Origin of the sequence: Syntrophotalea sp., from assembly GCF_050253115.1 — a bacterium.
GTDB lineage: Bacteria > Desulfobacterota > Desulfuromonadia > Desulfuromonadales > Syntrophotaleaceae > Syntrophotalea > Syntrophotalea acetylenica.
This window is the reverse complement of sequence record NZ_JBFWJQ010000006.1, coordinates 1-47,405: the sequence shown is the minus strand read 5'-3', so window position 1 is coordinate 47,405 and position 47,405 is coordinate 1. Positions and strand designations below refer to the sequence as shown.

General features: G+C 59.5%; 43 protein-coding genes and 1 pseudogene. 21 read left to right on the top strand and 23 right to left on the bottom strand.

All coding sequences use genetic code 11. The features are described from left to right. Nucleotides 1-45: 45 nt before the first annotated feature. The 5 genes from AB7E65_RS01535 (at nucleotide 46) to AB7E65_RS01515 (ending at nucleotide 6,141) form a co-directional block, all read left to right on the top strand. Nucleotides 46-693, top strand: a complete 648-nt coding sequence (locus AB7E65_RS01535) for a flavodoxin family protein (protein ID WP_320360607.1) — start codon at nucleotides 46-48, stop codon at nucleotides 691-693. After that, nucleotides 690-1,658, top strand: a complete 969-nt coding sequence (locus tag AB7E65_RS01530; RefSeq protein ID WP_072286979.1) for a D-2-hydroxyacid dehydrogenase — start codon at nucleotides 690-692, stop codon at nucleotides 1,656-1,658. Before AB7E65_RS01535 ends, AB7E65_RS01530 begins: the two co-directional genes overlap by 4 nt. A gap of 132 nt (nucleotides 1,659-1,790) precedes the next feature. Continuing rightward, on the top strand, nucleotides 1,791-2,663 hold the full coding sequence (locus tag AB7E65_RS01525) for a bifunctional 5,10-methylenetetrahydrofolate dehydrogenase/5,10-methenyltetrahydrofolate cyclohydrolase (protein ID WP_428745141.1): 873 nt from the start codon (nucleotides 1,791-1,793) through the stop codon (nucleotides 2,661-2,663). 608 nt (nucleotides 2,664-3,271) lie between these two features. Beyond that, the gene (locus AB7E65_RS01520) at nucleotides 3,272-4,774 is read left to right on the top strand and encodes an FAD-dependent oxidoreductase (protein WP_428745140.1); all 1,503 of its coding nucleotides are present in this window, start codon (nucleotides 3,272-3,274) and stop codon (nucleotides 4,772-4,774) included. Between the two features lie 50 nt (nucleotides 4,775-4,824). Then, on the top strand, nucleotides 4,825-6,141 hold the full coding sequence (locus AB7E65_RS01515; RefSeq protein ID WP_320360610.1) for an SH3 domain-containing C40 family peptidase: 1,317 nt from the start codon (nucleotides 4,825-4,827) through the stop codon (nucleotides 6,139-6,141). On the opposite strand, the gene AB7E65_RS01510 is transcribed toward AB7E65_RS01515, so the two are convergent. Next, nucleotides 6,123-6,311 (bottom strand): hypothetical protein, encoded by a 189-nt coding sequence (locus AB7E65_RS01510; RefSeq protein WP_320360611.1) that lies wholly within the window; start codon nucleotides 6,309-6,311, stop codon nucleotides 6,123-6,125. The two genes, AB7E65_RS01515 and AB7E65_RS01510, sit on opposite strands and share 19 nt — an antisense overlap. 353 nt (nucleotides 6,312-6,664) lie before the next feature. On the opposite strand from AB7E65_RS01510, the gene AB7E65_RS01505 reads away from it, so the two are divergent. From AB7E65_RS01505 to AB7E65_RS01490, 4 genes are all read left to right on the top strand, one after another. Then, on the top strand, nucleotides 6,665-6,823 hold the full coding sequence (locus AB7E65_RS01505) for a plasmid mobilization protein (protein WP_072286984.1): 159 nt from the start codon (nucleotides 6,665-6,667) through the stop codon (nucleotides 6,821-6,823). Nucleotides 6,824-7,116: 293 nt separating this feature from the next. Next, complete coding sequence (ileS, locus tag AB7E65_RS01500; protein WP_428745139.1) at nucleotides 7,117-9,900, top strand: isoleucine--tRNA ligase; 2,784 nt, start codon at nucleotides 7,117-7,119, stop codon at nucleotides 9,898-9,900. Then, a complete protein-coding gene (gene lspA / locus AB7E65_RS01495) occupies nucleotides 9,897-10,406 on the top strand; it encodes a signal peptidase II (RefSeq protein WP_072286986.1) in 510 nt (169 codons plus the stop codon). The genes ileS and lspA overlap by 4 nt, the downstream gene beginning before the upstream one ends. A 188-nt stretch (nucleotides 10,407-10,594) precedes the next feature. Continuing rightward, entirely contained in the window at nucleotides 10,595-11,497 is a 903-nt protein-coding gene (locus AB7E65_RS01490; RefSeq protein ID WP_428745138.1) for a hypothetical protein, read from the top strand. 53 nt (nucleotides 11,498-11,550) lie between these two features. On the opposite strand, the gene AB7E65_RS01485 is transcribed toward AB7E65_RS01490, so the two are convergent. Both AB7E65_RS01485 and AB7E65_RS01480 read right to left on the bottom strand, forming a co-directional pair. Further along, nucleotides 11,551-12,063 carry a peptidylprolyl isomerase gene (locus AB7E65_RS01485; RefSeq protein ID WP_083558679.1) on the bottom strand — a complete coding sequence of 171 codons (513 nt, stop codon included), beginning with the start codon at nucleotides 12,061-12,063 and terminating at the stop codon, nucleotides 11,551-11,553. A 74-nt stretch (nucleotides 12,064-12,137) separates the two neighbouring features. Further along, nucleotides 12,138-13,214, bottom strand: a complete 1,077-nt coding sequence (locus AB7E65_RS01480) for an isocitrate/isopropylmalate family dehydrogenase (protein ID WP_428745137.1) — start codon at nucleotides 13,212-13,214, stop codon at nucleotides 12,138-12,140. 286 nt (nucleotides 13,215-13,500) lie between these two features. Here AB7E65_RS01480 and AB7E65_RS01475 point away from each other — a divergent pair, with 286 nt between their 5' ends. The 6 genes and pseudogenes from AB7E65_RS01475 to AB7E65_RS01450 all read left to right on the top strand — a co-directional run bounded on the left by AB7E65_RS01475 (nucleotide 13,501) and on the right by AB7E65_RS01450 (nucleotide 19,963). Then, a complete protein-coding gene (locus AB7E65_RS01475) occupies nucleotides 13,501-14,253 on the top strand; it encodes an RNA methyltransferase (RefSeq protein ID WP_428745136.1) in 753 nt (250 codons plus the stop codon). Nucleotides 14,254-14,531: 278 nt separating this feature from the next. Further along, nucleotides 14,532-15,158, top strand: a pseudogene (locus AB7E65_RS01470) (response regulator); the annotation flags it as partial. A gap of 184 nt (nucleotides 15,159-15,342) precedes the next feature. Further along, complete coding sequence (locus AB7E65_RS01465; RefSeq protein WP_428745135.1) at nucleotides 15,343-15,783, top strand: GGDEF domain-containing protein; 441 nt, start codon at nucleotides 15,343-15,345, stop codon at nucleotides 15,781-15,783. Nucleotides 15,784-15,882: 99 nt separating this feature from the next. Continuing rightward, nucleotides 15,883-16,629, top strand: coding sequence for a DUF4197 domain-containing protein (locus AB7E65_RS01460; protein ID WP_428745134.1), 747 nt, complete (start codon nucleotides 15,883-15,885; stop codon nucleotides 16,627-16,629). 121 nt (nucleotides 16,630-16,750) lie between these two features. Further along, the gene (locus AB7E65_RS01455; protein ID WP_072286991.1) at nucleotides 16,751-18,337 is read left to right on the top strand and encodes a peptide chain release factor 3; all 1,587 of its coding nucleotides are present in this window, start codon (nucleotides 16,751-16,753) and stop codon (nucleotides 18,335-18,337) included. 201 nt (nucleotides 18,338-18,538) lie between these two features. Beyond that, nucleotides 18,539-19,963, top strand: a complete 1,425-nt coding sequence (locus tag AB7E65_RS01450; RefSeq protein ID WP_428745133.1) for a ferredoxin reductase family protein — start codon at nucleotides 18,539-18,541, stop codon at nucleotides 19,961-19,963. A 331-nt stretch (nucleotides 19,964-20,294) separates the two neighbouring features. Here AB7E65_RS01450 and AB7E65_RS01445 read toward each other — a convergent pair whose 3' ends face one another. The 3 genes from AB7E65_RS01445 to AB7E65_RS01435 form a co-directional block, all read right to left on the bottom strand. Then, nucleotides 20,295-21,482, bottom strand: a complete 1,188-nt coding sequence (locus tag AB7E65_RS01445) for an OmpA family protein (protein ID WP_428745132.1) — start codon at nucleotides 21,480-21,482, stop codon at nucleotides 20,295-20,297. Nucleotides 21,483-21,754: 272 nt separating this feature from the next. Next, nucleotides 21,755-22,324, bottom strand: coding sequence for a LemA family protein (locus AB7E65_RS01440; RefSeq protein WP_072286994.1), 570 nt, complete (start codon nucleotides 22,322-22,324; stop codon nucleotides 21,755-21,757). 25 nt (nucleotides 22,325-22,349) lie between these two features. After that, a complete protein-coding gene (locus tag AB7E65_RS01435; RefSeq protein ID WP_072286995.1) occupies nucleotides 22,350-24,251 on the bottom strand; it encodes a GIDE domain-containing protein in 1,902 nt (633 codons plus the stop codon). 202 nt (nucleotides 24,252-24,453) lie between these two features. Between AB7E65_RS01435 and AB7E65_RS01430 the strand changes: the two genes are divergently transcribed. Then, nucleotides 24,454-25,017, top strand: a complete 564-nt coding sequence (locus AB7E65_RS01430) for an elongation factor P (protein WP_072286996.1) — start codon at nucleotides 24,454-24,456, stop codon at nucleotides 25,015-25,017. 42 nt (nucleotides 25,018-25,059) lie between these two features. Next, nucleotides 25,060-25,362: a hypothetical protein gene (locus tag AB7E65_RS01425; RefSeq protein WP_072286997.1), complete on the top strand. Its 303-nt coding sequence runs from the start codon at nucleotides 25,060-25,062 to the stop codon at nucleotides 25,360-25,362. Between the two features lie 115 nt (nucleotides 25,363-25,477). Here the strand turns inward: AB7E65_RS01425 and AB7E65_RS01420 are convergent, their stop codons facing one another. Continuing rightward, a complete protein-coding gene (locus tag AB7E65_RS01420; RefSeq protein WP_072286998.1) occupies nucleotides 25,478-26,068 on the bottom strand; it encodes an acetate uptake transporter in 591 nt (196 codons plus the stop codon). 250 nt (nucleotides 26,069-26,318) lie between these two features. On the opposite strand from AB7E65_RS01420, the gene uvrC reads away from it, so the two are divergent. Beyond that, nucleotides 26,319-28,151, top strand: coding sequence for an excinuclease ABC subunit UvrC (gene uvrC, locus AB7E65_RS01415; protein WP_072288114.1), 1,833 nt, complete (start codon nucleotides 26,319-26,321; stop codon nucleotides 28,149-28,151). 5 nt (nucleotides 28,152-28,156) lie between these two features. On the opposite strand, the gene malQ is transcribed toward uvrC, so the two are convergent. The 11 genes from malQ to AB7E65_RS01360 all read right to left on the bottom strand — a co-directional run bounded on the left by malQ (nucleotide 28,157) and on the right by AB7E65_RS01360 (nucleotide 38,278). After that, nucleotides 28,157-29,707: a 4-alpha-glucanotransferase gene (gene malQ / locus AB7E65_RS01410; protein WP_428745131.1), complete on the bottom strand. Its 1,551-nt coding sequence runs from the start codon at nucleotides 29,705-29,707 to the stop codon at nucleotides 28,157-28,159. Then, nucleotides 29,707-30,144, bottom strand: a complete 438-nt coding sequence (locus AB7E65_RS01405) for a DUF5661 family protein (RefSeq protein WP_428745130.1) — start codon at nucleotides 30,142-30,144, stop codon at nucleotides 29,707-29,709. Before AB7E65_RS01405 ends, malQ begins: the two co-directional genes overlap by 1 nt. A gap of 149 nt (nucleotides 30,145-30,293) precedes the next feature. Beyond that, the gene (locus tag AB7E65_RS01400) at nucleotides 30,294-31,556 is read right to left on the bottom strand and encodes an acetate kinase (RefSeq protein ID WP_428745129.1); all 1,263 of its coding nucleotides are present in this window, start codon (nucleotides 31,554-31,556) and stop codon (nucleotides 30,294-30,296) included. A gap of 90 nt (nucleotides 31,557-31,646) precedes the next feature. Then, a complete protein-coding gene (locus AB7E65_RS01395) occupies nucleotides 31,647-31,862 on the bottom strand; it encodes a LapA family protein (protein ID WP_072287001.1) in 216 nt (71 codons plus the stop codon). Nucleotides 31,863-31,924: 62 nt separating this feature from the next. Further along, the gene (locus AB7E65_RS01390) at nucleotides 31,925-33,502 is read right to left on the bottom strand and encodes a bifunctional ADP-dependent NAD(P)H-hydrate dehydratase/NAD(P)H-hydrate epimerase (RefSeq protein ID WP_072287002.1); all 1,578 of its coding nucleotides are present in this window, start codon (nucleotides 33,500-33,502) and stop codon (nucleotides 31,925-31,927) included. 128 nt (nucleotides 33,503-33,630) lie between these two features. Beyond that, entirely contained in the window at nucleotides 33,631-34,341 is a 711-nt protein-coding gene (locus AB7E65_RS01385) for an HAD family hydrolase (protein WP_428745128.1), read from the bottom strand. Continuing rightward, entirely contained in the window at nucleotides 34,338-34,970 is a 633-nt protein-coding gene (locus AB7E65_RS01380) for an MBL fold metallo-hydrolase (protein WP_072287003.1), read from the bottom strand. The genes AB7E65_RS01385 and AB7E65_RS01380 overlap by 4 nt, the downstream gene beginning before the upstream one ends. 88 nt (nucleotides 34,971-35,058) lie before the next feature. Next, the gene (locus AB7E65_RS01375; RefSeq protein WP_072287004.1) at nucleotides 35,059-35,457 is read right to left on the bottom strand and encodes a hypothetical protein; all 399 of its coding nucleotides are present in this window, start codon (nucleotides 35,455-35,457) and stop codon (nucleotides 35,059-35,061) included. 56 nt (nucleotides 35,458-35,513) lie between these two features. Next, nucleotides 35,514-36,023: a DUF1847 domain-containing protein gene (locus tag AB7E65_RS01370; RefSeq protein ID WP_320360624.1), complete on the bottom strand. Its 510-nt coding sequence runs from the start codon at nucleotides 36,021-36,023 to the stop codon at nucleotides 35,514-35,516. Nucleotides 36,024-36,175: 152 nt separating this feature from the next. After that, nucleotides 36,176-37,870, bottom strand: coding sequence for a DUF2339 domain-containing protein (locus AB7E65_RS01365; RefSeq protein ID WP_072287006.1), 1,695 nt, complete (start codon nucleotides 37,868-37,870; stop codon nucleotides 36,176-36,178). A gap of 135 nt (nucleotides 37,871-38,005) precedes the next feature. Beyond that, on the bottom strand, nucleotides 38,006-38,278 hold the full coding sequence (locus AB7E65_RS01360) for a DUF3795 domain-containing protein (RefSeq protein WP_407058539.1): 273 nt from the start codon (nucleotides 38,276-38,278) through the stop codon (nucleotides 38,006-38,008). Between the two features lie 390 nt (nucleotides 38,279-38,668). Here AB7E65_RS01360 and AB7E65_RS01355 point away from each other — a divergent pair, with 390 nt between their 5' ends. Then, nucleotides 38,669-39,145 (top strand): chemotaxis protein CheX, encoded by a 477-nt coding sequence (locus tag AB7E65_RS01355; RefSeq protein WP_072287008.1) that lies wholly within the window; start codon nucleotides 38,669-38,671, stop codon nucleotides 39,143-39,145. Nucleotides 39,146-39,333: 188 nt separating this feature from the next. Here AB7E65_RS01355 and AB7E65_RS01350 read toward each other — a convergent pair whose 3' ends face one another. From AB7E65_RS01350 to AB7E65_RS01340, 3 genes are all read right to left on the bottom strand, one after another. Next, nucleotides 39,334-39,510 carry a hypothetical protein gene (locus AB7E65_RS01350; protein WP_158514013.1) on the bottom strand — a complete coding sequence of 59 codons (177 nt, stop codon included), beginning with the start codon at nucleotides 39,508-39,510 and terminating at the stop codon, nucleotides 39,334-39,336. A 463-nt stretch (nucleotides 39,511-39,973) separates the two neighbouring features. Continuing rightward, on the bottom strand, nucleotides 39,974-40,354 hold the full coding sequence (locus tag AB7E65_RS01345; protein ID WP_072287009.1) for a hypothetical protein: 381 nt from the start codon (nucleotides 40,352-40,354) through the stop codon (nucleotides 39,974-39,976). Nucleotides 40,355-40,701: 347 nt separating this feature from the next. After that, nucleotides 40,702-42,738, bottom strand: coding sequence for a sensor domain-containing diguanylate cyclase (locus AB7E65_RS01340; protein ID WP_428745127.1), 2,037 nt, complete (start codon nucleotides 42,736-42,738; stop codon nucleotides 40,702-40,704). Between the two features lie 408 nt (nucleotides 42,739-43,146). On the opposite strand from AB7E65_RS01340, the gene AB7E65_RS01335 reads away from it, so the two are divergent. Next, the gene (locus AB7E65_RS01335) at nucleotides 43,147-44,436 is read left to right on the top strand and encodes a DEAD/DEAH box helicase (RefSeq protein WP_072287011.1); all 1,290 of its coding nucleotides are present in this window, start codon (nucleotides 43,147-43,149) and stop codon (nucleotides 44,434-44,436) included. 104 nt (nucleotides 44,437-44,540) lie between these two features. Here the strand turns inward: AB7E65_RS01335 and AB7E65_RS01330 are convergent, their stop codons facing one another. Next, a complete protein-coding gene (locus tag AB7E65_RS01330) occupies nucleotides 44,541-45,155 on the bottom strand; it encodes a LysE family translocator (RefSeq protein ID WP_072287012.1) in 615 nt (204 codons plus the stop codon). A 306-nt stretch (nucleotides 45,156-45,461) separates the two neighbouring features. Between AB7E65_RS01330 and AB7E65_RS01325 the strand changes: the two genes are divergently transcribed. Then, nucleotides 45,462-45,800, top strand: a complete 339-nt coding sequence (locus AB7E65_RS01325; protein WP_083558685.1) for a DUF4911 domain-containing protein — start codon at nucleotides 45,462-45,464, stop codon at nucleotides 45,798-45,800. Nucleotides 45,801-45,821: 21 nt separating this feature from the next. Here AB7E65_RS01325 and AB7E65_RS01320 read toward each other — a convergent pair whose 3' ends face one another. Next, nucleotides 45,822-46,961, bottom strand: a complete 1,140-nt coding sequence (locus AB7E65_RS01320) for a mechanosensitive ion channel family protein (RefSeq protein ID WP_428745126.1) — start codon at nucleotides 46,959-46,961, stop codon at nucleotides 45,822-45,824. Nucleotides 46,962-47,405 lie beyond the last annotated feature (444 nt).

The following is a 47,405-nucleotide window of genomic DNA, read 5'->3' as shown; positions in this document are numbered from 1 at the left end:
ACTAACTAAGGTCTCTTTTGCTGATTGCAAACCCCGGAGGTTGGTATGCAGCGCTCCAGCACGATTATTGGTGTGGTCGGCAGTTATCGTAAAGGCGGCATCATCGATTCAGCGGTGGATGAGGTGCTTTCGGCGGCGGCGGAATGCGGCGCCCGTGTCAACAAGATCTACCTGCTGGACAAGCATATTGCGTTTTGCACCAACTGTCGCGAATGTACCCAGCAACCAGGCGATCGCCGGGGGGCTTGCGTCATAAAGGACGATATGGCCGCCCTGCTCGACACTCTGGAGGGTGCTGACGCTATCGTGCTGGGCTCGCCAATCAATTTTTTCTGTGTCACTGCCCTGACCAAGCGCTTTGTCGAGCGCCTGGTCTGCTATGCCTGGTGGCCATGGGGGGCGCGGGTTCCCAGGCGGCGCACCACCCGCCGGCCGCGCCGGGCGGTGTTGTTGCTGTCCTGCGCCATGCCCGCATTCATGGCGCGGGTGTTCTGCGGGGCGCCGCGGGTGCTGAAGTCGGCGACAACGGTGCTAGGCGCCCGCTGCGCCGGTTTGCTGATTATTGGCGGAGTCGCGCAGCAGGAACATCAACCCCTGCCTGATCGGGCTCGCCGGCAGGCCCGAAGGCTGGGCTGCAAGCTTGTCAGGCAGCAGGTGGACGCCAACATGGGGAATAAAGGAGGCGAACGATGAGGATTGTGGTGCTTGATGGCCATGCTCTGAATCCCGGCGATCTGAGCTGGGAAGCCCTGGCCGCGCTGGGGGAATTGACGGTGTATGACCGCTGCGAGCCCGGGCAGGAGTTACCGCGCGCCAGGGGGGCGCAAATTGTTCTTGTCAACAAGGTTGTGTTTGACGAGGCACGGTTTGCCCGACTTGGGGATCTGCAATATCTGGGGGTGACGGCCACCGGCTACAACATCGTTGATATACGCGCAGCCCGTAAACATGGGGTTGTGGTGACCAATGTGCCGGCGTACAGCACCCGTTCCGTGGCACAGATGGTTTTTGCGCTGCTGCTTGAGATGACACAGCAGGTCGGGCATCACAGCCGTATGGTCCGGGAGGAAAGCCGCTGGAGCGGCAGCCCCGATTTTTGTTTCTGGGATCGCCCTCTTCACGAATTGGATGGTCGGGTTCTGGGTCTGGTCGGGTTCGGGCAGATCGGTCGTCAGGTCGCCTGCATCGGCCGGGCCTTCGGCATGCAGGTGCTGGTGCATACAGCCCACCCGGGCAACTATGCCGAGCATGAGCAGCGCGGTGAGGTGACCTTTGTGTCTCTGGATGAGGTGTTCCGTCGCAGCGACGTGATCAGCCTGCATTGCCCCTTGACCGAACGTACCCGTTCACTGGTCGATGCTTCCCGCCTGTCCCTCGTGAAACCCTCGGCACTGCTGATCAACACCGCAAGGGGCGCTCTGCTCGATGAAGCGGCCGTGGGCCGGGCCCTGGCCGATGGCCGGCTCGGCGGGCTCGGCGTCGATGTTTTGTCCTGCGAACCTCCGGATGTCGAAAATCCCCTGCTTTGCGCGCCGAATACCTTTATCACCCCGCATATTGCCTGGGCAACCCGCGAAGCCCGGCAGCGGCTCATGGATATCGTGGTTGACAACGTGCGAGCGTTTCTTGCGGGACAACCGCAGAATGTGGTCAGTTGAATGTGGCGGGCGGTCATCTGCTTAATGACTTGACATTGTCGAGTGACATTTTATGATGGAGCGTTTTTCGAGTGCTGAGTGCCAGCAATTGACAACGGAAGACTGACAATATTTTTTATTAAAGGAGTTTTGATGTCTGCAAATCTGCTCGAAGGCAAAGTGGTGGCTGCAGCGGTGCTGGAAGATGTGGCCCGGCGCGTGGCGGCCCTCAAGGAAAAAGGCATTCAACCCGGACTCGGCACCATTCTGGTCGGGGAAGACGGTCCCAGCATCAGCTATGTCAACAAAAAGCACGAAACCTGCAAGGAAGTGGACATCGCCTCTTTCCATATAGAGATACCGGCTACTGCAACCCAGGCCGATCTGCTGACCGCCGTGCGGGACTTTAACGACAGTCCGCATGTCGATGCCTATATCATTCAGTATCCCCTGCCCAAAGGTTTTGATTTCAACCAGGCTTTGATGCTGATGGATCCGGACAAGGATGCCGATGGCCTGCATCCGGTCAATCTGGGCCGACTGGTTCTGCAGGAGCCCGGGCCGGTACCCTGCACCCCGGCCGGCATCCGCGCCATGCTCAAGCATTATGACATTCCCGTCGAGGGCCGGGAAGTAGTGGTTATCGGACGCGGTCCGACCCTTGGTCGTCCTCTGTCCCTGCTGCTGACTCTCAAACAGCCCTTCGCCAATGCCGCGGTCACGGTGGTTCATTCCGGGATTCGCGATCTTGGCGCTTATACCCGCCGTGCCGATATTGTCATCGCCGCCGCCGGCAGCCCCGGTATCGTGCAACCGGATATGATCCGGCCCGGCGCTGTGGTGATCAGCGGCGGCATCAGCTGGGAGGGGCGTAAGCTGCTGCCCGACGTCGACGAATCCGTGGCCGATGTCGCCGGCTGGATTACCCCCCGCCTTGGCGGCGTCGGTCCGACCACGGTCGCCATGTTGCTGCAGAATACCGTGCTGGCGGCCGAGCAGCGTGCCCGTCAGGCGGGCAAGCTGTAAGTTTTTCTGCCATCCGCTGGTATGCTTGCGGAATGACCGGTTGACATCTTTCGAGGGCGCTGGCCGTAAAGGGCAGCGCCCTTTTTAAATCCCATCCATTTCCCGCCGCTGATGCAGTGTCCATCCGTCGTTTCCGAGTGGGCACAGCAACAGATCTCTTTGTGAGAAGAACCGGATCGTGCAGTGAAACAATCTAATGACGATTAGAGTTATGCCATATTTTTATATACTGGCTAAAAACTCATGATCCCTGTCACAGGATTGCGAAAAAAGATGATGCTTGTTTCATTTAACATGTTGTCTTTTGGCCACAAAATTAGCTCGCGCAAAAAAACACGCGTTTTTTCGCGCGGGTTAGTTATCCTTCTCCAATTTTCACCGATCTCGTGCAGACCATTCATGAAATCCGGTTCATGTTTCAGGAAATTGGGCGCCTCCAACTAAAAAGTTTTCGGTTGCATGTGAGGTCTTTTGGTGTAAGCGAATTTTCATGGGGGATTGGTTTGCACAACCAATCTCTGTCTGCACTTTCTGATGATTTCTGCTATAGTCGCGTTTAATCATTGTCTCCGTAGTGGTCGGGTGTTTTCATAAGGAGGAATCGCTTTATGGCTGGTGAATCGATGCGATGTACCGTTTGCGGATATGTTCATGTGGGAGGCGAACTGCCGGCTTGCTGTCCGGTTTGTGGTGTGGGCCAGGAGTTGTTTGAGGCGGAGGAAGTTTCTTCTATTGCGGTACCAGGTTCTCCTGCGCGAGCCTGGCGCTGCCTGATATGTGATTATCTCCACGAAGGCGCCGCCCCGCCCGAAGCCTGCCCGGTGTGCGGCGCTGGACCCGATCAGTTCGAGGCTGTTTACGGGCAGGGTGGCGAACCGGAGACGGCCGATTCGGGGGCAACCATTGTCATTGTCGGAGCCGGCATCGCCGGTATATCGGCAGCCGCCGCCGCTCGTGAGACCAACCCTGCAGCCAGAATTCTTGTTGTTGGCCGGGAACCGGAACTGCCTTATTACCGCATCAATCTGACCCGTTACCTGGCCGGCGAGCTGACTTCCGAACAGCTGAGTCTTCACCCTGCCGGCTGGTATGAAGAGCGGCGCATCGAACTCAGGCCCTCTGTTGAAGTGACGGCGATCAATGCTGCAGCCAGGTCGATCCGGCTAGGCACGGGCGAGACCGTTTCCTACGATCGGCTGATTCTGACCCTGGGTGCGCACTCCTTTGTGCCGCCTGTGGCTGGAATCGACAAGGCCGGGGTCATGACGCTGCGCACCTACCGGGATGCCTGTGCCCTTCTGGAAAAGGCCGGGCGCGGGGCGGGGTGCGTGGTGATCGGCGGCGGCGTGCTTGGCCTGGAAACCGCGGCGGCCCTTGCCGGGCGGGGTGCCAGGGTGACCGTTATCGAAAGCTTTGACTGGTTGTTGCCCCGGCAGCTGAATCCCGCCGCCGGAAAACGGCTCGCCACGTATGTCGAAAAGCTCGGCATCCGTTTGCTCTGCGGTGTCCGGCTGCAAAAACTCGCGGGCGAAAACAAGGTGTCCGGGGTTGTTCTGGAGACCGGGGAAACCCTGCCCGCGGATCTGGTGATTTTTGCCGCAGGGGTTCGTTGCAACAATGCTCTGGCCAGGCAGGCAAATCTGGAGGTTCATGACGGCATTCTGGTCGACAATCGCATGCAGACTTCCATTGACGATATTTTCGCGGCCGGCGACGTGGCCGAACATCAGGGCGTGCTCTACGGTGCCTGGCTGCCGGCGCAGCAACAGGGCAAGGTTGCCGGCGTCAATGCCGCGGGGGGTAGTTCCCGTTTTCCCGGCTTGCCGCGGTCCAATATTCTCAAGGTTCTGGATGTCGATCTGTTCAGCATCGGCAATGTTCATCCCGCCGATGGCAGTTATCAGGTTTTCGAAGACAGTGCCGACGAACATTACGCTCTGTTTGTGTTCCGCAATAGCACATTGGCCGGGGCTGTTCTGCTTGGGGATACATCTCTGTCGGCCCGGCTCAAGGAGTTGATCGAAAACCGCACCAGTTGTTCGACGATTCTGCATGGGGTCAGAAACGGGGCCGAACTTCGACGGCGATTATTGTCCGCGGGGCGGTCGTAAATAGTATGCGCGGGCTGTTTGGGGAGAGCATCATATGCTGGCGGCTCCGGATGCTGGCGGCGAGCATTGCAGCCCTGCTCCTTGCGGCTTGCAGCCCGGTGGCCAAAGAGCGTCGGCTGGGTGACCTGCTGTTTTTTCCCCAACATCTTTCGGCTTACGTGCAGGCGGATACGGCACACCGGCCGTTGCTGCCAACAGACCGTCAGGAGCGGATGCAGCTCGGATTCCGACGTCGTTTTCTGGCGCCCTGGCAACCTGGATGGTCCAAGTGGCAAGGGAAGGATTTTTTTGCCATCGGCAAATGGTTGCTCGACGCCCCGCTTTATGGCAGCAACAGGGAGCCGCTGCCCATGTCCCTGCGCCGGCAGTGGCTGTTCTTGTGTGACGAGCAGGCTTTTCCGTCCGCCGACTATCCCGCCATAACCGTTCATGCCGCCAACCTTCGGGGCGTACCTGCCCGACAGCCTGTCTTCTACAACCCGGCGCTGCCGGGCGAGGGCTTCCCCTTCGATTATCTGCAATATTCTTCCCTGCCCGCTGGTACCCCGGTTCGGGTTCGGCATCGTTCGGCGGATGGTTGCTGGCTGCTGGTGGAAACCGAGGCCATGTTCGGCTGGATTCCCGCTCCCGACGTTGCGCCGGTTGATGAAGCCTGCATCGATATGTATGCGGCGGCTCCGTGGCGCGTGGTGATAGCTGATGGGGTGCCGCTGCGCGATGAGTACGGAGAGGTGCTTGCGGTCGCCAGCCTCGGCAGTGTGTGGCCGCAGGCGCAACCCGGACAGGTGCTGGTGCCGGTTCGCGGCGAAGGGGGACGTGCCGAACTGCGCTCCGCCGGTTTGCGGGAGGTCGACGGTCCGGTCTTCCCCTTGTCCCTGACCCCGGCCAGCATCGCCGATCTTGGCGAGCGCCTGCTCGGCAACCCCTACGACTGGGGAGGCCAGTTCGGTAGTCGGGACTGCTCCGCGACCCTGCGCGATCTGTTTGCCTGCTTCGGCCTCTACCTGCCCCGGAATTCGGCGGCCCAGGCCAGACAGGGGGTGCGTCTCGAACTTGCCTCTCTGACGGCTACGGAAAAGGCGTCGGTTATCCGTCTTCGTGCCGTACCCTGGCTGACCCTGGTTCACATGCCTGGGCACATCATGTTGTATGTGGGGGAGTTCAACGGGCAGCCGGCCTTTCTGCACACCCTGTGGGGGCTCAGAATCCGTGAGCGCGGTGGCGTCGAGGGGCGCTATCCGGTCGGGCGCACAGTGATTACCGGGTGGCGTCCTGGCGACGAACTGGACAGCCTGCTGCGTCCGGAGGGGGTTTTGCTGAATCGGATACAAACCCTGGTGCTGCTGGATCAAGAGGCGGGAGAATGAATCGGTTCTCCAGCAGTTTTCATCCGGAAACGGCCCTTTTCCGCCGTGGCGGCGTCAATCCGCAGGCTTGCTTGTGCGGCGTACCGATGTACGCTTCCGCGCAACCCCTTGATTTCCTTGCCAAAACGAAAAATTGCTCGTTTCCCATATGAAAACCAGGGTGTATCCATCCGGAGTTTCCGGATGGATACCAACTAATAACCGGCAAGAAGTGCCATCCTCCCTCCGGCAAACATGAAAGATCGGGTTTGCCGCCTGGGAGAGGGCGGCGATTTGTTGCGGTACGTGTCTCTCTGTCCTCTTTTGGATCACCTTCCGATTTTTAAACAGCGACTCCATAAATTCGCAAGAAAATTGCAACTGACTGAATTCACAAGAACAATTCCGGTTTTTCAAAAAATGGAAAGCTGGCAGAGCATTTGCAATGCTGTATACAGCACCCAGCGTTGTTCGGGTGCTTTCACGTGGATAGCGGTTGTTTGCTGTTGCAATGAAGTCAGGGACTCGCAAAGGAGACACAACAATGGGTAAGAGCGTGGAAAATCCGAAAAAGAACATTATTTCCTGCCGTGTCAACGATCGGGAAATGCAGGTTCTGCAGAATCTGGCCAAAAAAGCCGGTACCAATATCTCCGACCTGGTGCGTCAGAGCATTCTGTCTCTGGCGCAGAATCATGGCTGAGGCTGCAGGTCGGGGCTGTGGTTTTCCCTTGAGGGTAACCCCGGTACCGACCGGCGGTCGTACAGCTTTGCGCGTCTGATTCGTGGTTGCCGGGTGGCTTCTGGCCATTGTGCCGGCATCGCAAGGCGCAAGCATTCCTGGGGAGGCGACAAAGGGCCGTCCAATGCGTGCCGAAACGCAGTGGGCGGCCCTTTGTCGTTCCAAAAGTCCCCTTTTCTCTTGACTTATATGGGGGTTTTGCTAATTTATCAGACTTGTTTTTTGCCACCCAGCAGACTCTCGGGAGGAGTGCGATGGACTACAAACAGACCCTTAATCTGCCGGAAACCGAGTTCCCCATGCGCGGCAATCTGCCCAGGCGGGAACCCGAAATTCTGGAGCAATGGCAGGGCATGGGGCTTTATGAAAAAATGGAGGAAGCCGGCCGCAAGCGGCCCAATTTCACCCTGCACGATGGCCCCCCCTATGCCAACGGCCACATCCATATCGGCCACGCCCTGAACAAGATTCTCAAGGACATCGTACTCAAAAGCCGCCGCATGCAGGGCTATTATGCCCCTTACGTGCCTGGTTGGGACTGTCACGGTCTGCCCATCGAACTGATGGTGGATAAACAGCTGGGAAACAAAAAGCGCGAGATGAGCAAGGCCGAGATCCGCAAAGAGTGCCGCACCTATGCCGATACCTGGGTGAAAATACAAAGCGCGGAATTCGAACGACTGGGCGTGCTGGGTGAGTGGAATCGCCCCTATCTGACCATGACTCACCATTACGAGGCGGTCACGGCCAGGGAATTGGCGCGTTTTGTGGAGAGGGGAGGGCTGTTCAAAGGTAAAAAGCCGATCCACTGGTGCTCGTCCTGCGTAACGGCGCTGGCGGAAGCCGAAGTGGAATACGCCGACCATACGTCGCCTTCCATCTACGTCAAATTTGCTTATGCCGACGAACTGCCGTTGGAGCTGGCGGAGCTGGCCGGTCGCGAGCTGTCCTTTGTCATCTGGACCACAACGCCCTGGACCATTCCCGCCAATTTGGCGGTGTGTCTGAATCCGGCCCTGTCTTATGCCATTGTCGAAGCCGGCGGCGAGCTGCTGGTGATGGCGGAAGATCTGGTGTCGTCGGTCATGCAGCAGATCGGCGTGGAAGCGTATCGGGTGGTTAGAACCTTCAACGCGGCGATTTTCGAACGCAAAACCTGCCGCCATCCCCTGTACGACCGTGCGTCCCTGATTATTCTCGGGGATCATGTTACCCTTGAAGCCGGCACCGGTTGCGTACACACCGCTCCAGGCCACGGTCAGGACGACTACGTGGTCGGCCTCGCCTACGGGCTGGAGGTCTACAACCCGGTGGACGATTATGGGCGCTATTACGAGAATGTCGAATTTTTCGGCGGCATGAAGGTCAGCGAGGCCAATGCCGCGGTGAATGCCAAGCTGAGCGAGGTCGGGGCGTTGCTGCAGGAAAGCAATATCAGCCACAGCTATCCCCACTGCTGGCGTTGCAAAAAGCCGATCATTTTCCGCGCCACCGAGCAATGGTTCATTTCCATGGAGGCCAATGGCCTGCGTGCAAAGGCCCTGCAACACATCAACGACGTGACCTGGATCCCGCGCTGGGGGCGCGACCGGATCTACAACATGGTCGAAAACCGCCCCGATTGGTGTATCAGCCGCCAGCGCAGCTGGGGGGTCCCCATCACAATTTTCTATTGTGCGAAATGTGGCGAGGCCCTCGAGGACAGCAGGGTGATGCACCATGTGGCCGATCTGTTCGAGCAGGGCGGCAGCGACCTGTGGTTCGAAAAGGAAGCCCGTGACCTGATGCCGGCCGGCACGGTCTGCGCATCCTGCGGCCACGACGATTTCATCAAGGAAACCGATATCCTCGATGTCTGGTTCGACTCCGGAGTGTCCCATGCCGCGGTTCTGGAAAATCGTGATTACCTGCAGTGGCCTGCCGATCTTTACCTGGAAGGCAGCGATCAGCATCGCGGATGGTTTCATTCCAGTCTGCTCGCCTCGGTCGGCACCCGCGAACACACACCGTACAAGGCGGTGCTGACGCACGGGTTCGTGGTCGACGGCAAGGGCAAGAAGATGTCCAAGTCCGTCGGCAACGTGGTTGCGCCCGAGGAGGTGATCAAGAAGTACGGCGCGGAAATTCTGCGCCTGTGGGTGGCGGCCCAGGATTACCGCGATGATGTCCGCATCAGCGATGAGATCCTGCAGCGGCTTTCCGATGCCTACCGCCGCATCCGCAATACCGCCCGCTACATGCTCGGTAATCTGGCAGGGTTCGACCCGTCCCGCGACATGGTTTCCGACGATCAGTTGCTGGAACTCGACCGTTGGGCCCTGGCCAAACTGGAAGATCTGGCCGGGAAAGTCGAGAAGGCCTATGAAAATTATGAATTCCACATCATTTATCACGCGGTGCACAATTTCTGCAGCGTCGAGATGAGTTCCTTTTATCTGGATGTGCTCAAGGACAGGCTGTATGCCTCTGGCGCCGAAAGCCTTGAACGGCGCAGCGCCCAGACCGCCATGTTCCGGATACTGGAGTGCGTGACGCGTCTGATCGCTCCGGTACTGTCGTTTACCGCCGAGGAGATCTGGGGATTTTTGCCGGGGCCGCGCCCCGAAAGTGTGCATCTGGCCGATTTTGTTCGCTTCTCCGGAAATTCGCGCGACAAACTCATGGAAGATCGCTACGATCGTTTGCTCGCCATCCGGTCGGAGGTTTCCAAGGCACTGGAACTGGCCCGCAACGACAAGGTGGTCGGCCATTCCCTCGATGCACGCGTGCTGTTGAGCAGTGCGGACAGCGGATTGCACGAACTGCTCAACAGCTACCGACAGCACCTGGCGGCCTTGTTCATCGTCTCCCAGGTCGAACTGCTCGATGATCTGCAGGGCGGCCTGCAGTGCGAATCCCTGCCCGGCCTCGGGATCCGGGTGGAAAAAGCCCTGGGCGATAAATGTGAGCGTTGCTGGAATTATTCAACCACGGTCGGCGACAGCGCCGAACATCCGAATCTTTGCCAGCGCTGCGTCGAGGTTCTCAGCCGCCAATGAAACATACCCGATATCGCCTGCTGCTGTTGATCGCGTCACTGGTCGCCGGGCTGGACCAGTTCAGTAAATGGCTCGTGGTGCAAAACTTTCACCTGCACGAGGCGCGTCCGCTGGTGCCGGGTTTTTTTGACCTGGTTTATGTGCGCAACAAGGGGGCGGCTTTCGGCATGCTGGCCGACAGCGGATTCCGGGTGCCTTTCCTGCTTACCACTACCCTGATCGCGGTGATATTTCTGGTGTGGTTTTACCGTCAGTACCGATGCGATCAGGTTTTGGCACGTTGGGCGGTCAGTCTTGTGCTCGGCGGTGCGGTCGGGAATCTTGTCGACCGCGTGCGGTATGGAGAAGTGGTCGATTTTCTCGATGTTCACTGGCACCAGTACCACTGGCCAGCTTTCAATATCGCCGATACGGCCATCTGTGTCGGCGTGGGGCTGCTGTTGCTGGCTCAGTGGCGGGAAGGGCGCCGCCAACAGAGCGCGGCACCCTGTTCGGATCGAAAATAAGTCATTCTCAACAACCATAACCAAGCCGGTCCGGTAGTTTTACCGCGCCGGCTTTTTGCATGGTCCGGCAGGCGGACGACACCACCCCCGGGGGAGGAGGGCCACATCGCTGAACAGGCGCTGCGCCCGTTTCCCGGATGTTTGGGGACAAGGCACCGGTGTCGTGGTTCTCTGTATAAGTGGTTCGTATGTTACGAAAAAAAGATGCGATTTTGCTGCTGATCAGCTACGCCACCATGGCGCTGGGGATATTTCTGCCACAGCTGGCAAAACCGCTGTGGCATGCGCCGTCGATCTTTGTCATGGTGCTGCTGCTGTTGTCGTTTCTGGGCATCGATATGCGCGGGTTGCTCAGACACACGCTGAAAGCGCCCCTGGCCACCGCGGCGGTGCTGTTGGTCAAGACCGTTCTGATGCCCCTGCTGGTCTATGCTCTCTTCCATGTGTTCTGGCCCGGTTACGAACTGGCGGGGCTGCTGGTGGCCGGCGCCTCGACGGCCGTATTGGCCTCCTTTTTTGCCAACCTGTTCGGCGCCGATATCTTCGTGGCGGCGGCCGTGGTGATCCTTTCTTCCCTGGTGCTGCCCTTCACACTGCCGCCTCTGGTGGCCACACTTGCCGGGCAAACCATGCAGGTCGGCCTGGCGCCGATGGTGCGGATGCTGGCGGTGATGATCTTCGTGCCAGCCCTGCTTGGACGGATCTGCGCCAGATGGCTGCCGCGTACCACGGAGCGACTGTTGCGTTGCAGCTACCCTTTGTCCCTGTTCGCCGTCGGCATCACCAATGTGGGGGTTTTTTCCCGCTATTCGGGATTTTTCCTTGAACAGCCCGGTCTGGCGCTGGAGGCCATGGCTGCCGGCGGGGTTATGGTGGCCGGACTGATGGTGCTGTTCGGGGTAGCCTGCCGGCGCCTGCCTCCGGCGTTGCGGGCCACGTCGCTGGTGTGCCTGCTGTTTCCGAATTACATCCTGATTCTTGCTTTCAGTTGCGCTTTTTTCGGTCCGGTAGAGGCCACTTTTGCCGCGACTTACAGTGTTCCGTTTTTTCTGCAGCTGCTGTTTTTGAGAAACATCGCCGGTCTGGACTGATACCCGTACAGGCAGGCTCCGCCTTGTTTCCGGGGTGCGGAGCCTGCCAGTGCTCAATCGATGACCGTGACCCTGGTGATGATGACCGGCTCAAGAGGAACGTCTGCGTATCCCCCTTTGCTGGCGACCGCCACCCGCTCAATTTCATACACAACATCCATGCCGTCCACCACCTGGCCGAACACGGCGTAGCCGAACACCGCCGGGTTGAGCCCGGCATGATCCAGGTCGCGGTTGTTTTCCGTGTTGATAAAGAACTGGGCACGGGCGCTGTCGATCTCCTCGCTGCGGGCCATGGCAATGGTGCCGGATTTGTTCTTCAGCTTGTTGCGGGCTTCGTTGACAATCGGTTCGTCGGTTGGCTTTTCCTTCATCTCGGGGGTCAGTCCCCCGCCCTGGATCATAAAGCCCTTGATGACCCGGTGAAAAATGGTGCCGTCATAGTGACCGGCACGGGCATAGCGCAGGAAGTTCTCCACGCTGACGGGCGCTTTGGCTCTGTCCAGTTCGAACAGGATTTCGCCGAAGCTCGTTTCCATCTGGATCAGGGGGTTGGAGACGCTCATGAATTGGTACCTCCGATCATGTCGGGATGAGATGGCTGGTGGGACAGGTATCGCATCGCTCTGGCGTACGCCGCTCAGTTGCCCAGCGCCTCCCAGACTTCCAGTTTCGATTTGACGCGGCGGATCACTTCCTCGGTGAATTCGGTCGTGGTGCAGCTGCCGCCGAGATCCGGTGTGCTGACGCCCCGATGCACCGCTTCGAAGACCGATTCATAAATGGCGCGGGCCGCCCGGTGGGCGTTGCGGTGGTCGATGTAGCGGAGCAGCGCGCCGCCAGCCAGTATCATCGCCATGGGATTGGCGATATTTTTCCCTTCGAGGGACGGTGCGGTACCGTGGGGCGCTTCGGCCATCACCACGGCCGGCTCCCAGTTTTCATCAAAGGACAGCAGCAGGGATTCGGCGCCGGCGATAGAGCCGAACATCTGCAGGACAAAGTCGCTCAGGCAGTCGCCATCCCGGTTCAAGGCCGGTATCACCATGCCGTCACCGCCGTTGATCAGCAGCAGGGCATAGGTTGCATCGATAAGCTGTGGCTCGTAGGTGACGTCCGGATAGCGTTGTGCCGCGGCGTCCATTTCTTCCTTGAGCATGCCTTCGTAAATCGGGCTGACGGTGAATTTGGGGCCGCCGAACACCTTGACCCCGAGTTTGCGCGCGTGGCGGAAAGAAAATTCGGCAACCGCGTGACAGTGGCGGCGGGTGATGCGCTCGGTACGGAAAGCGACCTCATCGAGGCCTTCGCCCTGCCGGGACTCCTCGGCACCATAGGCATCTCCGACAGCCATGCGCACCACCGATATCGGTGCGTAGGCGCCGCCGGCGGGGCGCACGCCAGGAATGCGGCGCCCGGTGCGAACGATGACGGTGCCGTTTACCTCGTCGCGAAGAATGGCGTTGGGGCTGCCGACGTCGCCCTTCACGGCCGGTGTGATGGTGGCGGCCTTGAGCCCCAAACCGGTTTGCTTCATGGCTGCGGCAGCTTCATGGACAACCCGGTTTTTGGTTTTGCGGCGGTTTTCCAGGCTCAGATCGAAATGCTCAAACATTACCGGGACTCCCGTTACGTCGGGAGCGAGTACGCGCAGGGCTTCAATGAGCAGTTCCTGGCCGGTCTGGTCGCCGTCGAGAACGGTGATGGTTGGTGTCATGGGACCTCTCAGTTGGGATGATGCGGCAAAATGCTTTTCACTTTGTGGCAGCCGGTTAGCGTCGACCGGCTGCGATTATACTTTTTGCGTAGCACCGAGAGTTCCTGCCCGCGGCTTGCGAATCTGCCCCATGCAGGAAATTCTCGGGGCACCAATTTAATACACCCGGCAAGAAATGTCATGCCTGTTCGCAGGCAGATGGGCCACCGCCGGAAATCCCGGCCATTTTTGACGCGGCACGAAAAGGCTCTTTCAGGGGCGCGAGGTCTGGGTTATGCTGCCAGGCATGAATACAGATGTTTCTGAAAGGATCAGTGTGATCCTCGTGGAGCCGCAGAATCCGGGTAATATCGGTATGGTGGCCCGCGCCATGGGCAATTTCGGGGTTGGCGATCTGCGTCTGGTCAACCCGTGCCCACATTTGCATCCCGAGGCCCGCAAGTTTGCCGTGGGTGCCGCCCCTTTGCTTGGCCGCGCCCGCCTGTATGCCGACCTGAACACGGCATTGGCGGACCTGCCCCTGGCGATAGCGGCGACCCGCCGCCCCGGAAAGCTGCGCGGCGAGTTGCTAGATGTGGCGGAGGCCGCCAATCTGGCGCTTTCCCTTCCGGGGGATGAGCGGCTCGGGCTGGTTTTCGGCCGCGAGGATTCGGGCCTGACCAGCGCGGAAGTTTCCCTGTGCACCCATAGCGCCGCCATCGCCACCGCCGAGCAGGTCGGATCAATGAATCTGGCCCAGGCGGTGCTGCTGTTCCTGTATGAGTTCACTCGCTCGCCCCGTGTTCTGCCTGCAGCCCCACAGCCTGCCGGGCAGCGGCCGGCAGCCGCGGAATGCGAGGCGCTGTTTGCGCAGATGGAAAGCGTTCTCACGCGGATCGCTTTTCTCAATCCCGCCCGCCCGGCCGCCGTCATGAACCGCCTGCGCCGCATGCTGCATCAGGCCGCTATCGACAGGGAAGATCTGTCGCTGCTGCGTGGTATGTGGACCCAGTTGTCGTGGAGCATCAACGATTGGCGGGGGCGCAAGCGCGGGGGATAAGGCGCGAAGCCGCCGCAGTGCTGCCCGCCAGCCGGGGACTGCGAAATCGTCACCGGACCTATGGAATCCCGCCGCCAGGGCCACGCTTCTCTTCGCTTCTGTGCGGCCTTCCGAGGATCATTGGCGGGCCGTTTGCCGCAAAAGAGTCCGACGCCGTTTCGCATCCCTGCTTTTGGAAGGATAGGCATTTTTCTTGCTTTTAACAACCGGGTTTGAAAGTGGAATGTTATGTTGACGCCGACGGGCGTTTGCCAGGTTTTTCGAGGAGGGACGCGGTAATGAAAAAAGTGCTGGTTGCGGAGGATTCGGGGTTTTTCGGGCGCATGCTCAAAAAAAAGCTGGAGGCGGAAACCGGCCGGCAGGTCTGCTGGGCCCGCACCATGCAGGAAGCCTGTCAATTTATTGAAGAAACGCCCGGGGGCTTTGCCGCTGGCATCGTGAATTTCAACCTTCCGGATGCGCCGGGAGGCGAAATTGTCGCCAGGCTTCGTCAGAAGCATATCCCGGTCATTGTTTTTACCAGTGTTGTCAACAAAGAAATTCGCGACCGTATATGGGAACAGAAGGTTGTGGATTATGTGTACAAAGAGGGCGCTCAAAGCCTGGATTATCTGGTGACGCTGCTCAACCGCCTGGACCGCAACGACGCAATCAAGGTCATGGTGGTGGACGATTCGCCCCTGCAGCGACAGGTCATGGCCGATCTGCTGCGGGTGCACCGTTACCAGGTGCTGGAGGCCGCCGACGGTGGTGAAGCGCTTGAGCACCTGGCCCGGCATCCCGATATCAAACTGGTGGTTTGTGATTTTCACATGCCCCATATGGATGGTTTCGAACTGACCCAGACCATCCGCAAGACCCATCCCCAGGAGAACCTGGCCATTATTGGCATCTCGGCCCTGGGTGACAACGTCATGGCGGCCCGTTTTCTGAAATGCGGCGCCAATGATTTTATCATAAAGCAGCATTTTCTCACCGAGGAGTTCTACTGCCGCATTTCCCAGAGTATCGAAAATCTGGAAAACATTCAGGCCATTCGCACCGCGGCGACTACCGATTTCCTTAGCCGGCATATCCAACCGGCGCTTTTTGTTCGAGCATGGCGACCGTATTTACAATCAGATGATGGGTTCCTGCCAGGCGCTTTGCTGTGCCGTGCTCGATATCGACCACTTCAAGAAGGTCAACGACACCTTTGGCCACCAGGCAGGCGACCTCGCTCTGAAAAAGGTGGCGAAGCTGTTGCAGGAGGAACTGCCTGTTTCGAGTGTCGTGGCGCGTATCGGTGGCGAGGAGTTCTGCGCTCTGGTGCCGGGCGGCAAGGAAGAGGTGGTGCCCCTGTTCGAAGGGATACGACGTGCCATCGCCGATCTGCCTCTGTGCATGGCGAGCGACAGCAAATCGATCCGGATCACGGTTTCCATCGGCATCAGTTCCGAGCCGGGACGCAATCTGCTCGATATGCTCAGCCGGGCCGATGCCTATCTTTACCAGGCCAAAAAGGAGGGCCGGGATCGCGTCGTTTTTTAACGCGCCTCTGCTTGCAAAGCATGCAGGACATGGCTAGTCTTGAACGTGAACGGCAATTTTCCCCGGAGACTTTTCCCGTCTTAAAAGAGGAGACAGGTCATGACGTGCATCGGTAAAAGGCTGGCAGGCAGAATCAGCGTGGCGGGTATGTTGTTGATGCTTTTTTCAGTTCCTGCCCTGGCCGGATTCGAGGATTTTTTCAAGGGGGTGAAGGATGTCTTTAGTGGAGGGTCGTCGCTTTCCGAGGGCGATATCGCCTCCGGACTCAAGGAGGCCCTGGTGATCGGCACCCAGAACGCCGTCGCCGATGTCGGCCGGGAAGGGGGCTATTTCAACAATTCCGAAATCCGCATCCCGTTGCCCGATCCTCTGCAAAAATCGGAGAAATTGCTGCGCCTGGCCGGCTACGGTGCGCAGGTCGATGCTTTTTCGCAGAGCATGAACCGCGCCGCCGAAGCGGCGGCTCCTCAGGCCAAGGAGATTTTCTGGCAGGCGATAGGGGATATGAGTATCGAGGACGCCCGGCAGATTCTCGGCGGCGGTGACACGGCGGCGACCGATTATTTCAAGAACAAAACCAGCGGCAGGCTGCAGGAACTGTTCGGTCCGGTGGTACACGACTCCCTCGCCGGTGTCGGCGCAACCCGCTATTTCCAGGATCTGGACGCCAGGCTGAAGGCCCTGCCCTTCGGTGAAAGCCTGGGGCTGGATCTCGACAGCTATGTAACGGATCAGGCCCTGAACGGGCTGTTTTACGTGGTCGGCGAGGAAGAGCGCAAGATCCGGGAAAATCCCGCTGCCCGGACCACGGAGTTGCTCAAGAAAGTATTCGGCGCCGCGCGCTGAGTGTGCCATGACGGGCGCCGATGGCGCCGGCATTGACCTTTTGTTGCGAATTACGCTATGATTCTTCGTCCATCGGGCCTTAAGGCCCGGTTTTTTTTCATTCAAGGCATGAGGAATCACTGTGAACAGGAACCACCGCAAGGAAGTCGACCGCCGGCGCACATTCGGTATCATCAGTCATCCCGATGCCGGCAAAACCACCCTGACCGAAAAACTGCTGCTGTTCGGCGGCGCGATCCAGATGGCCGGCGCCGTCAAGGCGCGCAAGGCTGCGCGTCACGCCACCAGCGACTGGATGGCCATGGAGCAGGAGCGCGGCATCTCGGTGACGTCGTCGGTGATGAAATTCAATTATCGCGACTACGAGATCAATCTGCTCGATACGCCCGGCCACCAGGACTTTTCCGAAGACACCTATCGTGTTCTGACCGCGGTGGACAGCGCGCTGATGGTTATCGACAGTGCCAAGGGGGTCGAGACCCAGACGCAGAAGCTGATGGAGGTCTGCCGCATGCGCAACACCCCCATCATGACCTTCATCAACAAACTCGACCGCGAAGGGCGCGAGCCCCTCGATCTGCTGGCCGATATCGAAGAAACCCTGCAGGTCGAATGCGCGCCGCTGTCCTGGCCTATCGGCATGGGCAAGCGTTTTCGCGGCACCTATAACCTCTATCGCAAGCAGCTGTGTCTGTTTACCGCCGGCCAGGAGACGCGGCCCCAGGATCTGGTGGTGATCGAGGATCTCGACGATCCGCGCGTCGACGAGCTGCTGGGCAGCCAGGGCGATCAGCTGCGCGAGGACATCGCGCTGCTGGAAGGAGCCGCGAACCCCTTCGAGCCTGCCGAATACCTCAAGGGCAACCAGACGCCGGTGTTTTTTGGCAGCGCCATCAATAATTTCGGTGTCCAGGAAATGCTCGATGCCTTCGTCGAGCAGGCGCCGCCGCCGCGCCCCGCCGCGACCACCACCCGCGAGGTATCCCCCTACGAGGAGGATTTTTCCGGCTTCGTATTCAAGATCCAGGCAAACATGGATCCGGCGCACCGCGACCGCATCGCCTTCTTCCGCGTCTGCTCCGGCACCTTCCATCGCGGCATGAAGGTACGGCATCATCGCATCGGCAAGGATGTGAACATTGCCAATGCCACCATTTTCATGGCGCAGGACCGCACCAACGTCGAAGAGGCCTATCCCGGCGACATCATCGGCATCCACAATCACGGCACCATCAAGATCGGTGACACCTTTACCGACAAGGAACCCCTCAAGTTCACCGGCATTCCCAACTTCGCACCGGAACATTTCCGTCGCGTGCGGCTGAAAAATCCCCTCAAGAGCAAACAGCTGGAAAAGGGTCTGCTGCAGCTGGCCGAGGAAGGCGCCGTGCAGCTGTTCCGCCCGCTGTTCAACACCGATTACATTCTCGGCGCGGTAGGGGTGCTGCAGTTCGACGTAATCATGGCGCGGCTCAAGACTGAATACGGCGTCGACGCCATCTATGAAGGGGTGGAATACGCCACCGCCCGCTGGGTGGAATGTGACGACCGCAAGCTGCTGGATGATTTTGAAAAGAAAAATCAGGTCAACCTCGCCCGCGATGCCGAGGGCAAGCTGGCCTACCTCGCATCGAGCGAATGGCGCCTCGGGCACACCATGGAGCAGTGGCCCGGAATCGTTTTTCACAAGACGCGGGAGCACAATTAGTATTCATCCTGAATTTCCGGATGAATACTGAAAACAGGGCAGACAGCAGCGGGGCGTATGAAACGTCCGGATGGGTGCGGCATCCGCGATATTTAAGGCAAAGATTGAAAAACAGGGTAGAATTGTTACGGGTTACCAACCGGAAACGGTTCTTTTTTGCCTTGATAATCATTTGCAGTCACTTACAGGAGGCCGACACTTATGCTGACCACCTCCCGCTCGCACCAGAATCTGGGTCCGGTAATTTTCTCCCTTGTTTTGACCATGGCCCTCTGGCTGGGCAGCAAGTGGTACTTCAACGAGGGGTTCGACAACTTCTACAAATATCCGGCCAAGGCTGCCTCCCTGCTGGCGACGGTGCTTATGTGCTGGTGCATCGTGCTGTCGGCCCGGATGGCGTTTTTCGAAGACTATTTCGGCGGACTCGACAAGGTTTATCAGGTTCACAAGCGCCTTGGAAAAGCGGCGTTTTTTCTGATCCTGGCGCATCCACTCTTTCTGGCTCTGGACCGGATGCCCGACGTCCCGGCATTTCTGCGACGTTTGTGGTTTCTTGCGCCGGGCGGTGACCGGTATCTTGCGGGGCACAACCTGGGGGTTGCCTCCTTGCTGCTGATGGCGGGGCTGCTGGCGGTTACCCTGTGGATCAGGATCCCCTACCATCGCTGGAAGAGAAGTCACGAGTGGTTCGGCCTGGTTCTGCTGGCGGTCATGGCGCACGTCATCGTTGTGGATCGGGACATTGCCCGTTACCCCTTGCTCGGTCTATGGATGTATGCCCTGCTCGGCCTGGCGGCGCTGGCGTATCTTTATATCCGGTTTTTCTATGCCAGGTACGGGCCCCGTTATGCCTACTGCGTCGACGATATAGAGAAACATGGCGATATTCTGCAAATCACCTTTGCTCCTGAAGGGCAGAGGATGGACTTCAAGCCAAGCCAGTTCATCTATCTGGTGGTTCATAAGCAGGGCATTGCCGCTGAGCCGCATCCCTATTCCATCGCTTGCGGGTACAACCGGGACTCCCGCTTCAAGCTCGGGATCAAGCAAGTCGGGGACCACACCCGCAGTCTCGATCGGCTTGAAGAAAACGATGCCGTGAGTGTTTACGGTCCCTACGGTCGCTTCAGCGACCGGTTCCTGGCTGCCGATCGGGATTGCGTGTTTATCGGCGGCGGCATCGGCATCACGCCTTTCCTCGGCATGTGGCATGTCGCCCTGCATTCCGAAGAGCGTTTGTCTTTGGACGAAGCCGGCGAGAAGCTCATGGAAATGCATCCGGAATGCATCCGAAACTGGAAAAGCCCCCTCGTTTCCCTTTTCTACGTCTGCATCACCGAAGACCAGGCCTGCTTTGACAATGATATAAAACATGAGGTGATTCAGAGCCATTTTCACGGATTTAAAGCCTTTGAGGAGCGCGGTCATTACTATGAACTGTATCTTGCCGACCGGCAGGGTTTGATTACCGCGGAATACATCGACAGCCGGGTAAGAGAGGGAGTGCGGGACAAAAATATTTTCCTGTGCGGACCGACACCCATGGTTTCGGCCCTGGTCGCTCAGTTCAAGACCCTTGGCGTGTCCGAAGAACATATCATCCTGGAGGACTTCAATCTTTTTTAGTCAGGCTGTTTTCAACAGGTCTCTCCATCGTGTTTCTGCAGGTCAAGGACCAATCACGTTACTGAGCTGCTATGTGCAATGTCAAGGCTGCAGGGTGTCAGGGCATATCCATACGTGCCCGCTGTGGCCGGAAAATAGAGGGGTTTTTATCAATTCAGGCTAGCGGGCTCAAAAGGCAGGGTTCGTGGAAAGCAATGATTTGAAGGGGACGCCAGGTGTTACAAGGATGTGCCCGATGGTCAGGAAGAGGGAAAACCAGGCGGTACATAAACGGACAGGACCGGGGTAGCCGGTCCTGTCCGTTTTGCATGAGTCTGTTTTGGCTGCGGTGCTATTCGGGAACAACCGTGCAGCAGACCAGTTCCACCCGGCGGTTCATGTAGCGGCCTTCTTCGGTGTCATTGCTGGCAACCGGCCGGGTTTCGCCATAACCGCGGGATTTGAGTTTGGCGGGATCCAGCCCGTAATTGTTGATCAGGGCCTGGCGAACCGCCTCGGCGCGCCGCTCGGAGAGGCGCTGATTGTAGGCGTCCTTGCCTTTGCTGTCGGTATGCCCGGTCAGCAGGATATAGGGGACGTTGGCATTGGCGCGTACAAAAGCCGCCGCCTTGTCGAGCTCTCCCTTGTATTCAGGCTTGATGACAGCCTGGTCGAAATCGAAGTTGATGCGCAGGGTAAGTTTGAGCTCACAGCCTTTTTCATCGACGCTCATGCCTTTGGGGGTGTCGGGGCACTGGTCGAGGTAGTCGTAAACGCCGTCACCGTCGCTATCGAGGGGGCAGCCTTTGGCATCGACAGGTGCGCCTTCGGGGGTGCCGGGGCATTGGTCGAGGTAGTCGTAAACGCCGTCACCGTCACTGTCGAGGGGACAGCCTTTGGCATCGACCGGAGCGCCTTTGGGGGTGCCGGGGCACTGGTCGAGATCGTCGGTTACGCCGTCGCCGTCACTGTCCACGGGCGCTGCCGCCACCGGCTCTTCTTTTTTGACCGGCGCTTGGGTGCCGGCAAACTGGAATTTAAAGCCGGCGGTATAGATGAGGTTGTGTTCGAGATTGCTCTCGTTGAATCCCATCATGTGGCGCACATCGGCACGCAGGGCGACGTTTTCGCCGAGGAAGTACAGCAGGCCCGCGCCGTAATTGGCCATGAATTCCTCATCGCTGTCGAGGGAGTAGCCGCCGGCACCGGCCGCCAGGTAGGGAACCAGCCTGTTTTCCGGCATGAAATGATACAGGGCGTCGAGGCGATAGTTCCAGAAGTCGGCATCGCCGCTACCTTTTTTGTCGAGATTGGCGCCGCCGAGCACCGCTTCAAGTCCGAAATTAGGGGTGAAGTTGTAGCCGAGGCCCAGACTGTAGGCAAGGCCGCTGCTGTCGACGGGCTGGTCACCTTCCATGGTGATGCCGCCGAGCATCGGCGACAGGGTCAGAACGCCGGTTTTGATTTCCGCCTGGGAAACCGCCGGCAGGGTACAGCAGGCCAGGATGCATGCCGCTGCAATCAAGGAAGTGATTTTCATGATGGACCTCCATGGTTAGATAACAGAGAGCTGAGCCGAGGCTCATTGAGGAGCCCTGAGTGATGCTACCACACGGCCTTCAGGGATTCAAGGCCAATTGATGCAGCGACTCAATGGCACCGGCCCGGCGGAAACGCCGACTGAATCAATATTTTAATGTTAGCAATCTTTTTTGCTTCGTCCAGCGGCAAATGTGCCTTATGGACACTACCCCACGCAAAAAAACCCCGGCGGGGACACCGGGGCGGTCTGCAGCATCGACGGATCGAAACTCATGTGTGCTGGAATATGACCTCGACATCCTGGCGGTGGGCGGGGTCGATTTTCCACAGGGAGCGGCGCGCGAAGTTGAACCCCCGGGCAATGATCACATCGGGGAACTGCTCGATGCGGATATTGTACAGGTTGACCGAGTCGTTGAAAAATTCACGCCGGTCGGCGATCTGGTCCTCGATTTCGGAGATGCGGCTTCCCAGGCTGCGAAACAGGGTATCGGCCTTGAGTTCGGGATAGCGTTCCACCACCATGAACAGGGATTTCAGGGTGTCGGTGAGCAGGTTCTGCGCTTCGAGTTTTTCCTGCGGGCCGCGCGCACCCTGTACCATGGAGCGTGCCTTGATGACCGCCTCCAGGGTTTTCTGCTCATGCTGCATGTAGCCTTCGCAGACCTTGATGAGTTTGGGCAGTTCGTCGAAACGCTGCTTGAGCAGCACATCGATATTGCTCCAGGCGCGATCGATATTGTTTCGCAGGCTGACCAGGCCGTTGTAGATGGTGACGCCATAAACGGCCGGAATCAGCAGCAGCAATCCCAATATCCCCAGAAAGATTACAAAAGCCATGGTTTTCTCCTTGTCTGCAGCCGATTTACGGTTGCATGAAATTCCGCAGTATTAGACCTGTCCAGATCAGGCCGGCCAGTGCGCCGGCGAACAGGGGCATGGTCAGCAGGGCATAGTTGCGCAACAGATGTTTTTCCGAGGTGGTTTCCGTGATGACGAAAGGGATGCCGCGCTTGCGTGGTCGACCGACCACCGCCCGGTCGCCCGGTGCAGGGCGTTCCGGCGCGCTCGACAGGCTTTGTTCCAGAACCTGTCGCTCGATGCCGGCGCGGGCCTGTTCCCATTCCCTTTCAGAAAGCCGCCCGTCGCCGTTGGTGTCGTAGCGTTGCAGCGCCTGGGGATCGCGTTTGAGTTCACGGAGCGCCATGGCGATGCGTTCCCTCAGTGGCTTGACGGGTGTGCGGTTTTCCCGGGCCTGGCCAAGAACGAAAAGGCTGGCGCCCTCGGCAACGGTTTCTTCCACCCATTTTTCCTGGTCGCTGCCGACGAAGGCGCCGAACAGGGAGGCGGCCGCTGCGCCGCGGGATTCCTGTCGGTTGCCTGCCGAAACGGTGGCGCCCCGGGGATCGATGGTGACCCTGCCGGTGTCGTCTTCCAGATAAAAGGGCACGTGTCCGCTATCGCTGGTGCTGGCCAGTCGCCAATTGTTCTTGCTGTCGCGGCGATATTTGCGCAGACGGTAATAGACGCACGATGTCTGGCTCAAGGGAGACACCAGTGCATATTTGCGTATCGCCCGCCCCTGCAGCTCGACCAGTCCCATGGAGAGGGAGCGGGTTTTGCTCGTAGGGGTGTTTTCGATCTGCCGCTTCAGGCGCAGAAAGTGAAAACCGCCCCACAGGCACAATCCGGTCACCATGGCGGGAAGTACGGCGGTACGCATGGCCCAATCGAGGCAGGTTGTGGCCAGATCGTTTTCGATGACTGTCAATAGACCAAATCCGGCGGCCGTGGCCATGCCGATAGGCAAGCGCAGGTTTTTGCCGTTTGACACATTACGCATAGGGGGTGGCGGGAGGCTGTCGCCAGCCGGCTGCAATTCCAGGCGGCCCGCGTTGCCCTCCGGCAATTCCTGCGGCATGGTTTCAGGCAGCGGCGCGGCAGCGGATGCCGTAATTCCGCCTGGTGCCGGAGCGGTTTCAAAATCCGCCATCAGCCAGCCGAAGCAGGTCAGGGCCGCGAGGTTGTCCCGTTCCCAGTGAAGCCCGTCTTCCGGGGTTTTGAGTCGGCATCCGGGCAGATTGGCGAGTCCGAAATCCAGCACCAGGCGGCAATCGGCCACCTGTTCCCGGATTTTTTCAAGGACGGTTTTGAGGTTGCCGACAGCGCTGAGGGAGGCTTGTTCGCCGAGACCGCCTGGATCGAAGCGGCCGGGAAAGATGCGCACGCCGGCATCAATGCGGCCCTGCCCACCGAAACGGTACAGGTCCAGGATGGGGCTGCCTTGCAGGATGGCTCTGGTGAATTCCTCGTCGTCAAGGGGCAGAATCTCGCGGCGGCCGTTGTAGACCCGCTGGGCCATGAGAAATTTGAGATTCCTGGCGGCGGCCTGCCCCGAGATGTCAGCCAAAACCGCCAGCACCCTGTGGTTCGGCCCGAGAGCGACGCTGCGCTCATCGGTCAGCAGAGCCATTTCACTGTCCTGGATGCGCAATGCGCGCAGTCTCAGCGGCACAAAACGCGGCGGCCGCACCTCGATCACCCGGCAGTGGATGCCCGTTTCCGCCAGCCGGGCGGCGATCAGACCCAGCCGCTGCCGCGGCCCTTCGGCAATAAGGTTGGGGCCGCGCCCGATGAGTCGCTGCCTCAGGATATAGGCATCGAGTCCGTATTCGCGTGCCAGAAGCGGGCGCAGCCGGGCCAGCGACGCATTGTCGGCGGCGATACTTTGGACGATGAGCAGGTATGTCGGCTCTGCTGATGACATGCGGCCTCATTTTTTCGGTGGTGGCAGGACCCTGTTATAGCCTTTCGCAGGTCGCGGGATCAAGGGTTTTCAAAGACCCCGGCGGCTGGCATCCCGGCAGTGACCCCGCGCAACTTGCCATGCCGGCTGCGGCAATTGTCAGGCCGGGTCTTTTTATGGTAGGCTTGGACCGCTTGTATACTATTTTTCAGGAGCTTGATGTATGGCGACAACAGCCGATTTGAAACGCAATCTGGTGATCCAGATCGACAATGCCCCCTGCCTGGTGCTCGATGTCACGACCCAGACGCCCTCGGCGCGGGGAGGCAGCACCCTGATCAAAACCAAATACCGCAATCTGCTCACCGGCCAGGTGCTGGAAAAGGCCTTCAAGGGCGGCGAACGTATCGAGGATGCCGATTTCGAGCGGCGCAAGGGCCAGTTTCTGTATGCCGTTGACGATCACGGCGTGTTCATGGATCTGGAGAGTTACGACCAGTACGAACTGGGCGGCGATATGTATGAAAATGCCCGCGGCTATCTGACCGAGGGCATGGATCTGCAGCTTGGCGTTTTCCAGGGGCAGGTGGTCAGCATCGATCTGCCCCAGACCGTTGAATTGACTGTTGCCGAGACCGCTCCGGCGCTGAAAAACGCCACCGCCACCGCGCAGACCAAGGAGGCGGTTCTGGAAACCGGCCTGCGCATTCAGGTGCCTCCCTATCTCGAGACGGGGGAGCGCATCAAGGTCGATACCCGCGAGAGCCGTTTTATCTCCAGGGCCTGAGAACGCCAATTATGTCATGAATGATGCCGAAGGGAGGGTATCGTGCCTGTTTCCGCGCCCCGCATCGTGCGGGAGACAAGGGAGTTCATCGCCGCTCACGGTGAAGACTGGCCTGGCTGGTATGTGGGGATAAGCGTCGATCCTAGCGATCGTCTGCCCGATTATCACAAGGTCCGGTTCGGTCATGATCGCTGGTTTTGCCGCGAGGCCTTTACTCCGGAAGAGGCGAGGGCCATCAAGACGCGTCTTGTCGAGGACCACGGCATTGACAGCGATGACGCCCGCGATGAAGCGCAGGGGAAATTCCTCTACCTTTACCGCAAGGCGCCGCATACCGAGCCTTGATCGATACGGCGCGCCGGTTCTTGTTAGCTGCAGGCGGGGTGGATGTGTCTGCCAGATACAAAAGAGGCCGTTCCCCGGGGAACGGCCTCTTTTGCGATGCGATGCTGAACGCTTTTTACAGCGGCATCAGTTTTTTGCCATAGACTTCGTTGATGACCTGGGCCAGGCCGGCGTAGATGGCGCTGAGTCCGCAGAAAATGCCTTCATAGCCGGCAATGTGGCCGATGGTGTGGCGCATCGGGTTGTCGCCGGGGATGGTGTGCTCGAAAGCCAGCAGGAAGAACAGGATGACCAGGGTGCCGAATACCACCTGCAGGGCGCGAGTCAGTTTCAAGGTGCCGATGAAAAGCACCAGGGTGAACAGACCCCACATGAACAGGTAGGCGGTCATGCTCGCGTCGGAAGGCGCGGCGGCTTTGCCGAAACCCATGTCCGGCATGATCCACAGGCCAACGAGAGTCAGCCAGAACAGGCCGTAAGAGGTGAAGGCGGTGGTGGCGAAGGTGTTTTTCTTTTTCCACTCCATGCAGCCGGCGATAATCTGGGCGATGCCACCGTAGAAAATGCCCATGGCCAGGATCATGGCACTGAGTTCGATGATGCCGGCGTTGCGCAGGTTGAGCAGAACGGTGGTCATGCCGAAGCCCATCAGCCCCAAAGGCGCGGGATTGGCGGTGGTGTCGACGATCGAGAGCTGGTCTGCCATTGTATTTCCTCCAAAATAAAATAAAGGTTTTGCCGGCAGTGGCGCCGGCACGAATGATTCCTGACTGAATCTGTTTAGAACCCTGTTTCAAGAAATTTCGGAATTATTATTTGGATTGTGACATGAAGTCAAGCCTTGAGTGGCCCCAACCGACCTGTTCCGAGGTATACGTTTTGTGCCACCGACAGGATTCAATGGCTTGATGTCGTGAACTTTTTTACACCTTGTTAGGGTGGGATCAGATATGTTCATTTTTGACTCCGGAAAATATCCCGCGACCTGCGGCGTATATCTCATGAAGGGCAGCCAGGGGGAGGTCTTTTATGTCGGCAAGGCCAAAAACCTGCGCAACCGGCTGCGCAGCTATTTTTCGGAGCAGGGGGACAACCGGCCGCAGATCCGATTTTTGCTCAAGCGTGTGCGGGATATAGAAACCATTGTCACCGATACGGAAAAAGAAGCGCTGATCCTGGAAAACACCCTGATCAAGAAGCACCGTCCCCGTTACAATATCAACCTGCGCGACGACAAGACCTATCTGTCGCTGCGTCTTGATCCCCGTGAAGAGTTTCCCATGCTGCAGCTGGTGCGGCGGGTAAAACGCGATGGCGCCCTGTATTTTGGTCCGTATGCCTCATCGACGGCGGTGCGCGCCACGCTCAAGGAAATCTACAGGATCTTTCCACTGCGCCGCCACCCATGGGAAACCTGCCGCAACCGCAGCCGGCCTTGCCTCTATTACCAGATAGGGCAGTGCAGCGGTCCCTGTCACGGCAGAATCAGCCCGGCCGAATACCGGCGTCTGGTCCAGGGCGCCGTGGCGCTGCTCAGCGGTCGGGAGACGGAAGTTCTCGAAACACTGCGCCGTCAGATGGGGGCGGCGGCGCAGCGCATGGCCTTCGAAGAAGCGGCGCGTCTGCGCGATCAGGTTCGTGCCATCGAACAGACCGTCGAACGGCAGAAGGTGGTGGACGCGGGCGGCGGGGATCAGGACGTTGTCGGCCTGCATCGTGAGGGTGGCGAGGTGGAGATCGCCATTTTGTTCGTGCGGGAAGGCAAGGTCATCGGCCGCCGCAGCTACAGCCTCGAATGGCGGCTGGACGAGGATGAACTGCTATCCTCCTTTTTGCAGCGTTTCTACGGCCGCGAGGTGTGTATTCCCGACAGGGTGTTGCTGCCCTTTGTGCCCGAGGATGCCGCGGTGCTGGCCGACTGGCTGAGCGAGCAGCGGGGCCGCAGGGTACAGGTGCTGGCGCCGCTTCGCGGCAGCCGCAGGGAACTGGTGGCTTTGGCCGAGCGTAACGCGGCGGAAAGCTTCCGGGAGCGCGGATCGCGCCGGGAAGCTCGGCAGGAGGTGTTGCGGGAGATCGCCGCGCGGCTGCACCTGAGCCGGTTCCCCCGGCGCATCGAGTGTTTCGATATCTCCAATGTGCAGGGGCGGTTCAGCGTCGGCAGTATGGTGGTGCTGACCGACGGAGAGCCGGACAAGGCGGCCTATCGGCATTTTCGCATTCGCAGCGTGACCGGCAGTGACGATTACGCGTCTCTGCGGGAAGTGCTCAAGCGCCGCCTGCAGCGCGGCCTGCGGGAAGAGATGCTGCCGGATTTCATCCTCATGGACGGCGGCAAGGGGCAGTTGGGCGTACTTGATGCCGTGCTGAGGGAATTGAACCTCGAAGCACGTATCGACGCGGCCGGCATTGCCAAAAGCCGGGTTTTGGCCAACGTGCGCGGCAAGATGGTCGAGCGCAGCGAGGAGCGGTTCTTTCTGCCGGGACGCAAGAATCCCGTGGTTCTTCGCCAGGGTTCGCCAGCCTTGTTCATGCTCGAACGACTGCGCGACGAGGCGCACCGTTTCGCCATCACCCATCATCGCAAGCTGCGACGTCGCAGCAGCCTCGGTTCCGTGCTCGAGGATGTCCCGGGAATCGGCGAGAAGCGTCGCAAGGCCCTGCTGCGGCATTTCGGCAGCCTCAAGGCGCTGCGGGCCGCGAGTCTTGACGAACTGCGTGCGCTGCCGGGCCTGCCTGCCGCCCTGGCGGAGCGCCTCCATGCGGCCCTGCATCAGCAAAAACCGTCCTGATTGACTTATCGGTCCCGGCTGTCCGCCGCGTCTCTGACGGTCTGTAGCTTTTTCGGCGCTCGTCCGTAGCGCCGGGTCAGTTGTGCCAGTCGCCGTTGGCTGTTGGCCGTAAGTTCGCCGGGGCGAAGCCGCCATCCCCAGTTGCCGTCGGGCTGGCCGGGGTGGTTCATGCGTCCTTCCGTGCCGAGTGGCAAAACATCCTGCAGCGGGCATATGGCAACCCGGGCGACGCTGGCCCAGGCCAGGCGGATCAGGTCCCATGGCATGTCGGCGTCATTGCGGCCAAGGTAGCCCAGCACTTCGTCGCGCAGATTCCCCTCCAATTGCCGCCACCAGCCCAGGGTAGTATCGTTGTCGTGGGTTCCGGTGTAGATCACGCAGCGCGACGTCAGGTTGTGGGGCAGGTACGGATTGTCCGGCCCGGAATCAAAGGCGAACTGCAGAATTTTCATGCCCGGCAAGCCGAGGGCGTCGCGCAGGTGTTCGACCTCCGGGGTGATGACACCGAGGTCTTCGGCCACCAGCGGCAGGTGGGGATGTCTGTGCCGCAATGCGGAGAAAAGATCTTCGCCGGGGCCTGGCCACCAGTGGCCGTTGACCGCGGTCGGGTCGCCGGCCGGGATGGCCCAGCATTCCACGAACCCGCGGAAATGGTCGATGCGCAGCAGATCGCATTGTGCGAGGTTCCAGTCCAGGCGGGTCTGCCACCAGGCGAACTGTTCCTGCCGGTGCCGCTCCCAGCGGTACAGGGGATTGCCCCAGCGCTGGCCGGTTGCACTGAAGTAGTCGGGTGGCACGCCGGCGACCACCGTCGGTTGCCGTTGTGCATCGAGATGAAACAGGTCCGGCCGGGCCCAGACATCCACCGAGTCAAAGGCGATGAAAATCGGCAGGTCGCCGAGAATGCGTATTCCCTGCTGGTTGGCGTAGTTGCGCAGCGCCAGCCACTGGTCGAAGAACACGAACTGCATGTAGCGGAAATAGTGCAGGCTGTCAGACAGATCCCGGCGCGCCTGCGCCAGGGCCTCCGATTGTCTGTAGCGCAACGGTTCCGGCCACTGCTGCCATGAACGGCCCTCGAATTGCCGGCGCAGGGCGCAGAACAGAGCAAAATCCTCCAGCCAGTTTGCGTGTTTTTCGCAGAAGACCTCAAAGTCCGCTTTGCGCCTGGCCGAGGCTGCCGCCTGAAAACGTCTGGCTGCCTTGCTCAGCAGGCGCGCCTTGAACGGTTCGACAAAATCGAAATCGGCTCGTCCCTCCTCCCGGCCTATGCCCGCCAGATCTTCGACATCCAGATCGCCCTCCTCCGCCAGGCGTTCCAGGGACACCAGCAGCGGGTTGCCGGCAAAGGCCGACAGGGCGCTGTAGGGCGAATGGCCGTAACCCGTTGGCCCCAGCGGCAGGATCTGCCACAGGGTTTGTTCCGCGCCGGCCAGAAAGTCAACGAAGCGCCACGCTTCACGCCCCAGATCACCAAGACCAAAGGGACCGGGCAGACAGGTCGGATGCAGCAGGATGCCGCTTGCGCGGCGCCCTTCCGGCAGCATGGCCGCCATCAACCGAGGTCGTCGGTTTGCGAGGCGTCCAGAGCCAGGCGCGCCGCCGCCAGACGCCGGTAATAGTCGGCGGCCTTCTGCGGATTGTAGCCGAGCATCGCCTTGTGCAGATCTCCCTCCAGTTCCGCCACTTCCAGCCGCTTGTAATAGTCGAGGGTTTCCAGCAGGTGGGCGACGACGATGCGGGCCGTCAGCAGGGGGTGGTTGTTGGTGACATTGGCTGCCGGATACCGGGTGCCATGTTCCAGTTCGACCTCCAGCCCCACGCGAAAATCCTCCAGCGGGATCCGCAGACCGGCGGTGTCGGTATTGGCCAGTATCATGGCGGCTTCCTCTTCCGTTACCTCGGCCTTTTCCATGGTCGTCCAGTCCCGGATGTCCAGTTCCCTGCACACCCTGCGCACTTCTTCCTCGGTGATATAGACAGGCAGTTGCATGGCGATAACCTTTGGTTGGAGTTGAAGTCGGGGCCGGGTTCTAAAAACCCGCCTGGATTGTTTTCAGTGACTAGCATGCCGGCGGAATCCGAAGTCGGCGTTTTATTTTCGCGTCCCCCTATGCGCCGCTGACGACAGGGTGGGCGTCGTCAGCGGGGCACGAAATCGGGCCGGGCAAAGGAGTAGGTGAATTCCATGTGATGGGCGTAGCGACCGTCGAGGATAGCCGCCACGTCCTCGATGAAAACCAGCTCTTCGTCGGTGGGAATGACGAAGGCCTTGATGGGGGAGCCGTCGCCGGTGATGATTTTTTCACCGCCCCCGACCGCTTCACGGTTGCGCTGCTCATCGAGATGGATGCCGAGGTGCTGCAGTTGCTGCAGGGCCATCTGCCGGATAAGCCAGGAATTTTCGCCGACGCCGGCGGTGAAGACCACGGCGTCGAGCGGACCTGCGGCAGCCAGGTAGGCGCCGATATATTTGCGCAGGCGGTAGCTTTCGATCTCCAGGCAAAGCTGGCAGCGTTCATCCCCCTGTCGCGCTGCCTGAATGATGTCGCGGCGGTCGGTAAAGCGTCCGGTAATGCCAAGCACTCCGCTTTTCTTGTTGAGCAGATTGTCCATCTCGTCGGGGGTCAGATTTTCCATCTTCATCATGAAATGGGGGATCGCCGGATCGATGTCGCCGCAGCGGGTGCCCATGACCGCCCCTTCGAGGGGGGTAAGGCCCATGCTGGTGTCGATGGATATGCCATTGCGGATGGCGCAAAGGGAAACGCCGTTGCCGATGTGCATGGTGATCAGGTTGCAGTCACACGATGCCTTGCCGAGCAGCGCCGCCGCCCGTTTCGAAACGTAAAGGTGGGAGGTGCCGTGAAAACCGTACCGGCGCACCCTGTAGCGCTCATACCAGTTGTAGGGCAGGGCGTAGAGATAGGCGTGGCGGGGCATGGTCTGATGGAAGGCCGTGTCGAAGATCGCGATGTTGGGCACCTGCGGCAACACACTTGACACCGCTTCGATGCCGGCGATGTTGGGAGGGTTGTGCAGGGGGGCCAGGTGTTGTACCTCGCGAATGGCTTCCAGCACTTCCGCGTCGATGCGTACCGAACAGGTAAAACGCTCTCCACCATGCACAACCCGATGGCCGACGGCCGCAATGGCGCTTATATCGGGGATCACCGCGGCGGGACCTTCGGTCATGGTGCGGATGATCAGGTCGATGGCGGTTTCATGGTCCGGACATTCCTTTTCCAGGCGGAAATCTTCGCGCCCCGGCACGCTCTGCACGATGAAAGAACCGCCGGCGATAACCCGCTCGACCAGGCCCATGGCGAGGGTCTGCTTTCGTGCCCAGTCAAAAAGGCTGTACTTGACCGACGAGCTTCCGCAATTCAGGGCCAGAATGATCATTTCGCACTCCCTGCGTCGCTGGCGTGTCTTTAATTTCTAACAACAATCCGGGGAAATGCAACGCAGGCGGCGGCTTTACGCCTGCAGGTTTCATGCATGGCGCTTTTTGGCCCGCCGGTCGAGCAGATAGGCGACAAGCACGCCAAGAACCATGCCCACCAGCAGGGTCATGAACAGCAGAAACGCCAGCGGCGCGCTCATGGTCAGCGTGAGGATTCGCACCTGTACCGTGACGGTGTTCTGCAGAATAACCAGCAGCGCCAGCACGGCAAGAACAATAAAACAGGTGAGTTTCAGGTTTCTCATGGGGGGTGTCTCCCGGTAAAAGGCCCGTCAGGTCGCCGTTATGGTTGGAAACCCCGGCGCGTTCAGGCAACGATGTGTGGTCCCGCATAGCGTTGCGCCAACGATGCCGGCCATCCTTCCCGCTCTTGTTTCAGGGATTGGGGCAGGTGGTCGAGAATATCCTGGGCGGTCATGCCGTCTTCGCCCAGCTGCATGGCGGCCAGGTCTCCCGCCGCACCGTGCAGGAACACTCCCTTGCACACCGCATCCTCGATGCTCAGGCCGAGACCGTGCATGGCGGCGATGGTTCCGGTCAGAACGTCCCCCGAACCGGCGGAGGCCATGCCGCTGTTGCCGCTGGGATTGATGAAAACGCGACCGTCTGGAAAACCGATCAGCGAATGGGCGCCTTTCAGAACGATGATCGCCCCGAGTTCGCCAGCGGCCCGCTGTACGGTGCGGATGCGGTCTTTTTCCAAATCAGGGATGCCGATGCCTGTCAGGCGGGACATTTCCCCCGGGTGCGGGGTCAGCACCGTGGGGGCACGCCGTTGGCGCAACTGTTCCGGGTTTTGGCAGATAGCGGTGATGCCGTCGCCGTCGATGAGCAGGGGACGTTCGATGGCGGCGATCAGTTCCCGCGCCAGTTGCTGGGTCTGTGTCTGCAGCGACAATCCGGGACCGAGGACCGTCATGTCGAGGCTGTTGGCCAACGCCAGCAGGGCGTCGCGATTGCAAAGCGCAAGGCTGCCTTCCGCCGTGGAAACCTGGGGCAGAAACACGACCTCACTGGCCTTCATGGCGATAAACGGCGTGATGGCCTGGGGTGCGGCGAGGCGGCTGTACCCGCCGCCGGCCTTCAGGTAGGAAAGCGCGGCAAAGCAGGGCGCACCCAGATAACCGGCGGCACCGGCGATGAACAGCGCCTGGCCGAAGCTGCCCTTGTGGCCGGTGTGGTCGCGGGGCGGCAGCGGCGGCGGCACATTGAGGGCGATTTTCAGGGCCGCGTCACGGTACAAGGCTGGTGGAAAGGAAATGTGGCTGACATGCAGACATCCGCCCAGGGCAAAGCCCGGATACAGCAGATTGCCTATTTTGGGAAGGCCGAAGGTGACCGTGTGGTCGGCGCGCACCGCGCAGCCCAGCGCCTGCCCGGTATCGCCCTCCACCCCGGACGGGATGTCGATGCTCAGCACCGGCTTGCCGCATGCGTTGATGGCCTCGATCACCGCACGGTGCAGGCCGCCGACTTCGCGGGTCAGGCCGGTACCGAAAATGCCATCGATGACGGCGGCGCAGGCGGCCAGTTCAGCAGCCAGCCCGGCGCTGTTTTCAAGCTGGCGGACCTCCAGCGGCAAGCGGCGGATGATCTCCAGGTTGAGGCGCGCGGCACCGGCAAGTCGGTCCGGATCGCCAAGAATCAGCACCTTGACCGTACCTCCCGCCGAGTGAATTTTGCGGGCGACGACAAACCCGTCGCCGCCGTTGTTGCCCAGGCCGCAGAAAACTACGAAGCGCTGATCCGCGACAGGGCCGATCTGCGCAAGGACGGAGAAGGCGGCCTGTCCGGCATTTTCCATCAGCAGTTCCTCGGCGATGCCGTAACAGTCGATGGCGGCACGATCCATGGCGCGCATCTGCGCTACCGTGCTGACTTTCATCGGTTTTTCCCTCCCTTTTGCAACATGCCCGGCTGCGGGAACCCGGTTGGAAATCCTGTGACATGTCAGGCTCGCGGGTGCCTGTCGAACAGGATGGGCCCGTGCCGGTAACGGAGCCGGCACACCGGCTAAATCGGAAAGTTGCTTTCTGTAAAAGAGGTTTCCGCGGCCAACTCCCCCTCCAGAAGCCGCCGTGCCATATCCAGGTTGGCCGCAACCTTCCAGGCGCCCGGATAAGCAGCATCCGGCGCCAGGCCGCCGGGAATGACCAGACAGCGCAGGCCGGCGGCCCGTGCCGCTTCGAGGCCGCGACGGGTGTCTTCGATGACAATGCACTCTTCAGGACGCAATCCACTGCGGGCCAGTGCCTTCAGATAGGGTTCGGGGTGGGGCTTGGTGTTGTGGAAGTCCTCGCGGGTAAGGATAAAATCGAACTGTTGCGGCAATCCGCTGTGACGATGCATCAGTTCGAAATGATCCCGCAGTGAGCTGGTGACGATGGCCATGCCGACGTAAGGACGCAGGGCCGCGACCGCCTCGACGGCGCCGGCAAGAGGGGTGATCCCGGCTTGCAGCATGCGGCTGTAGCGGGCGTTCTTGGCATCGCGCAGCCGGCTCAGGTCCGCGTCCGAAAATCCCGCTTCCTGTGCCAGGCACAGGCTGCTGCGGCCTTCCTCCAGGGTGATGCGGCGATACAGGTCCATTGGCAGGGGAATGCCGACCTCGGCCAGGGTTTCCTGCATGGCCCGATAGTAAAGCGGTTCGGTGTCGACCAGTATGCCATCGTTGTCCCAGAATATGCCCTTGAGCATGGCGTTTTCCCTTTTTGCGACCGTCATCCTTCCATGGTGAGTCTCTTTACCGGTGTTTCACAGGCCGCTTCGAAATGCCGCGCATCAGCCTCGGAGCCGATGCCACGGCCAAAGTGCATCGGAATAGCCAGTTTGGGCCGAAGCACCCTGGCTGCTGCAGCCGCTTCCGCGGCGGTCATGACGTAGGTGCCGCTGACCGGCAGCAGGGCGATGTCGCAGGCGATGGTTTCCATCTCCGGGATAAGATCCGTGTCGCCTGCATGGTAGATGCGGCGGTCGTCTACCGTCAGGACAAATCCCACCATACCCGCTTCTCGCGGGTGGAAAACAATCCCTGGCGCCCGGAATTTATCGATATTGTAAGCCGGGACGATTTCGACACACACCTCGCCCACTTCCCTGCGCTCGCCGGCTCGCACCACGCGTACCGGTTCCGGCAGTTTTGCCGCTGCCGCGGCCGGAGCCATGACGACGGTTCGCGCTGTGCGGATGCGGGCCACGTCTTCCGGCGAACAATGGTCGTGATGGTCATGGGTGACAAGGATCAGATCGGCGGGCGGTCCTTGCGGGATCTGCCATGGATCGATGTAGATCACCAGACCGCTGCCTTCGATACGAAAACTGTCGTGACCGAGCCAATGGATACCGTGAAACATGGCGTTCCTCCTTGCCGAGAGAAGCCGGAAAATCGCAGATGGCTCTATTATAGCAGATTCGGCACAAAGGCTGCGGTTTGCGCAGGACTCACTTCTGCCCGACCGGTTGCGATGCAGGGATGGCGAATTCCGCCAGAATACCGGAATAGCTTCGCTCGTTGGGTGAGGAACAGCGGTATATGAAGCTGTCCATTTTCAGATAGGCCTTGCCTTTCGAGGGCTTGTAGCGCACCCGCAGGCGTCCCTCGGCCGTGTTGGTTTCCGATGAAAGGTAGAACTGCCGGAAGGGTTCATCCGGGCTCAGCGTGAACCGGGACAGGGTTTCGTCGTTGATGACAAAGCGCACGTTGACCTGATGATCGGGGGTCACGTCCCATTCCATTTCAAAACATCCGAACAGTTTGCTGCCGTAGGAAGAGTCAGCCAGGGACGTCGAGCAAACCAGACACAACAACAGCATGCAGATCGAGGTTTTTATGCAATGCATGACGACTCCAGGGGGGATAAGGCAGGTGTCAGACAAACCCGACACCATGGTTACGCTCAGGAGATCAGGGCCAGCAGCGGATTGTGCCCGTTGCTCCGGTCCTTGACGATGAGCGTGGTGACCGGTGCCCGTGAGTGTTTGGCAAAGAGCAGGTCGTGTCCCAGACACAGGCCGAGGGATATGTTCAGCTGGGTGTCGGCCTGAGCCAGTTGTCGCGCCTGTCCGATGGGGTTGCAGGAGATTCCGCGGCCGCCCGGGCTCAGGGCGGCGGCCGGCAGCTTGCAGACCTTGCAGTCGACCCGGCTCACCTCGAATCCTTCCAGGGCAAGGCGTTCTTCCAGTCTCTGCGCGGCCTCCCGGACCGCGACGCAGTGGGCGATGCCCAGCCGGGTATACCCCGCCGCCCGGGCAAAGCGCGCGATTTCGTCAATCCGGCTCAATCCCTTGCCCTTGGCCGCATCGGCCAGGGCCATAACCAGAAGATCCTCCGCGTCGTAAAGATCCATACAGCGTTGCTGTTCTTCCGTCAGCGGGACCGACTCCCGCATTTGTAGTGCTGCTTCCATTCCAGACAATCCTCCAGACAGATGATCCGCGGCGATCTTGGCTTCCAGGTCGCGGCATCGGACGTTAAGCTGCAAGCTTGCTTGATCGGGGGCGGGCTGTCAAGGGCAAAGCCGGTGAGAATGGCCACGCTCCGTCAGTAAAAGACGCTGCATCATGGCCTTCGTGGCGGCATCTTCTCGATATAACGGTACAGCCAGCCACCCGCATAAAAGGTGACGCCAACCACCAGCAGACAGCCGATGCGGACCAGAGGCGCGGCTCCGGCAAGATCGTGCAGCAGTACCTTGAGGGCCGAAAACCCGAACAGCAGCAGGGATGAGTGACCCAGTACGCGATCGTGCAGTTTCAGGCAGAGCCCCAGGCAGGTCAGGGCCAGCAGGCCCCAGGCGAATGAGACGCCCAGGCTGCTGTGCAGCAGCTGCCAGGCGGCGGCCATGGCCGCCAGGTGACCAAGGTAAATCAGGCTCCCCTGCAGCAGGCGATGAACGGTCGCCCGATTGCGCAACAGGGCATATCCGGCATACAGTTCAACGGCATGCAGCAGGGTGAGAATTGGTTGTCCGCTGATGCGGGTTGGCAATTCCTTGCCGAGAACCTGACTGAAGTTTACCAGCCATAACATTCCGATGGCGGCCAGTAATGGCCAGTCGGTGTTAAGCTGGCGATGTCGGGTCGCCGTCCAGGCAAGCAATGCAGGGAGTGTCAACAGGGCCAGCCAGGGTCGCAGCAAAGGCGGGGTCAGTTCCAGATAGCCGATATGCACCAGCGCCAGACCTGCAAAGCAGGTCAGGATCAAACGGCCGCCTGCCGAAGTGTGTTTCGACAGCCTGTCCGCCAGTTGGCCGCTGAATCCGATAGCGGTGGCGACGGCCAGGGCAACCCATGGTGCCAGGTTCGGAAGGTGGCGATGCAGCAGGCTGTAGTGCAGGAGATAAAAAATCAGCAGGATCGGCAGGTGCAGGGTGGCCGCGCGTTGGTCGAGAGGACGTTTGTGCCGAAGGCTGAACAGCACCGTGCAGGCCAGGAATACGGACAACTGCAAAAACTGGTAAATCAGGGCCACCTGCCATTGCTGCCGGGCTGTTTGCCGCCAGAGCAGGTCGAAGCCGACCACGGCGAGGTAGAAGGCCAGCAGGTAATAGCGCCGCCGCCCTGCCAGCAGCGAGTACAGGCAGAAGCCAATGCTCCAGGCCGAATAGTAAAGTGTCAGGCGTCCTACGGGCTGGGAGGGGATGTCGAGCAGAAACGGCGCCGAATAGGAGCCGGCAATGGCAAACAGGCCGTAGAGGTCGCTGGCAAATGTTCGGCACAGCCACAGGGAGGCGCCACAGGTCAGGATAATGCCGGAGGCGGCCGTCGCGCTGCCGATCAGCCGATAATGCAGGTGTGCGCCGTAGATGGCCAGAAACAGGATGACGACTCCCGCGGCCGGCAACAGGCTGGCGTAATGCCGATCCTTGTGCCGCAGGTGCAGGCCGGTGGCGATGAGGGCCCAGCCGCAGACAAAGGCAATCCCGACGCGCATCGGTGCCGAAAGCATCAGCCATCCGCTGTCGTATGCCAGTTTTATCAGGTACGCGGCTGCCATGACCAGCGCCAGGGCGCCTCCCCAGCCCAGCAGGCGGGTGATGGCTCCGCCTGGCGAGCGGCTGGCATCGTGCTTTGCCTCCGGGAGGGGATGTGTCGCGGTGTTTTGTCGAGGCGGGAGATTTGATTCCTGTGCCGGAGGTATTGTGTGAAAGGCAAAGGTTTCTTCAGCGGGAGCTGACGGCGCCAGATTCAGGTGCTGCTCGATTCTTTCGAGACGCGACTCCAGGCGATCCAGACGTTTTTCCAGATTTTCCATGCTATGAATTTTCCCCGGGACGAAGGACTATCGAGATGGCGTTCATTCGGAAACAAAGTATGAACGCCGGGAAACGCCGACATGATGCCCGGGATGCCCATAACACAAGTCTGCGTTCCGGACAACGATTAAATTTTATCGGCAGGAAATCCCCGATAACCGGTTAAGCTGGGTTTCTGCGTCCGGATGCAGCAAAAACAGCTCTTTGAGTTTGGCGCAGGGGAAAACGGAGCAGGTCGCGCAGATGGCTTGCCGGTTTGTGCGGGTGCAGAGGCGGATAGCGCAATTCCGGCCGAGAATATTGCAACCGGGCCCTTCCGAGCGGCAACCGCTGCAAAACGAGGCGTCCTCGACGAGCGGCGCATAGGCCTCGCATTGCTCACAGTCTTTGCCACAATAAGCCAGCATTGCCAAAGCCTCCTGGATAAGGAAAAAGAATTCTGGAACCAATCTGCTTAAAGAAGTGTGAATATTTGACGAAAGTTTAATTAGGTCTTTAGAAAAAATCAATATTTTGTTTGCGGCAACTCACGGAAAGTCCATTGCGTCCGTTGCGGGTCGCCTGGCAGGTCACACAAAGAGTTCTCTGGCGTCGACCTTGCTGCGGAAATAACCTGGTTTTCGTTCGTTGTCTCCGGATGGATACAGCCTGAATCCACATGCCGCAGTTTTTGCAGAAATGCGGCATTTATTTTGCTGGTATGAACGAAGCGGGTGCATCGGGTCCGGGGTGGCGAATTTTTGCCGGATTGCCGGGCATGGCTCTTCCACCTTCCAGCATGGAGACATTCAGGAATCATGGCTTATCATCAGATAATAGAGCAGACGGTCCAGGAGATTTTCGCAAGCATGGTGTTTCTCGATATCGTGCCCCGGCCCGATGTCGAACCCGAACCCATGGAAGGGCCCATGCTGACGTCCATGATAGGTCTGGCAGGCGATCTTCAGGGCAGTGTTCTGATTCATCTGCCCGCGCCGGTGGCGGTTGCCATCACCGGCGCTTTTCTGGGTCTGGAAATCGACGGTGTGGACGATGATGTCAAGGATGCCATCGGCGAGTTGGCAAACATGGTGGCCGGCGGTATCAAATATCTGCTTCCGCAAAAAGGGCAGGATGTGGGACTGGCGATCCCGTCGGTGGTCTGCGGACAGGGCTATAGCTGCGAGGCGACCGGCCGTTTCGACCGAACCACGGTGGTGTTCGAGTTGGAAGCGGGACGGTTCATGGTGGAGATGCAGATCAAGGATTCCGCCGGGGTTCTGAAACGGGTGTAATGCCCGGCAGGCGCTCGCCATGCCGATGTTTGCAAAAAGACTGAAATTGCTTGGCCGGGCACAAGTGGCAACGCGGCCGCTGGCGCGTTCTGGTGACGCCATCGGTACCGGCATCGGGGTGGTCGTATGGCCGCCTTTTTTACGGCACGGAGCGGGACGCGGGACAAGGGGCGTCAAAGGCCTGCCTGTCAGAGGCGTTGCCGTCCGGAGCTGATCCGTTTGAAAATTTCGCAGTCCTGGTAATTCCCGGCGCAAAAAAGGACGGTTTTCTGGATGTCGCTGCTGGTCATCTTCATGAAATAGCAGTCTTCGTACTCTTCCTTGACCAGTGGGCACAGTCGATTGGCGCAATTGATTGATGACACGTCAATCCTTCATGGCGATGCATGCCAGGAGGCATGGGACCATCCTCGGCGGTTAGCGGATATTCAACGCGGGTAAGGGTGGTGGATTCGCAAAAACGCCTCAACGCTGCGGCGGGACTTTTTGCGACGCACATCAATGTGCTGGCAATGATGTTCTGTTAGCAACCCTCATGCCAGTGTCTTTCCCACCACCGGACGACGGACGCCGCCGGATAACCGGCGGAGCCGAAAAACGCATTGGAGTTGTCCGTAAACAGCTTGTTTCAGCAGATTGAATAGAGCGTTCGCGTGAATTTTCCGGCTATGCGAAAGGGCAGGGAAATTCCTTGTTTCGCGTTTTTTGGTGGCAGCGCAATGTGGTCCTGGCCAATAAGCGCACCGATCAGGGCCTGGCGGTGTGGCAGTTGGTCCGCAGGCAGGTCCGCAGATTTGGGGTGTGCCACATGTTACCGCAATGAAACGGTTATTCAGCGAGCCAGCGAAGGGCCTGGTCCCGGTCAAAAAAACAGTGGAGGCGTTCGGGTTGGGCCATCTGATCCTGCATCAGGCCCAGAACGGAATCGCTGCCGCGCTGCTGGACCGAAAACAGCAGAGCGGTTCTTTTCGATTGGCCGCAGACGAGTTGATAGATCAGTCCGTCAAGGGGATTGCCTTGGTCGTGCAGTGACAGTTTGACGGTCCGCCGTTTATCAATGAGCACCTTGTCTATTTTCTGGGTGCGGGCCAGGGCCAGGGTTTCCGACAAGGCGCTGATCGTGTTCTGTTCGGAGAATGGACCGTAGATCTCCAGTTGGATGATCTCGGGGTTCTGGAGGGTGGAAATCTGCCATCCTGTATGGGTCATGGTGCAACTCGATCCGGGTTGTATTAATTGATTGCTCGGTGCAACAGCAGGTTTTCCATCCGGCTTTTGCGGATGGTGGTCTGCCTGGAAGATGGGCAGCCTTAACGCAAAACCGGGGCCAGCTTGAAGGCACCTTGCGCCCCGGTAACATCGATGAAGTGATATATGGTGGTATTCTGAGGGGTTACTGGCTGGCCAGACGCGTCGTTTTGTTTGCGGGGCCGATCTGGTCGTTCTTTACCGGCGCATTGACGATTTGAGCGTCGTGCTATTTTGTGAAACAGAAATTTAAAATTGGGACAGTCTGGGACGCAATGTATCGAGGCCGCGGGTTGTCTTTTCGAGTCTCATCCCGGCAATGTCGTATCGAGAACCACCCGGTTGCGGCCACCTTTTTTTGCTGCGAAGAGTGCCCGGTTGGCGCGGGCGATGAGCTGTTCGTAAGTGTTGTCCCGCGTTGGTTGCATGCTGGCGACGCCGACGCTGACCGTGACCACGCCGAAAGCCCCTTCTCCCTGATGGGGGATGTGCAGGGCTTCGATTTGACTTCGGATTTTTTCAGCCAGGGAATTAGCTGCCTCGCTGTCGCTGTCGGGAACGATTACGGCGAATTGCTCGCCACCGAATCGGGCGATGCGCTCTTCGTCGCCCTGAATGCACGCCGCCATGGTCTGCGCGATCTTTTTGAGGCACTGGTCGCCGGCCTGGTAGCCGTAGGTATCGTTGAACGGTTTGAACCGGTCCATATCGACCAGCACCAGCGCCAAAGGGGTCTCTTTTTGCCGGGCTCGCTGCCAGAAGGACGGCAGGGCGGCATCGAAACTGCGCCGGTTGGCGACATCCGTCAGCGGATCCAGCATGGCCAGCCGCCGCAGAAACTGCTGGGCGCGTCGCCGCTGCTGAACTTCCAGTTCAAGCTTGATGTTGGTCTGCGCCAGTTTCTCGGTCCTCTCCGCGACCCTCTGTTCCAGTTCGCCACGGATGATGCGCAGCTGCTCCAGAGTATCGGCCAGCTTTCGCGTCCTGACGTTGAACCAGTAGGCGAAGGTTCCGAATTCGTTGTGGAAGGTTTCGTCGAGGCACAACATTTCTTCAGCATTGATGTCGATGGCGCTTCTGAGCTGGTGGGTCAGGCGGGCCAGGGGGCGCATCAGCATGGTGTTCAGAGTCAGAAAGGCCCCGAGGACTGCCGCCGATACGCTCATGATCAGAGCGATCAGCAACGCACGATAGATGGCCTTGGCCGTCGACATGGCATGGCTTACCGGCGTGACGGTGACGATTTTCCAGTAGGTTCCGGGCACATGAAAAATCGCCACGCTGCATGGCTCTTCCAGGAGCAGGTCGCCGTCGGTGGTGAAATGCCGGAGCAGCAGACCGCCGTCCTGGCTGCCGAGTCGGGGTTCCTGCAGCACGGCCGTGATAAGCGCGGCTTCACCCGGCGATATGTCCGCGCCCTGGCGGGCGATTGTCGCGGCCATGTCGGGGTCGAAACTGTCGGACTGGCGGGATTTTTCCAGCAGTTCCTTGCTGCTGGCGTAAACAGCCGACGCCAGGGGCGCGAATTGCGGTTTCTGGGCGGCGAGGTCGCGGGCCTGGATATATTCGATCTGTTTGCGCCCCAGCCTGTCCGTGCGGCTGAGGCGGGTAAGGGTTACATCGGGAAACGACAGAAACTTACCGTTGCGGTCGACGGCGAAGGCATAGCCGCTGATTTTTTTGGCCTGCGCATCAAAAAAGGCCTCCAGTCCTTCCAGTTTGAGGTCGACGGTTACCACGCCGGTAAACCGGCCGTCGCGGTAGATCGGCGCGGTGCAGGTCACCATGGGGACATAGGTGTGGGGATCGACATAGGATCGGGACCAGAAAACCTTGCCGGGTTTGAGATACCTGCCCGGCACATACCATTCCTCCCGATGATAGCCGGGGCTGTCGGGGTCGTCATAGTCCTTGACAAAATCAAGGAGGCCTTCGGCGTTGCGCCCCCAGAAAAAACTGCGTCGCTCATGGTCCGGCTCAAAGCTGAAGGGTTCGTACCAGACCCCGCCGCCGATGATATAGGATGACGGACCCAGCTTGTCAATCAGGCGCGGGATTATCCGCATGTGGTCATCTGCCCGCAAGGGCAGTACGGCGCTGGTCGTGGAAAGGGCGCGGGCCAGCGTTTCGGCAACGGCCAGTCGCTCGCCCAGTTGGGCGACCATGGTACTGCCTACCTGGTTGACCATGCGGAAGGACTGCTCCTCCAGGCGTGGCCGGGCGACGGTATCCATGATAATGGTCAGGCTGGCTACCAGCACGGCAAGCAGCAGCAGAAACAGCAAAGGGGTGCGAAACAGAAGACTGTTATGCCAACGCACCGAAAACGCGCTCTTGGGGTCCATTCAGAGCCTCTGGGGAGGGTGTTTGGGAAAAAGAAATCTGTGTGCAAGAAGTGCCTGTCACATCAAGCGATGAAAAAATCCACCGTGCGACCGATGCCCGCTCATGGGGCGAAGCATACCATACCGGTCCGACCGGAGGCACCCCTTTTTTGGCCGGAGTCTTTGGCGGGATTTGCACCTGACACTGCAACGAGCGGCATGACAGTCTTTACGCCGACATGTTTGCCGGGCGGTCCGGGGACCCCTGGCCCCGGCCTACGTCATGATTTCCAGGAATTTGGTTGACAAGAGTGGGGCAGGCTGATAGGCTGCTTCGATTAAAGCCGCTTTCCTTGCAAAAACGAAAAGACTTCGTAGGCCCCGGAATGCTTCCGGGGCTTTTATTTTTTACGGCTTTTAAAGGACACTATGGAATTCAGTACATTCGATTTTCACCCGCAGATTCGCCAGGGCATCACTGCCGCCGGTTATGTTTCGCCCACTCCCATCCAGGCACAGGCCATTCCGCCCATTCTTGCCGGGCAGGATGTCATGGGGCTGGCCCAGACCGGCACAGGGAAAACCGCTGCGTTTGCCCTGCCGGTACTGCAGCGCCTCATGAAGTCGCGCGGTGGCCGGGTGCGGGCGCTGGTAGTGGCGCCTACGCGCGAACTGGCGGAACAGATTCATCAGGCCTTTTGCAGCCTTGGCGCCCATACGGGACTTAAAAGCCTGACTGTTTACGGCGGCGTGAGCATCCGGCCGCAGATCACCGCGCTCAAACGAGGTGTCGATATCGTGGTGGCTTGCCCGGGGCGGCTGCTCGATCATATTGAAAACAAGCACATCGATCTGTCCGCTGTTGAAGCTCTGGTGCTCGACGAAGCCGATCAGATGTTCGACATGGGGTTTTTCCCTGCCATCCGGCGTATTCTGGGCCACCTGCCGAAACGGCGCCAGACCCTGTTGTTTTCCGCCACCATGCCGGATGAAATCCGGCGCCTGTCCGGTGAAATTCTGGCGACGCCGATAACGGTGCGGATAGGAAATACCGCGCCGGCCGAAACTGTCACCCATGCCTTGTATCCTGTTGCCCAGCAGCAGAAAACCGCCATGTTGCTGGAACTTCTCGGAGCCGGCGACATGGGGTCGGTGCTTGTATTTACCCGAACCAAGCATCGCGCCAAGCGGTTGGGCCTGCAACTCGATAAAGCAGGATTCCAGGCCTGCTCCCTGCAGGGGAACCTCTCCCAGGCGCGCCGTCAGGAAGCGCTTGAGGGATTCCGGAAGGGTAAATACCGGATTCTGGTCGCGACGGATATCGCAGCGCGGGGCATCGATGTGTCTCGTGTTTCCCATGTTATAAATTACGACATGCCCGCTACCGCTGAAACCTACGTGCATCGCATCGGTCGTACCGGCCGGGCTTCGCGCCAGGGCGAAGCTTTTACCCTGGTCTCCGGCGAGGATACCGCCATGATCCGGGCCATTGAAAAGATGCTGAAAGCTCCGCTGGAGCGGCGCACTGTCCAGGGATTTGCCTACGAGGACCCGGCTGTATCCGATGCGCCGCCTGTCAAAGCAAACCCTGGGGCCAGTCGGCAACCCCGGAGCAAACGCCCCGTTGGGCGCGGTGCGGCGCCCAAACGGAACAGAAATTATGCCGGGACTTCCAGGGACGCCAGTTCCGGCGTCAGGGGGCGGCGCAACGCTGATTGATGGCAGCCGGAATATCCGGAATGCCGATCATGTTGAAACACAAAGAGCCGGGTGCATGCACCCGGCTCTTTGTGTTTGGGATTTTGTTTTAAAAAACCCGCGTTTCAGTCGCGAACCAGGGCGATGCGCAGCCCCAGGGCGATCATGACGCCTCCGAAAATACGGTTGATAAGGGTATTGAACCGCGCCAGGCCCAGACGGACGAATCTGTGCTGGACCAGCAGTATGAACAGCGACCATCCGCACAGGGAGGTCAGCACGATGGTCATGCCGTAGCCGGTTTTTACCCAGAGGGAGTCTCCCGGTGCGATGAACTGGGTGAAAATGCTGAAAATATAGATGGTGACCTTGGGATTGAGCAGATTGCATAAAAAGCCGTCGCGCAGCCCCTGGCATGCTGAACGGCGGTTCTGAAAGGCCAGGTTTTCGAGATTCAGCGCGCCACGAAACCGCAAGGCCCTGATGCCGATAAACAGCAGGTAGGCGGCTCCAAGCAGGCGCACGGCATCGTGGATATAGACATTGCGCGTGATCAGCCAGGCCAGACCGGCCACGGACAGGGAGACATGCACCAGCAACCCTGCGCAGATACCGAGCACCGTGGCAAAGCCGGCAGCGCGTCCTCCGGTGAGGCCGTTGCGCATCAGCAGCAACATATCCGGGCCGGGACTGGCCATGGCGACCAGGGTAATGCCGGAGAGCAGAATATAAGATTCCATGTTGAACGTCCTCCTGAAGCTGTGCCATGCTGGCTGGTTTTTATCCGGAAACGGCCATTTTCCGCCGTGGCGGCGTCAATCCGCAGGCTTGCTTGTAACTCGGGCCATCCCTGGCCCTCGCCCTTCGGGCAGCCGGAGGCTGTCCATCTGGCTATCCTGCGCATGGTGTGGCGTGCAGGGATACTAAAACTTTGTCCGGCGGTTCGCAAGCCTGTCCTTTTCGCACCGTTTTGGCATGCGGCGGCCCGCATGCAAAGATGTTGATTCGGTACGGCGGCTGCGGTAGTGTTCATCCGGAGTCCGCGGATGGACAAGGGGCTGCGCAGCAGTCCGTCACGTCGTGTACCCAACCCGGACGGCACCGGAAAGCAGGATCGCGTAGACAGAAGGAGTGTGAAATCGGCTATGCTGGATAAACGCTGGTACGTCGTATCCCGCAGAGACATTGGTTATCTGCGGTTCATTCTGGAAAGTTATGACGGATTGCTTTTCATGCGCACCGTCGATGCCGCCACGGGCACCATCGAAGTCGGCTTCCATCCTTCCCGGCGCCAGGATGCCCTGGCCCTTCTCCACGCCCTGAGCGACGAGGTCGGTCTTGCGCCGGCCGATCCGCCACGACTCACCGACCCGCCGGTTGTCTGATTTTCCCTGGCTCGGCCCGCCTCAGGCGGGCAGCGCCGGCGATGCCGATGCTGCCCCGTCTTTTTCCCCTTCCCGTCCGCGCAGGTACACCGAATGGCTGGGGAAAGCGATCTCCAGGCCCAGTTCATCCAGGATGTCCATGATTTTCAGGCAGATGTCCTGGCGGGCTGCCAGATATTCCTCCCAGACGGTGGTTGTGGTGAAGCAATAGACCATGATGTCCAGGGACGATGCGCCGAAGTCGTTGAAATTGACCAGGAAAAAGTCCTGCTGAATGGCTGGATGGCTGGCCAGCATGTCGCGGATTCGGGACACGGCCCGGCGCATTTGTGCCGGGCCTGTTTCGTAGGTCACGCCGACGTTCAGCTTGATGCGCCGTTTGGGCATGCGGCTGAAATTGTCCACGGCCAGATTGGCTATTATGTTGTTGGGGACGGTGATCAGGGTTTTGGCGAAGGTGCGGATCTTGGTGGAGCGGAAGCCGACCTCTTCGACCACGCCTTCCATGTCGCCGGCCTTGACCCAGTCGCCGATATGAAACGGCCGGTCGAGGATGATCATGAACGAGCCGAACACATTCGACAGGGTGTCCTTGGCCGCCAGGGCCACGGCCAGGCCGCCGATGCCGAGGGAAGCCAGCAGTCCCGAGATGGAGTAGCCGAGGTTCTGGATGGTCATGATCACCGCCAGAAAGATGATAAACGCCCGCAGGCTCTTGCGGATAAACGGCAGCAGGTGGTCATCGAGGGGTGATTCGGTTTTGCTGACCCATCCGGACAAAAAGATGTCGAGGAGGCTGACCAGATTGAACAGGGCCCAGCCGATATCGAAGGTGACCAGCACCTTGAGCAGAGCGTGGGCACCGCGCCGGATGTCGACCGGAGCGGTGGGCAGTTGCAGGACCTGCACGGCGATGAACAGACCGATGATGATCACCAGCAGTTCGGCCGGTTTGCGGATGCAGTTCAAAAATTCGTCGTCATAGCGGCTCTGCGTCCGGGTGGCCAGTGGGAAGATGACGTTGACGAATACATGGCCGAAAACTTTTTTCAGGATAAGGAAAGCAACGATGATACCGAATGCGGCGGCAAAACGGCCGACGCCGATGCCGAGAAAGGTTTCGTGAAAGAGGGCATCGAGGACTTCCAGAAAATCACTCATGTCGGGTTCTCCTTGGAATTTTTATACATGAGTCTTAACAGATGCCATTTTTCATTGCAAGGCTATCGGGGCGCAGGTTTGCAAGGACCGGCACGGAGCGTATCAATATTGCAGCTATCCACAGGCGCTGTGCAAAACCCCCCGTAAAAGTCTGATAGACAGTGTGCTGAGCCCTGATTTATCAGGCTAATTTCCTCTTTGCCTATTCTTTGGACAGGGGCGGTTCGCGATCCGCCCCTGCACGTCTCGTTGCCCAAACCCTCCGTGCTGCTAAACTGTGTTTATCCGGAAACCCGGCCAAATGCTGACCTGTTTTGTCGAAAGCGGAGGTGCCTGTGATTCATCCCCACGATGTAAAGCGGACCCGGGGCCGCTATATGCTGACCGAAGGGTACGAGATTAGTCGCGATCTGGATGGTTCCCTGGGGAGCTGGGGGGTCGATC

What these genes read in the sequence shown, in the direction of transcription:
- AB7E65_RS01420 (WP_072286998.1), bottom strand. Translation starts at nt 26,068, where the DNA reads ATGGCAGACCAGCTCTCGATCGTCGACACCACCGCCAATCCCGCGCCT.
- AB7E65_RS01515 (WP_320360610.1), top strand. Translation starts at nt 4,825, where the DNA reads ATGCTGGCGGCGAGCATTGCAGCCCTGCTCCTTGCGGCTTGCAGCCCG.
- AB7E65_RS01525 (WP_428745141.1), top strand. Translation starts at nt 1,791, where the DNA reads ATGTCTGCAAATCTGCTCGAAGGCAAAGTGGTGGCTGCAGCGGTGCTG.
- AB7E65_RS01510 (WP_320360611.1), bottom strand. Translation starts at nt 6,311, where the DNA reads ATGGATACACCCTGGTTTTCATATGGGAAACGAGCAATTTTTCGTTTT.
- AB7E65_RS01480 (WP_428745137.1), bottom strand. Translation starts at nt 13,214, where the DNA reads ATGACACCAACCATCACCGTTCTCGACGGCGACCAGACCGGCCAGGAA.
- AB7E65_RS01355 (WP_072287008.1), top strand. Translation starts at nt 38,669, where the DNA reads ATGGCTTATCATCAGATAATAGAGCAGACGGTCCAGGAGATTTTCGCA.
- AB7E65_RS01450 (WP_428745133.1), top strand. Translation starts at nt 18,539, where the DNA reads ATGCTGACCACCTCCCGCTCGCACCAGAATCTGGGTCCGGTAATTTTC.
- AB7E65_RS01340 (WP_428745127.1), bottom strand. Translation starts at nt 42,738, where the DNA reads ATGGACCCCAAGAGCGCGTTTTCGGTGCGTTGGCATAACAGTCTTCTG.
- AB7E65_RS01360 (WP_407058539.1), bottom strand. Translation starts at nt 38,278, where the DNA reads ATGCTGGCTTATTGTGGCAAAGACTGTGAGCAATGCGAGGCCTATGCG.
- AB7E65_RS01380 (WP_072287003.1), bottom strand. Translation starts at nt 34,970, where the DNA reads ATGTTTCACGGTATCCATTGGCTCGGTCACGACAGTTTTCGTATCGAA.
- AB7E65_RS01520 (WP_428745140.1), top strand. Translation starts at nt 3,272, where the DNA reads ATGGCTGGTGAATCGATGCGATGTACCGTTTGCGGATATGTTCATGTG.
- AB7E65_RS01485 (WP_083558679.1), bottom strand. Translation starts at nt 12,063, where the DNA reads ATGAGCGTCTCCAACCCCCTGATCCAGATGGAAACGAGCTTCGGCGAA.
- AB7E65_RS01345 (WP_072287009.1), bottom strand. Translation starts at nt 40,354, where the DNA reads ATGACCCATACAGGATGGCAGATTTCCACCCTCCAGAACCCCGAGATC.
- AB7E65_RS01325 (WP_083558685.1), top strand. Translation starts at nt 45,462, where the DNA reads ATGGACAAGGGGCTGCGCAGCAGTCCGTCACGTCGTGTACCCAACCCG.
- AB7E65_RS01475 (WP_428745136.1), top strand. Translation starts at nt 13,501, where the DNA reads ATGAATACAGATGTTTCTGAAAGGATCAGTGTGATCCTCGTGGAGCCG.
- lspA (WP_072286986.1), top strand. Translation starts at nt 9,897, where the DNA reads ATGAAACATACCCGATATCGCCTGCTGCTGTTGATCGCGTCACTGGTC.
- AB7E65_RS01390 (WP_072287002.1), bottom strand. Translation starts at nt 33,502, where the DNA reads ATGAAAGTCAGCACGGTAGCGCAGATGCGCGCCATGGATCGTGCCGCC.
- AB7E65_RS01505 (WP_072286984.1), top strand. Translation starts at nt 6,665, where the DNA reads ATGGGTAAGAGCGTGGAAAATCCGAAAAAGAACATTATTTCCTGCCGT.
- AB7E65_RS01395 (WP_072287001.1), bottom strand. Translation starts at nt 31,862, where the DNA reads ATGAGAAACCTGAAACTCACCTGTTTTATTGTTCTTGCCGTGCTGGCG.
- AB7E65_RS01320 (WP_428745126.1), bottom strand. Translation starts at nt 46,961, where the DNA reads ATGAGTGATTTTCTGGAAGTCCTCGATGCCCTCTTTCACGAAACCTTT.
- AB7E65_RS01530 (WP_072286979.1), top strand. Translation starts at nt 690, where the DNA reads ATGAGGATTGTGGTGCTTGATGGCCATGCTCTGAATCCCGGCGATCTG.
- AB7E65_RS01435 (WP_072286995.1), bottom strand. Translation starts at nt 24,251, where the DNA reads ATGTCATCAGCAGAGCCGACATACCTGCTCATCGTCCAAAGTATCGCC.
- AB7E65_RS01335 (WP_072287011.1), top strand. Translation starts at nt 43,147, where the DNA reads ATGGAATTCAGTACATTCGATTTTCACCCGCAGATTCGCCAGGGCATC.
- AB7E65_RS01330 (WP_072287012.1), bottom strand. Translation starts at nt 45,155, where the DNA reads ATGGAATCTTATATTCTGCTCTCCGGCATTACCCTGGTCGCCATGGCC.
- AB7E65_RS01535 (WP_320360607.1), top strand. Translation starts at nt 46, where the DNA reads ATGCAGCGCTCCAGCACGATTATTGGTGTGGTCGGCAGTTATCGTAAA.
- malQ (WP_428745131.1), bottom strand. Translation starts at nt 29,707, where the DNA reads ATGGCGGCCATGCTGCCGGAAGGGCGCCGCGCAAGCGGCATCCTGCTG.
- AB7E65_RS01490 (WP_428745138.1), top strand. Translation starts at nt 10,595, where the DNA reads ATGTTACGAAAAAAAGATGCGATTTTGCTGCTGATCAGCTACGCCACC.
- AB7E65_RS01400 (WP_428745129.1), bottom strand. Translation starts at nt 31,556, where the DNA reads ATGATCATTCTGGCCCTGAATTGCGGAAGCTCGTCGGTCAAGTACAGC.
- AB7E65_RS01385 (WP_428745128.1), bottom strand. Translation starts at nt 34,341, where the DNA reads ATGACGGTCGCAAAAAGGGAAAACGCCATGCTCAAGGGCATATTCTGG.
- AB7E65_RS01405 (WP_428745130.1), bottom strand. Translation starts at nt 30,144, where the DNA reads ATGCAACTGCCTGTCTATATCACCGAGGAAGAAGTGCGCAGGGTGTGC.
- AB7E65_RS01440 (WP_072286994.1), bottom strand. Translation starts at nt 22,324, where the DNA reads ATGGCTTTTGTAATCTTTCTGGGGATATTGGGATTGCTGCTGCTGATT.
- ileS (WP_428745139.1), top strand. Translation starts at nt 7,117, where the DNA reads ATGGACTACAAACAGACCCTTAATCTGCCGGAAACCGAGTTCCCCATG.
- AB7E65_RS01445 (WP_428745132.1), bottom strand. Translation starts at nt 21,482, where the DNA reads ATGAAAATCACTTCCTTGATTGCAGCGGCATGCATCCTGGCCTGCTGT.
- AB7E65_RS01370 (WP_320360624.1), bottom strand. Translation starts at nt 36,023, where the DNA reads ATGGAAGCAGCACTACAAATGCGGGAGTCGGTCCCGCTGACGGAAGAA.
- AB7E65_RS01460 (WP_428745134.1), top strand. Translation starts at nt 15,883, where the DNA reads ATGACGTGCATCGGTAAAAGGCTGGCAGGCAGAATCAGCGTGGCGGGT.
- AB7E65_RS01375 (WP_072287004.1), bottom strand. Translation starts at nt 35,457, where the DNA reads ATGCATTGCATAAAAACCTCGATCTGCATGCTGTTGTTGTGTCTGGTT.
- AB7E65_RS01430 (WP_072286996.1), top strand. Translation starts at nt 24,454, where the DNA reads ATGGCGACAACAGCCGATTTGAAACGCAATCTGGTGATCCAGATCGAC.
- AB7E65_RS01365 (WP_072287006.1), bottom strand. Translation starts at nt 37,870, where the DNA reads ATGGAAAATCTGGAAAAACGTCTGGATCGCCTGGAGTCGCGTCTCGAA.